Below are 56064 nucleotides of genomic sequence, written 5' to 3'. Positions count from 1 at the left end.
CATGATCAACCGGCTCGTCCTTCACGCTGAGGTCATCAGTCTGAAGGGAAATCGCTACCGACTCAAATCGAGATCTGGGCCGTGTTCCACTGGCCAAGCCAACGACTGAACGACCATCAGGTGGGTGCGTTTCAGTGTCGGAGCTGAGTCCATCAGACGTCGTTGACCGTGGGGAGTCCAGGAGCGGTTGCGACAGGAAGCGGAAACCGATCCTTCGGGCGGTAGGGCAGCTTGCCAGAGCTGAAAGAGGGTACCGACGTGGTCGAGGCCTGTCGCACTCTGCCCTCCTTCGTGCAGACTTCGACGATCCGTAACGCGAGTACCTGTGCGGCGTTCCGGCCCAGTCTCTGCACCACCTAGATCGCGTGCCTGCTATGAATCGCCCTCTAAGGTATATAGTATAGAAGTCACACTAATCGCGCCCAGCCTAGGATGCTCCAGTGAGCGACAAGGGGATCCCGCCAGATCTGAGGCGCCTGTGGCGGCTGCCCTCCGGATCGGTGCGTGGAAGACCGGCCAGTCTGTCGGTAGACATCGTGGTCCAAGCTGCCGTTGATCTGGCAGACGATGCCGGCCTCGCTGCGGTCAGCCTGCCCAAACTTGCCGCCGTCCTGGGCGTCACGACGATGTCGCTCTACAAGTACGTCGGATCTGCAAGTGAGCTCTACGTCCTGATGGGCGACCTGGCATCAGGACGGCCGCCAGCTTGTGACTCAGACGACGAGTCGTGGCGCGATGGACTCTGGAAGTGGGCTCACGCTCAAATACAGGTCTATGCCGCCCATCCGTGGCTGAGCCAGCTTCCGGTGACCTCGCCACCCGGAGGGCCGAACGCTATCTCCTGGATGGACGGCTTCCTCGCGGCAATGTGTAAGACCGGCCTGGACGCCAAGCGCAAGCTCGCCATCCTCGCGATGCTCGGCAACTACGTTCGCAGCTTCGCACAAGTCCAGGCCAGCCTTGATCGAGGTAGGACAGATAAAAGGCAAACCCGCACCGAAACCGAACTACAGTACAGCGCGGCCATGGCGGCGCTGGTTGATCCGGCGGAGTATCCCCACGCCGCACAGCTGTTTCGAGGCGAACCATTCGAAAGCAATTCAGACTCATCGCGCGTACCAGGCGAAGCGTATCCAGAGTTTCGCTATGGACTCACCATCATCCTCGACGGGATTGCCGCTGCCATCGAGGAGCACGGCCAGGAGTCGACCTGAACCGACCACTACAGAGCGCAGCGACGGGGGAGACAGCCATGCCACGTCGTCGCCCCATCGATGTCAGGGGGCGCCATGGGACTGGCCGACGTCGCCGGAGCAAGCATGCTGCGGCGCCGAGGTTGGCCAGTCGCTGCGCCGTCGGTTCGTCAGTCATCACACGCAAGATCGCGCAGCGCAGGGCTTGGTCATTCGACACCGCAGCGGGGTTTCGACATGGGAGATCGAAGGCGCGAGCCCAGTCAGAGGCGACTTTCCGGTGGCCGAGAATGGGCGAAGTTCGACCATGGGTGGGCGTGGTTCAGCTATGGCCGAACGTCAAGGGGCACGTGTGAGCTGTACATGCCTAAAGGTCAACTGCTTTGGCGAAACTCTCTTGCGGCCGGTTTCATCAACACAGCGGCGATCGTCATCTACGGTGCAACTCTGCAAGACCGCAACGACATGGTGAGCGCTATCCTCGTGCTCACGGGCGCCGAAGTTACGGCACACGCTCATGGGGTTGCCGATCACCCAGCCGGTCCTGTATCTGGTTTCCGTTTCCAAGCGTGACACGACCGCTTCGGTCTCAAGACGGCGATGACCAACCGATACAGCTGTCCGAGCAGGTCCATGCGTTATCCATTCGCCGGGGATCCTGAGACGGTCGGCTCTACCCCCGTGCTCGATCACGTAAGCACGAGCCATGTGGCCTCATGGCTCACTTCCCCCGACGATTCGGCCATTCCGAGCAACGGTCTTCACCCCGAATCCGTTGCGTTCAATCTTGGAGATTGCAATGACCACACTCGTCACAGGCGCTACCGGCAATGTCGGAAGCGCGATTGTCACCGAACTCCTCACCCGGCAACGCCCTGTCCGCGCATTGGTGCGGTCGGCCTCGCGTGCACGAGCGATACTTCCAGCCGGGGTTGAACTGGTCGAAGGAGATATCACCAATCTCGCCGCGGTCCGTCAAGCCACTGCCGGTGTAACAGCGGTGTTCCATGCCTCTGGGTTGCCAGAGCAGTGGCATCGTGACACAGAGATCTTCGAACGGGTCAACGTGGGAGGCACTCGAAACGCTATCTACGCCGCGCTGGAGGCAGGCGTTCAGGCATTCGTCTACACCAGCACGATCGACGTCTTTGAGTGGCCCTCGCACGGCACATTTGATGAGACACGAATCGACGCGCGCCCTAAGGCCACGTATTACGAGCGGTCGAAGCAGGCAGCGGATCGCCTCGTCGTGGCGGCACTCGATGCTGGGCTTCCTGCTCGCTTCGTTCATCCGGCCGGCGTCTACGGACCGGCTCCAGTCATCACACCGGGTCTCAACCAACTGCTGGTCGGTCTCGCAACGAACAAAGTCCCGGTGCTCATTCCCGGAGGGCTTCCTGTGGTGCACGCCACCGACTGCGCGCGCTTACATCTGGCGGTCGAGCATTCAGCAGTAGGGAGTCGCTACATTGCTAGCGAGCGGTATCTGAGCTTGACCGAGGTCGCCCACATCGTGCGCGACTCGTGGCCGAACGCCAACCTGCCACGCATGGTGCCGCGGTGGCTGGCCCGCGCCATCTCCGAGGCTGGCGAAGTTCTCGCGAGCGTCACCAACAAACCACCCTTGGTCTCCAGAGGAGAACTGGCCTTTCTAACCCACGAGGTGAGACCGGATGCTGGCCGTGCAAGTCGTGAGCTTGGCTGGAGCGCGCGCCCCTTCGAATCCGGAGTCTCCGACACTCTTCACGCCATGAACAAGGCAGGTCAACTCCGAGTCTGAACTCGAGGTCGAAGAGTCAACGTTCGTTGAGCAGGCCCCCCGGTCTGAGCAGCCGTTACGGTCGTGGCAGTAAGGGTCTGGGCGGGCCGACACCTTAGTCGCTTGGTCAAGGGTCCACTCCAGAGTCCGAGATCAACTGCCGGGACCTGACTGGCGCCATGCCGGGGGCGCTACTCGTGGCACTGTGGAGGCGATCCAGGTCGCTGATCACCGGCGCATGTGGCACATCCTGGGCCAACTGCTGAACGCGTTGTAGCCCGGCATCGCACCCATCCCGTGACCTGCCGCAATCCAGCGCCGCTGTCGGCCGAGGACATCCCGGCCGAGGCCAAGGAACTACGGGAGGAGCTGTCGGGGATGCTGCCGTTCGTACCGATCGCTTCCCTGCTGGTCGAGCTGGACGCCCGCACCAAGCTCCTGGACTGCTTCACCCACGCCGGCGGCCGCAAGGCGAAACTGTCGGTGGAGCAGAAGCGCTACATCCTGATCGCCGGGGCCACGAAGCACGGAGGCAGGATCAGGGCGGCGAGTGAGTGCAGCCGCTGCTCGCTACGGGAGCAGACTGTGAAACACCCCCTAAAGCGACCGCAGCAAGGCCGCCGAATAGGAGCAGGAAGCCCGCAAGCGCGGCTGGGCTCAGGGTTTCACCGAGGACCGTCAGCCCCAGGACGGCGGCGACCATGGGCTCGGCCAAGCTGAGAGTGCCTGCGGCCGAGGCCGGGATGCGGCGCAGCCCGTGGACGAACAGCATGTAGCCCAGCACGGTGGCCGCGAGCGCGAGCCAGGCGATGAGCAGCAGGGACGCGCGGGTGACCAGGGCTTCTGCCTCGATCACGAGCCACGGAGTGAACAGGACTCCGCCGACCAGGAGGGTGAGGGACACGGCGGTGACCATGTCGGCGCCGGTGTCGGCGAGGTGCTTGGCCGCCACGGTGTAGACGGCACCGCAGACTCCGGCCACCACGGCCAGCAGGACGCCGAGGGGATCGGCGGACGAGGAGCCGCCGGGGAGCAGAAGGAGCGCGCATCCGGTCACAGAGGCAGCCGTGCCGCCCAGCCAGGCCCGCCCTAGGGGCGACCTACTGCCCGTCATACGGTCGACAATCCCGGTCGCCACTGGGGTGACGCCGAGTGCTACGGCCGTGGCCAGGGCCGCGCCCGTTCGGGCGACGGAGAAGAAGAACGCCGCCTGGAAAATTCCGGTGGCGGCTGCGGCAGCCAGCAGGGGCCAGGGCGCCCGGCGCATCAGCCGCACGGCGGAGCCGCCTCGCAGGGACAGCAGGGACAGCAGGGACAGCAGGATGCCACCCCCGAGCAGCCTCGCGCCTCCGAGTGCCATCGGGGACGCTTCGCTCCCCGCGAGCACTTGAGCCGGACCGACCGTCCCCCACAGGACCGCCGCCGCCAAGACCATGCGCGAACCGGTCGGTATGTTCATCGTTGTCACGAGCGGAGGGTAGGCAAGGTCTTCGGCCGCCGTCCTCTGTATCGAGCGGATCTTCGGTTCAGCCGACCCTGGCCGAACCTATGAGACTTACCTGTGGCTCAATCGTCGGGGCGCTCGAATTTTCTGCGACTGGAAGCCCTCCGGGCCGGAGAATTGGCGTCGATCTCGGCCTGCTCCGTCCGCACGAAGTGCTCGTAGACGACTGTGGTCCTGACGTCGACGATCTCCTTGCGCCTCGCTAGGTGGTCCAGGACGAAGTCGCGCAGGTACGGGGTGCCCGGCACCGCGACGTGGATCAGGATGTCCTCGTTGCCGGTCACCACGAAGACCGTGAGCGTCTCCGGGAGCTGCGCCACGCTGTCGAGCACCGCCTCGATCGTCTCCCTGGACTGGGGCCTGATCCGGACCCCGATTAGCGCCTGTACGCTGCGCCCGAGCGCGGCCAGGTTCGTCGCGGCGTGGTACCCGGTGATGACCCCTCGTTCGCGCAGCGCGCGCGTGCGCTCCAGCGCGGTCGAAGCCGCGATCCCCACCGAGTCGGCCAGCTCCTTGTTGGTTTGCCTGCCGTCCCGCTGAAGCCGTCTAAGAATCGCTCGGTCGGTCGCGTCCATGGCGAACATTCTTCGGCGTCATGGCCGTGACCGCTACCCCCGGCGTAGAATCCCGGCCTCCCCGTCGGGCGGGGAAGTCGGGGTCTCGCGGGGGTACTGAACGAGGCCAGCCAAGGTGAGCACCGCTGACAGTGTGCCCAGCAGCCGTGACAACGGGAGGGCGTAGCGCCAGCGCACCGCGGCCCGCAGGCGCTGCTCGTGGTCGGCGATCTGCTCGCGCGTGCGCTCGTGCGCGCCGAGCATGGCGTCGACTTGTTGCCGTGCTCGACGAGTTTGGCGCTACGGTCATGGGCGGTGATCATCACTCCGGGTTCGCTCATGGCGCCGCCAGCAGGGTGTCCGTCGCCGGGCCCTGGCAGCGCAGGTCGCACGGACATCCGCGCGTGTACCTCAAGATGCCGTCTGTTACCAACACGCCGGACACACAGCAGCCACCGCCATCCCGTAGCCACCCGGCGGCTGGGGCTTCGCTCGGGAGCGGAAGGCCGTATCGGGGCCTCCCACGCGGCGTGCGTGCGACATTGTCCTAGTTTCTTGAGGGCTGCGCTCGCGGGCAGGCAGTGGTTGGCTGTCCCGATCCTGGTTCGAGAGACCTGCGTTTGCCGAGTTCAGCCCTGCGGCCCTTCCGGTGATGACCCACCAAGACCAATGCCTACGAGGACTCCCAGGGACCAGCCCAGCACTCAGCCATGGGCGCGCTGATCGTCACTGCTTTGGCTCGTCATCGGTGGGCGCACCCGGGTCCCCGCCCGCCGCCCATACGACCGATGGTGGCGATGCGGCCCGGGACTATTGAAGCTTGGCGGACGTCCGCGCTCTGGCCTCCGCCTCCTCGGCAGCGCGGCCGACGCTCCAGATCATGGTCCGCTGGTGGACCCGTCGGCCCTCGTGCCGGAGGCCGGGCACCAATGGTGCCGGGCCGTGTTCGGCGAAGCCCATGCGCTTGAAGAACCGCACCGCCCGGGTGTTCTCGACCAGGGTCTGCAGGTGGCAGCCGGGAGATCCAGCCTTCCGGAGCCGGTCAAGCCATCGACTCATCAGTCCGTCGGCGGCACCTGTCCCTCGCGCCTCGGGTGCCACGTTGATGTGCAGATGCGCGGGCCACCTGACGTCGGCGAATTCGCCGGCGCCGGGCTCCTTGCGGACCGCGGCCCACGCTAGATCGGCCAGGCTGCGCGCGAAGAAGGCCGCGGGCCTGGGTCGGAAGACCAGCCGGTAGGTCCGCATCGCCTTCTCCATGCGCTCGCTCTCCCCGGGAAATCTCGCGCTGTCGAGGCATCCCGTCAGATAGCCCACCAGGGCGCCCCCGGCGACGGCGACGAAGAGCGATTCCGGCTCCAGTTCCATGTATGGGTCCAGGTAGACGGCCGCCTCCGAGTCCGCGTGCCCCCACAACGACGCCGTGGGAGCACCCTCGCCCACTCGTTCGAACAGCTCGCGCAGCTCGGCGCGGTCGCTCGGTGCGAACGTACGGATCTCCATGACGCCTCCCTAACTATGTACAGCCTACTCTGTACGACATACACGATTCTTATACTATAGGACGTACACAGATTCCAACCCCACGAGAGGATGTTCGATGGCAGAGCTGCCACCCGTCGTGGCGCGGATGTGGGGCCGCGAACCCACCACGCGCAGGGGCCCGAGGCCGCGCCTTGACCTGGCCACGATCACTATGGCCGCCATGGAGATCGCCGACACCGAGGGGCTGGCCGCCGTCTCCATGAGCAACCTCGCCGCCCGGGTAGGCGTCGCTCCGATGGCGCTCTACCGGTATGTCGGCAGCAAGGACGACCTGCTGACAATCATGGCGGACAGTGCCGTGCCCCCACCCCCCGAACGCGAGAACCTGTCCTGGCGCGCCTACCTCGCCACGTGGACCCGGCTCACCCGCGACCTCCTGCTGTCTCGGCCGTGGCTGCTGGATCTGCGCCACAGCACCCCGCCCATGGGCCCGCGGCGCCTGCTCTGGCTTGACCGGGCCCTGGACGCGCTGTCCGGTACCGGGCTGGATGACGGCCAGAGGTTCAATGTAGCCACAGTGCTGGCCGGCTACGCCCTCACCGACGCCACACTCACGCACTCGCTCGGCGCCAGTGGTAAGGAGCCCGCGGCCGAGGTTAAGGGAGCCGCCGAGTACGGCGAGATCCTCACGGAGGTCCTGGACCCCGCGATGTACCCGGCGCTGTCAGCCATGATGCGCTCAAGCCTGCTCCGCGACTCGACCGGCTGGACGGAGGACGCCGACTTCCGGTTCGGCCTCGACCTCCTGCTAGACGGCGTAGAGGCGCTGATCGCCCGCCCAGCCCGGTAGCCGGTCCCGGCTGCTGGGGGCGGAACGCGAACCCCACCTGGCGGCGGGGGGTCTAGGCCCTTGCAAACAACCGAACGGCCAGCCGCGTTATCGAGCCGGGGCAGGATCGAGATAGCCAGACAGGATGCGTCCTTCACCAGTGATCGGCAAGCATAAGCGCGCAACAGGCCAGCGATCACCCGGCCGCTGATCGCCTACGACCTGTCTAGTTTCACTTGATGATTGACGCAATGGCATCGGATGACGCTTGACACTCCTGGTCGATCTTTCGCTTCTTAGTATGCGCGCTGGACTTGGTCCGGGTGATCTCCTGGGTAGTGGTTCGAGGCACGATGCGCAGCGGCTCACCGTTGTCGTGCACGGTGATGTGAGTGTCATCCACGGTCACCTCGAGAATCTTGCGGGCGTGGACGCGGCCGACCTGAATCTTCTGCCCGACGACTTGGAACCCGCCGCGGCAGGAGACCACTCGTCGGACGGTCACCGGCTCGGTTGGCGCGGCCGGTGGCGGCCCTGCTCGCCGGGCACCCCGTAGGGTGACACACTCGGCCAGCGGAAGCGGGCAGGCCACAGCGCGCAGCAGTTGCCGTTGGTCGTTCATGACCTGGGCAGTGATGCCGTCCAGCCGCAAAGTGATCCGCTGGCCAGCCAGATAGGCGCCGATGCTCAACGCCCGGCCGGACAGGCTGACGGTGCCGATCGAGGACACCAACCGATCGATCTCGACCGCAGTCACCTCGGTGGTGGCCCGGCTGTGGACGGGGTCGAGACGGGCCGGTCGGGCCTGACCCGAGGCGATCAGCGCCGCCAGCGTATTGACGCTCAGCCGGGAGGCCACGCTCTTGAGCCTGCCACCGCCGACGGTGAACACATGCACATGGCTGGTGCTGATCCACACCGTGATCGGCATGCCCGCCCGGTCAGGGCCGAGCCACAGCTGTTGCCCGCCGATGGACAGATTCCCCGAGTCCGGCACGATCCGATCGACCTCGACTGCAGTCACCTCGGTGGTGGCCCGGCTGTGGACGGGGTCGAGACGGGCGGGACGGGCCGGTCGGGCCTGACCCGAGGCGATCAGCGCGGCCAGCGTATTAATGCTCAGCCGGGAGGCCACGCTCTTGAGCCTGCCGCCGCCGACGGTGAACACATGCACATGGCTGGTGCTGATCCACACCGTGATCGGCATGCCCGCCCGGTCAGGGCCGAGCCACAGCTGTTGCCCGCCGATGGACAGATTCCCCGAGTCCGGCACGATCCGATCGACCTCGATTGCCTGATGCGACAGCTGGTCCAAGACGGGCGTGAGAACCGGAGCGGACAGCACCGCCGGCGGACCGGCAGCCACCAGATCGGCCGGACCGGGTGCAGGGTGGGCGACCGGGGCCAGACTGGCCGGAAGGCGCAGCAGCATCTCCTGCTCGGCGCGCCGGCGAGCACCGTCATGGCCGGAGTGGAAGCGGTCAGCTGGGAAGTCCATCTCCAGCGCCTGATGCGGCCGGGCGGTGTTGTAGTGCTCGACAAAGTCTTCCACCGCCGCCTGGGCGGAGTCCAGATCGGCGAACGGCAGCATGCTGGCCAGCAACTCGCGGCGCACCGTCTGGTGGAAGCCTTCGATCTTCCCGGTGGTCGTCGGGGTGCGCGGGGCTGTATGCCGCAGGGTGATGCCGTTCTCCCAGCAGACCCGCTCGAACAGCACCTCACCGGCCGTCGGCCCACCGAAGCGGGCGGTGAACTGTTTGCCGTTGTTGTCGGTCAGGACTTCCAGGGGAACCCCGAAGCGCCGCATTGCCTCGGCGAACGCGGCGCAGACCAGCCTCCCGGTCGGTCGAGCAACGACCGAGGCGATCACGCAGAAGCGGGAATGGTCGTCCACCCCGGTGATCAGCTTGGCCTCGCTGCCGTCGGACAACAGCAGCCCGCCCATGATGTCCATCTGCCACAGCTGCATCGGGCCGGGCCGTTCCCAGAGCACATATTCTTCACGATTGCGCTGCCGCGCCCGCACGCTTATGAGGTCGTTACGCACCAGCGCCCGATAGATACTGGTTCGCGAGGGCACTGGCTCGACTCCGCGCCGGGCCAACTCCCACCCCAGTGTGCGTGGTCCCCAGCTCGGGTGGGCTCGCTGCAACTCGCAGATCATCGCCTCGACCGCTGCCGCGATCTGCATCGGATGCGCTCGAACGCGATGCGAGCGATCAGCCAGCGCGGCCAGCCCGCCGTCGCGATACCGCCGGACCCAGGTATGCACCGACTGGCGTGATACTCCATACCGGGCGGCCACGTCGGTGACTTTGGCCCCGCCCAGCACCTCGATGACCGCGTCATAGCGCTGCTCCATGACACTCAACTCCACCAGACGATCAAGGTGTCAAGCATCAAGCGAGACAGGACATGGTCGCCTACGACCACTAATGAGACTTAGGAATATTCGTCTAGGCCTGGCATCCTCCCCTGCCGAGGGAAGGATCAGCTCACCCTGCCACTTATGAATAGGGCCCAGCAGAGGAAACCGAACGCTGCGGTGGCGGTGATCGTGCGGACGAGGTTGTAGGCAACCCATTTGGCCTCGTTGAACTGACGACGCGCTTCAGCGAGATCCCTGATCCTGTCCGGAGCGCCAGCCGTCTGGAGAGCATTATTGAGCGGTACGTTCACGGCCATCGTGATGCAAAATGTAACCAGGTAGAGGACAAATGCGACGAGCAGCCATGGCAACACCGAGCGGACGTTCTGCCCGAGGTGGAGCACTGCTGCAAGGCCCGTTGAGAGCAGCGCGCCCACGAAGCTGAACATGAACCACGGATTGATGATCGCCCGATCCATGGCCTGAAACGCGCCGACAAATGTACGGTCGTCCGTCCCTGCGAGGCCACGCATGATGGTGTGTGCATAGAGGCCGCACACCCCGGCTACGAGACCAGTCGTTATAGTCGCCGCAATGAGCACGGCGACTCGCAGAACCAACATCAGCTCAGTACCTCATACAAACGTGACTTCGTGATGCGCCCAGCTGCTCTCCCTCGCTGTCCACATCCCTGGCTCGTTGGCCGACTAGCGCGGCCACGCAAAGAATAATGTCATCCGCAAAGACCCTCTCAGCGTGATCCGATGGCGCCTAGCCCTTGGGCACTAGCCCAGCATCAGGGTCGGTCATCTGAAGCGCGATGACTAGGTCACGGGCCGGACATTTGCCGGACACTTACCGCACACAGGGGCCATGCCTGTGCATAAAGGTGCTGATCGAACGGGGTTAGCCGAAACGCTCGGCGGAGCGTTGGCACATAAGGGGAAGCGTCCAGCTGGCGTTGATTCACCATAAGGGGCCGGGGCGCGGTGCTGACCCGACTCGCGATGGCGAATTGCGCTGGGGGCCAGGAAGACCACGGTAATACCGACTCTACTCGGGCACACTCCGCTCGACGGCCCCCACTTCCTCGGAGGGGACGCTCGACCACCACTGCGCGTCCACGCTTTGGCGTAGCAGGGCCTGACGAAACCTGTGCGGGATCTCCGCCTGGCCTCGCTCCACGTCCATGGCCAGATCGCTCTGTTCGGCGGCGAACTCGGGCAGCCTCGCGGTGGTAAATCGGCCTGCTCGTGGTCTGTAACTGCAGACGATGCTGTTCTGCACACAGGGCCTGCCGCAGCTCCGGCGTGGCCGCTGGGGCGTCGGGTAACGATGCTCGCGTGGGCCGTTCGGCCTGGTCGGCGGTGAGGCCGTCGGGCGGGGAGAGATGGTCGCCGTTGCGGGCGCACGTGGATGGCGTAGCGTCGAGTTGGTGTCGCCTGGGGTGCCGGCCGTGATCTGGGCCAGAACGGCGGTCTTCTGGAGTAGGTGCTCGGCGGCTGCTTGCTAGGCTGGGATGCCGGGCGGCAGGGCGAGGTGCTCGTGGTGGGCGATGATGGTGTCGTAGCTGGCCAGGCTGATCGTTCCGGGCTCGGGCTCGGCACGGGTCAGGTTGGCTCTGCGAACCACGCGGGCCAGCAGGTCCGTGACCTGTCGGCCGGTCAGGTGCGGGTCGACGGCGATGCCGTAGCGGCGCTCGGTCTGGTGGCGCAGGCGCTCCAGGATGCTGTGCCATGGGATGCCCTGGCCCGCCCACCCGGCTGCGGCCAGGCCGCTCCCAGCCGTTCCGACGTGATGTGCAGCCAAACGCCGGCTGCTGGAACGAAGTTCGCAGGTACGGCGGAGCCGGCTGGAATTCGGTGTCCAGCCCAAGGGCCAGCCGCACCTCGTGCTCGGGGCCGCGCCGGCGCCTGACGAGCTTGCTGGTCGCGCCGCTCACCGGTGATCCGGCGCGGAGCAGGGTGATGTCGACCGCGCGGCGGAGTCGGCGTCGCAGCCCTCGCCGCGGGCGAGGTGGATCGGTCTCCGGCTGGGCGTGCAGGGTCTGCGTCATGCGCCTTCCCTCGCGGTGGCTCGAACAGTTGGACGCCCTGGGACCATTGTGATCGTGTGACGGATGCGCGCGCACACCCCACCTGATCCGGAGCTCGGCGAGCCCTGCTGGCTGTGCGTGCCGCCCGCCAGTGGATGCCCAAACGCGCCTCACGGCCGTCCTCACCCGGAAAGCGAGTCTCGCCTCAGCGCCCCAACTCGGACCGTCACTGTAGCGGGCCGGTGCCGGCCGGTCGGTCTCATCCCGGTCCCGGCGGTGCTCGCGCGGAGACTGGGGCGCGCGGCGGCCGCGGGAGGGCTGGCTGCTTCGCTTGCCCTGCCTTTGCCGAAGCGGCCTGGCGCCCACGCCCGTCGTGCTCGATGCAGCTTGGACTTCGACGTGACGCAGGTCCGGCGGGAAGTCGGCGCGGCGTTCGGTTTGTGGGTGATCGCATCGAGCTCACGGCGCACCCTGTGGAAAGTCTGCTGGATGCCCGCCGCGCCGTGACCTTGGTGACATCCCTGAAGCGCTCCGCGGTGCGCCGAATCCCAGTCGCATTCGAGGTCGCGCTGCTGCTGCAGCAGGGAGGCCACGACGCCATGGCGGGCACCGGCTCGTCACAGTGCCTCGCCTGATCCTGCACGATCGGCCGCCCCGGTGTGCGGCAGTCGCTAAGTTCGGCGTCCAGGCTGGCCTGTTCAGCTTCCAGCCGTCGGCGCCGAGCGGGCAGCAGAGTGCTCAACGATCCATGGAGGGCACTGAGGACCCGTTGACACCGACTGATCTGGTCGAGCTTGGTCTGGAGTTGCGTCGCCCGGTTCTGGAGCTCGATCAGGGCACGGCCGCCCTCGCTGCGCCTAAGCGGATGGTACATATCCGCTCGGCCAGGCGCTCCCGATGGTCCACCGGTGCTCGCTCAGCCGGGCCTCCGCCCCGCTGGGCATAGGGCGAGCGCGTCGGTGTGCCTGGGCCAGTTCGGCTTAGCCTGCGCGTTGCTGATCCTCTCCAACAGGGCGCGTCGCCCAGCCAGGTCGTCTTCGCTCAGCAGACCGACCCCGTAGGAGGGTTGGCTCAGCGACAGGGCGGCGCCGACCAGGCCGACCAGGCTGATCTGGCTGCCCAGGCGGGGCTAGTCCGGCTGGATGTCTCATCTTTCGTTTGGCTCTCCGGCCGCTTCGGTGCGCGGCGGCTGGGTCCGTCCCCAGCCCTGACCCGGTTCCTGCCTGCGGGACGCAGCCGCCACCTCGGGGATCTCGGTGGGGGAGGGCGCCTGCTCGGCGATCAAGGTGGGCTCCATGGTCAGCAGCCGGTCAGCGCGATCGCCTTGCAGGTCTCGAGCGGGAACGAGACAGTCACCAGGCGCCAGGTAGTAGAGCTCCTCAGGCGTTCGCTCGGCGGAGACGTTCGGCTGCTTGTGCCCAGAGTCCTTTGCCGGAGACTGCGGCGTAGCCGTGGAGCGCTTCCCAACGGATGTCGTGGGCCGCTGGCCACAGGCTTGCCGCCCATGCGATCTGCTGCTCCTCGGCGGTGAACGAGCGGGCCCTAGCGTCCTGATAGGCGGCCAGGAACGCCTCGGTACTTTCGATCGGCGGCAGGACGGCCGGGCCCATCTTGGGAAATACTGCACTCGCAGCTCCCACAAGGGCAGCTTCCGGTTGCCATGCCAGACTGTCCCAGTCGTGCACCGTCCGAACATATTGGTCGTGCCACCGGAGGTTGTGTGCCTCGAAGTCGGCGTGGCCCAGCACCGAGGGCAGTCCAGCTGCCAGCATTCGCCGACGGGCCCTGTCGGCTGTGTCCATGACGTAGGTGGGTACGAGGCTCTGGTCTTTTTCGTCGAGCGCCTCGATCGACGGCCACAGCCCGGGGTCGGTGTGGTCCCACCGCACCCAGCGCGGATTCGGCAGCGGCGGCGTGATGGCGAGGTCCGACAGTGCGGTCATAAGCCGGGCGAAGACCTCTGCGTAGCGCACAGCGACGTCCGGCGTATCTCCGCGCAGCGGCTCTCCTCCGTGCCGGTATTCCTCCGCATGCACGGCCAGGAGACCGACACTGACGACCGGCGTGAGCGGGCGGGCGCACGGGAACCCGTTCTCGGCCAGTCGGGCCTGTGCTTTAACACATGAGCCCGCACGGCCGTCGTCGCCGCGGGCTTTGACCACGACGTCCGTACCGCAAGACAATCGGAGACCGAACACCATCGACATTGATTGTTGTCGAAACAGCACGTCAGCGGGCTGGTCCCCGAGATGGTCCAGACACCAGGCCGATAGCCAGTCCGGCAGATCGTCAATCGGCATAGTGAAACTGTGCCATAGCCATCTGAACGCGCCCGATATCGCCCGAGCTGCCCTTGGCTGCGTACCAAGAAGATCCCTCTGCCCGCGTGACAACCCTTGGTGGCCCGGGTGCGAGATGAGTCCACCGGCCAGCTCTTCGCCACCCTGCATGAGGTGCTGGCTCCGCGCCAGCGCACGATCTTGCAGATGCTGCTGGATGGGCCGGAGGTAGACGTGTACGACCTGGAGCGCGGGCGCAAGGTCCCCGTAGCGGCGTCGGGCAAGAAGCTGAAGACGCTGGTGCGCGCCTCGGAATTTCGGCGTAGGGCGAGACTCCCGGTACCCGGTAAGTCGGCATTTCGGCATGCCCTCATGGCCTAAGGTTGGTGATCATGAAGAACGATCCGTTGCAGGTACTCGTTCGCTCGGAAGGGCCGTGGACGGTGGCCGAGGTAGTCGGCGAGCTGAGTTACGCCAACGCCGCCCGGCTACGGGCGGCGTTGGCCGCCGTGTGGGAATTGCCGCGCCCCCAGCAGCTCGTCCTGGAGCTGTCCCAGGTAGGCGCATGCGACTCCGGTGGGATGGCGGCGGTCCTGGCGTTGTTTCGGCGCGTCACCGTCCGCGGCGGCAGCCTGGTGCTGGTCGGCACGCACGGACCGATGCTGGAGCTGCTCAAGCGCACCCGTACGAGCGCGCTGATGCCGATGTACGACACCCTGAGCCAAGTCCCCGCTCTGCCCTCCAACGGCGGCCCGCGCCTAACCCCACAGCCTGCCTGAGCTCGACTGGACGCTCACCCCTCGAGTGTGGCCCGCAGGGGACGGGCGGGAGCGGCAAGATCACGTCCGTGGCGCACAGGCCACGATGCCGGCACCCACGTCGAAGGTGACACTGGCCCCTGCCATACAGGGCGGTTCCACGTCGGAAAGCCCGACGTCGGCCAGCGCATCGATGCCCACGAAAGCGTGCCGTCGGCAAACGTACGTGGAGAGCCTTCTTCCCTTCCTGGTCGTGCGATCCGGCACTCTTTGGACCATTTAGCGATCACTCGGCCATGATCTGAAGGAGGGGCGTGGTCCCGCTCCGAAGGGGTCACGTGGCCGGAGATTATCCCGACCGTCCACCGTACGCGTCCATTGGATTACCGCTTTTAAGAGGGCACGGCTGGCTACTGGAGGGGGAGTTAGAGCTCCTAACGCAATGAGGTCAGGCGTCGCCAGCAGATGAGGCCGCATGCCAGCTTGAGAAAGACCTCGTGGACGTCGGCGCAGACTTCCCTCTAGATGCGTAGGCGTCGGAAGGCGTGGAGCAGCGAGAAGGTCTGCTCGACGACGTAGCGGTGTTCGCCCGCCGGAGCCGTGCTCGGTGCCGCGGCGGGCGATCAGAGGGCGGATCTGCAGCTCGCGGACCAGGCGGCGGTACGTGTCGTGGTCGTAGCCGCGGTCAGCCACGACGACATCAGGGCGTTGGCGAGGCCTGCCCGCGCTTACCGCGGATCTTCGGAATGGCCTCCAGCTGTGGCCGCAGCTGGGTGACGTCGGTGCGGTTGGCACCGGTCAAGGTGACCGCGGGCGGGACGCCGCCAGCGTCGGTGACCAGGTGGTGTTGCTGCCGGGCGGCCCCACCCCACCTCTGCGACTGTTGATCCGTTCGGGCAGCGCCTTGTCAGCTCAGGAAGCGGCTCAAGTATCCCAGAACGACCTGTGGTCGTTCTTCCACGACGTAGTGACTCGTGTTCTCCACGCGTACGATCTCGGCCCTTGCTGCCTTGGCAGGCAGCAAAGCGCGCATGTAGGCGTCGTTAGAGGGGCTGGCCAGCGCGAGCACGGGCGGTGTGACCGGTTTGTAGGTGCGGTCATCGGCGATGTCTTGCCCGTATGTCTGGTACCAGCCATTGCTGGCGCGAATCGCGTTGCGGGTGTTGTACGCGTGGGCATAGATCCGGCGGTCCTGGTCTGAGACGGCGTTCTTGTCCAGCAGGATGAGGTCGCACAGGTGATCGATCAGTGCCCGGGCGCGACCGGCCAGTAGTTGCTCCGGCAGGCCGTGTACCTGGTTGAAGGCGAACCACCACAGGTGAAAGACATCTGGTTGTGGGAGCAGGGTGAGCTGGTTGAGCCCTTCGTCCGGATGAGCCACATCGATCATTACCACCTTCCGGACTCGCTCGGGGTGGTTGGCGGCCAGGCTGAAGGCGACCATCGAACCGATGTCCGAGCCGATCACGTCAGCCTGGTCGAAGCCGAGTTCGGTGATGAGCGCGGCGATGTCAGCGGCCATCGTCCTCTTGTCGTAGCCGCTCTTGGGTTTGGCCGAGGCGCCCATTCCCCGTAAGTCGACCGCGATCACGCGATGATTCCGGGCCAGGTCAGGCATGATCTTGTGAAACTCCCACCAGGTGCGCGGCCAGCCCGGCAGCAGGATCACCGGCGCGCCCTGTCCTCCGGCGACATAGTGCAGTCGCACTCCGTTCGCGGTGGCATACATGCTGCGAAATCCGCCGGACAATGATCGGGCAAGTACGTCGTCATCAGGTGCGTCCGCCACAGCCGCGCTCGAAGCGAACAGCATGCTGCCCCCGACCATCGCACCGATTCCGGCACCCAACACCCTTCTTCTGCGCACAATCTTCTCCCTTCTGAGATGTTGCGTAGGCAATCACGCATGACTGAACGCCTGCTCCGCGAAAGCACCGAATCCAGCTGACCGCCGTCGCATGAGCGCCGTTGCAAATAAGGCCATTACCGCCACGTGCTGCGGACATCGCGATAATGGACAGGACGGTCAATGGGGGACGAATCGGGGTTCTCGATCAGATCCGCTGGGCGCGGCTGGGCGGCCGGGGGGGGGGGGGCAGGTCCTGGCCTATGCATGGCCGACGGCGGATGCGGGAGCGGCTGCTGAGGTCCCGAGCTTGCCGAGTGCGAGGACTGCGACAGCGCCGGCGACCGCGACGCCTGCGCTGATGAGCAGGCTGAGGCTATAACCCGACATGACGGCCGCCGTCGAGCCCGGGACCGGCCAACCGCTGGTACGGGCGGTGGCGACCGCCACCAGGGACGCCACTCCTACTGCGATGCCGACCTGCTGGGCCGTGTTCAGCAGTCCCGAGACCGCGCCCTGGTCCTCGGGCGCGCTGCCGGTGGTGGCCACGATGCTGGCGCCGACAAATGCCGAGCCGAGGCCGAGCCCGAAAACAAGGTAGCCGGGCAGAATGTCGATCGCGTACGAGCTCGAGATGGTGATCCTCGCTAATAGCACCTCAGCGATGGCGACGGCGAGCAGGCCACTCGCTGCGATGAGTTGCGGCCGTAGGCGCGGCGCCAGCCTGGTGGCCAGACCGCTTCCGGCGATCGCCATGAGGGTGGACGGGAAGACGGCCAGACCGGTCTCGATCGGTGAATAGCGCAAGACTCGCTGCATGATCAGCATCATGAAGAAGCCCTGGCCGCCCACGACGGCCATGAGAGCGAGGATAGCCAGGTTCGCGCCCGCCATCGGTCCTCGCGCCAGGATCCGCCACGGGATAAGCGGCCCCGGTGAGCGCCGCTGGATCAGGACGAAGCCGGCCATGAGCACGCCGGCGGCACACAGCAGGCCGAGAGTGGCGGGCGTGGCGAAGCCGTCCTGCTGACCCCGGGTGAGGCCGTATATCAGCAGTCCGATTCCCGCGGTGGCGGTCACGGCACCGGGAAGGTCGAGCCAGCCGGGCCTTGGGGCGGGGATTGCCGTTGCCGCCCCGTGGTTCGAGGGATGGCCCGTCGGCCAGTGGATGCGGGCTCGGTCCGAAGGCAAGATCCCGGTCCTGCTCAGAGCAGCAACGCCGATGGGGACGTTGACCAGGAAGACCGCCCGCCAGCCCAGCGTGTCCGTGAGCACGCCACCGAGGATGAAGCCCGCCCCGGCACCGGTCGCTCCCAGACCGCTCCACACACCCAGTGCCCGGTTGCGCCCGCCCCCTTCCGCGTAGATGGACAGGAGCAGGCCGAGTGCGGTGGCTGAGATGACGGCGGCGCCTAGGCCCTGCAGCGCTCGCGCCGTCAGCAGGAGAGTGGCGCCCGTCGACATGCCGCAGGCGGCGGAGGCGGCCACGAACAGCGTCGTGCCGACGATGAACATGCGGCGCCGTCCCAGCAGATCACCGGCCCGCCCGGCGAGGATGAGGCAACCGCCGAACGTCACCGCGTACAGGGTGATCACGTACTGGAGGGTCGCCTCCGGAAGACGGAGATCGAGGCCGATGGCGGGCAGCGCGACGTTCGCGATCGTGGTATCGAGGATGACCATGAACTGAACGGCGCACAGCAGGGCGAGGATGCCGCCTGGGGTGGACCGTGAAGTCATGCGGTCAGGCCGCCATCGAGCAGAATCCGGGTGCCGTGCAGGTAGTCCGAGCCGCGACCGGCGAGGAAGACCGCCGCTGCGACAACGTCCTGCGTGGTGCAGAGGCGGCGTGCCGGGATGGTGGGGATCATGTAGGTCTCGACGTCCATTTGAGCGAGGGGCGTGGCTGCCATCGGGGCGTCCGCGACGAGGCCGGGGCTGATGGTGTTGACGTTGACGCCTTGGGGGCCGTATTCGTTGGCCCAGGTACGGGTGAGGTTTTCCAGGGCCGCTTTGGAGGAGTTGTAGATCGAGGCGCCGGGCCAGCTCTTGACTGCACCCAGCGTGCCGATGTTGACGACCTTGCTTGTCCGGTTCGCCAGGAGGTGCGGCAGTGCCGCCTTGGTGACGAAGTAGGTGGCTCGGTAGTTCAGATCGATGACGCGGTCGAAGTCCGCTTCGGTGACCTCGTGCGTGAGTGAGGAGGTGAAGGCCGCGGCGTTGTTGACGAGCACGTCGAGTCCACCGAATGCGGCGGTAGCCGCCTCTACCACCGCCTGCGGGGCACCTGGTGCGGTGAGATCGGCGGCCAGGAATTCGGCCTTCCCGCCGTCTGCTCTGATCTGGTCCGCCACGCTCTCGCCGAGATCGGCCCGCCGGCCGGTGAGGACAACGCAGGCGCCCTCGCGGGCGTAGGCCCGCGCGATGGCCTCGCCGATGCCCGAGGTGGCACCTGTGATGAGGGTGATCTTTCCGACGAGTTGGGCTGAGGTCGCTGTCGTTTCGTGGCTCATTGGGCTGACAGTAGAAACGACCGCTTAAGAGCGTCAAAGACTGAATCTTGATCTGTCGATAAGCTCCATGCATGACCTTTGACCTTCGCCATCTCGAAGGGTTCGTGGCCGTCGCCGAGGAGTTGCATTTTGGCCGGGCCGCCACGCGGCTACATCTGGCCCAGCCTGCGCTGTCTCAGCAGATCTTGCGCCTAGAGGCGTCGCTTGGCGTCGAGTTGTTCGTACGCGAGCGCCGTCGTACGAGACTCAGCGACGCGGGCAAGGCGTTCCTAGTGGAGGCCAGGCGCACGCTTGCGCAGGCTAAGCAAGCGCGTGCGGTCGCGGTGCGCGCCGGGCGGGGCGAGCTCGGCAGTCTGCGAGTCGGATACGTGCCGACCACGTCCTCCGCGCCGTTCCTGGCCGCGTTGGCGGCGTTTCAGCGCACCCACCCGGACGTTGAGGTGGAGCTGCGCGAGTTGCCGCTCGGGTCGCTGGCCGACCCGCTGCGCGACGACGTGGTGGACGTGGCGTTCATCGCCAGACTGGGGCCACTCGATGAATGCCTGGATCTTAACGAGAGCGCAGTGGTGTGCGAGCTGTCGGCTGAGCCCTTCGTGGCCGCTGTCTCGACCGATCACCCGCTGGCTGCGCGCCCGGTCATTGAGGTGGCCGAGCTGGCCAAGGAGGACTTTGTGCTCCTGGCTCCGGAAATCTGCCAGGAATGGGACAACGCGGTGCAGGCCATCTGCACAACGGGCGGATTTTCGCCACGGGTGAGCCACCACGTCCGCGAGTTGTCCACACAACTCATCATCGTCGCTGCCGGACTGGCAGTGGCGCTGGTGCCGCTCTCGGCTCGAGCGATGCGCGGACAAGGCGTGGCCTTCGTGCCACTGAGCGGGGCCAGCCCACCGATCACCTCGGCGGTGCTATGGCCTGCTACGAACGAATCGCCGGTGCTGCGGCAGTTTGTCGAGAGTCTCGGCGTGAGACCAGCTTCACCCCCATATGTCCAGTTGAGCGGGCCGTAATGTCAGAATGACGCCGACGCCGCCGCCCAGGTCGTCGAGAGACCTGGCAGGCAGTTTCGGCGCCAGGGCCAGCGTGCTGTCTTCAGGTGATTCCCTCGAGGCGCCCTCCATCGTGGCTGACGTCTCCCCCGCCACGTTGAGCGTGATGCCCAGTCAACCTGCGATGGTGACGCAGTAGGAGTTGACCGCACACAGCGGTGGGCCAGGCAGTGTCGATGAGGGGCAGGAAAGCGTCAGCCGACAGCCTTGTTCGCGACGGCGACAGCTTCGGCTTGGGCGCGAGTCTGGGCGAGTCGTTAAGATTCGGTGCCGGTCTCGATCATGTTGCCGCCGTACGCGAGTCGGTCGACGATGGCGGCGCAAAGCCACGGTTCCGTGAATGTCTTGGTTAATCCCGAAAACGCCTCGTTTGAGGTGATGTCGACGCTGTTGGTCTCCTCCCTTTCGGGAGAACCTGGGAGAGCAGTTCGCCTACTCGTGGATCAAGCTCCATGTAGCCAAGTTCATCAAGGCAAGAGAGGTCGACGCGGCCGTAGCGGGCAATGGTCTTGGTCACCACCTCGGCCTGCCGGCCGCCGGGCGGCGGCGCAGCAATTGGTCATAGACGGCCACCGACGGCGGCGGCCGGGTGTGTCGGGCGGCAGCTGGCCCAGCCGCCGAGTGGTCAGCGACACCACCGCAGGCTCATCCAGCCAGGCCAGCCAGGCCAGCCAGGCCAGCCGATCCGCCCGGGGCGGGACCGGCCGCCGGCACGGGATCGTCGTCGGCCTAGCGGCCTTACGCACCCCACCTCGAACCAGGCGCCCCCGCGATCGACCCAAGGTCTCAGTAGAGATGGTCCACTCTCCGTTAGTAGGTTGCCGCGGTCATCGCGCTACAGCCCGCTGACGGGGGGTCAGCGTCCGCGCTCATGTACGGGGCAGTGCTATCGGGCTGGCGCCCGGTCGGCTTCGTTTTCGGTCGCGCTATTGACGGCTGGGTTCATGTCCCAGCTCTGGCTCGTGACCCGCTGGCGACCGCACGGGCTCGTCGCGGTCCCTGCTACGGGACGTCCTGGCCTTGCCCCGCTCTTCGCGGTCGGTCACTCGATCTGCACGGGCGGCATGGGCTTCACGAGCGGCGGCCTCAATTGTGCGGGTGTCGGGAGGAAGATCAGCGCGCCGGGTGGCTTCCTCCTGTACAGCGGCCAGTTCCCGCTCGTTAGTGAGATGTGACTGCTGGATCGTCTCGGCGTGGCTCGCTGTTCTGCTGACGTCGGTGGAGCGTGCGCCCCGGCTGGCCCTCTCCCAGTCGCGCTCCAACTCTTCGCGCTGGTTCAGCAGGTGAGGCCAGGTCGCCATCGGCGGCGCTTGCTCAGCGGCCTGACGGGCCTGCTCCTGCAGGATCGGCCTGTCCTGGTGCCGGTCGGCCAGCTGGGCGCGCAGGTGCGCTTCCTTGTCGGCCAGGCGCGTGGCTTCGTCCTCGAGTGCTCGGCGGTGGGAGCGGTGGCTGGGCAGGATCCTGCCGAGGGTGTTGAAGGTGCGGTCGATCGTTTGAACGCGCCTCCGTGTCTCCTGGATGCGGTCGTTGAGATCGGCGATCTCCTGGCGGGCTCGGCCCAAGGCGTCGGCGGCCTGCTGCGCCATACGAATCTGCTGGCCATACTCGGCCAGGTCGGCCCGACGTTGCTGCAGGGCCCGCTCGGCGGGCCCGCCGCCGTGCTCGGCGTAGCGGCGGGCTTGAGCTCGCACCGCCGCCAGGTCGTCGGCGGCGGAGCTGAGCGCGGCAGACAGGTCGATGCGTCGCTGGTCGAGTTCGGCGTCGCTGTACAGGCCCACACCGAACGGGGTCTGACTCAGCGCCAGCAGGGCGGCGCTCTGCCGGATGGCCGCCAGAGCTTCGGCCACCGGCGCGTCCTGGTGGTCGATCTTCTGGGGGGCCGGCTGTTGAGGCTCGGGCTGAGCAGGTCGGGAAGCAGCTTCGTCGTGGTGGTCGGCCTCGGCGCGCTCAGCCACCGGAGCGACCGCCCGCTCGAACGGCTCCCGAGTGGGCTCGGGCGGCTGCTCGTCGGCAAGCTGATGCGCGATCGGTTCCGGCTGCGGGGTGAGCAGCTTGTCGGCGCGGTCACCCTCCAGGGTCTTGGCGTAGGCGGCCAGGACCCTGGCCAGCCGCTCCTCCATACTGTCGGTGCGCCCGCGCGAGATCCGGTCGACGTCGGTCTCGACCAGGTCCTGCGGCAGATACAGCCGGGCCGTCAGCCGGTCACGGGTCATCGCGGCATACAGAGTGTGCGGGTCCAGGCCCAGCCCGTAGATCAGCGCGTGATCGGCGGTCAGGCCCTGCGCGGCCGCGACCGTCAACGCGGTGCCGTACGACAGCCCTTCGGTCGCGATGAAGTCCGGGGTGATCCACTCGCGCACCAGCCGTGGCCCGTCCGGCCCGGCCTGGCGCCATTCGACTTCCACCCGCCGTTCGACGTCGATCGCGGTGATCACGCCGCGAAAGCCGTTGAGTACGTCGGTGCCGCGCCCGCGCCGGCTGCGGTAGTCGTTGCGGCGCACCCGGACGTGATCGCCGACCGTCAGCGCGATCAACCGGCCGGCGGGCAGTCGGTACAGCTCGTCGCGGCCGGGCAACTCGCCGGCCTGACGGCGCATCGCCCGGGCGACGGCATTGAGCCGGTCGACGGCGTCGTTGGTGCCGGCCAGCAGCAGCACCTGCGCGAGCTCGTCATGGACCGTCTCCGGAGGCACCCCATCCCGGCTGGTGTCCCGGCTGCCGTCCGGGCCAGCGTCTCGGCCGGTGGGCTGGCCGACGTTCTGGTACGGCTGGCGGGCGGCTGCCCAGTCGGCCAGCAGCCGCGTCAGGGTGTCGTCGGAGTCCTGGCCGAGCCGTACCCGCTCGCCGTCGCCCCAGGTGTGCATCGCCTGGCGGCGCAGCTGTTCGCGCTGCTCGCCCTCGCTCTCGGCTGCCTTCCGCCACAGCTTGAGGGCCTTGCGCTCTACCGGGTCTGATTGGCGGCGGTTCTCCGTCAGTTTGAGCCCGTCGACCTGGCGGTGGATCGCCGCGAATCCGCCTCCGACCCCGGCGGCGTTCAGCTGGACCGGGTCACCGATGAGCACCACCTTGGTGCCGGTGCGGACGCTTTCGGTCAGCAGTTCAGCCAAGTGCCGGTCGTCGGCCATCGCGGCTTCGTCGACCACCAGCACGTCCACCCCGGCCAGGCCTCGGCCGGTCCGGATACGCCGCAGCCAGCGCGCGATGGTGGAGGAGGTGATGCCGGACTCGGCCTGCAGGTTGACCGCCGCCACCGCGGCGTTGGCCGCCCCGGCCACCACCAGCCCGCGACTCTCCCAGGCCGCGCGGCCGGCGGCCATCATCGTGGTCTTGCCCGAGCCGGCCACGCCGATGACGGCCTCGACGCCGTGGTCACCGGCCAGCAGCCGGTCCAGCACCGCTTTCTGCCAGCGGGAGAAGGTGAACCCTCCGCTCACCTGGTAGGCGTCGATGGCGAGCGCGGCGGCCTCCGGGTCGACCACCGCCATCGCGGCGTTGTAGCGCTCGCGGGTGATGCGCAGCAGCGTGCGTTCGGCCTGCATGATGTCGTCGCTGGTGTACTGCTGGGCGTTGGACAGATGCGAGGCGCGCTGAGCGTCGTGCAGCACAGCCGGTCGCAGGGCGAGCACCGCATCGGTCAGGGCCTCGGCGTCGGCCAGGTCGCTCACACCATCGGGGCAGGCGTCGATCACTGCGGCGAGCACGTCCGCGCGGCTGACGAGCTTGGTGTGCGCGGTCAGCCCGTCTTCGGGCCGCCAGATCCACTCGGCGATCTCGGCGACGCTGGGCCGCGGAGGCAGTCGAGGGGGCAGCTGGGGCCCCCAAGGCGCTCCAGCGGCTGGCCCGGCGCCGTCGTCTGGTCGGGGCAGGCAGTCGGCCACCACCCGCAGCCCGTACCCGTGCTCACCAGCTGCTTGGTCGACCTGGCGGTGCCACTCGCCCGGCAGATCAGCCGTGTCGGCCTCGCCGTCCTTGGCCTGCCGGGATTCGGCGGCCGCGGTCTTCTGCGCCTGCCGCGAGGCGGTCTCCGGATCGATACCGAGCGCGGTCAGCTGGGCCCGCAGCTGACCGGAGCGCTTGGAAAACAGCAGCCGCACCTGCTCGGGGATACTGGCGATCTCCCAGGCGCCGGTCCGCTTCTCGCGCGCCCAGGTGATCCCGAATTGCTGCGTGAGCCTGCGCCGCAGTCGTGCCTTGAGCAGGGCGTCAGCTGCGTGTGCGTGCCGGTGGATGTCACGGCCTCCGGCGCCGACGGCCGACCACCTACCGTCGTGGCCCTTGACCATGTTGGCGATGGTGACGTGCGCGTGCAGGTGCGGGTCCGGGGCGGCGCCGTCGACCGGCCGCGCGGTCTTGTGCCACATCACCCAGCCCAGCAGGCCGGTGGCGTCCATGCGCTCGGCGAGCTTGCCGTCCCCCTGATGGCCGCGCAATCCGTAGCCTGCCCACGACTCCATCGCGGTGACGGTCTCGCTGACCGCTTCGGCGAAGACCTGCTCGATCTCGGCGGCTAAGGAGCGGTCGGCCAGGCCGTACAAGACGCTGACGCTCTTGGAGACGTCCAAGGTCAGGTCGTAGCCGCGGTTTCCGACACGCACCTTGGCATCGCGCCACTTGTCGGCGTAGGCGAGCGCGTCGGCCTCATACACCTGGACCAGGTCGATACCGGCGGCGTGGGCCAGTTGTTCGGCGTCTTGGATGCGGATGGTGTAGGCCATGCGCTCGCGGGCGACGCCGCGGGCCAGTTGGATCGCGCGCTGGGAGGCCTTGGCGTAGCCGGCGAGCAGTTGGGGCACGGTCAGGTGCTGGTCGGCGGCCGCGCTCTGGAGGGCGGCCAGCAGCGGAGCGCCGGGGAGCTTGGCGCGCGGGTCGGACACGTGCTTGGCGGCAACCAGGACCTCGCCGCTGCGGGGGTCGACGCCGCTCATGATGGCGCGGGCGGCTTCGTGCTGATCGGGGGTGAGCCGGGTGCCGGGGGTTAGGCAGAGCTCGTGCAGGCCTTCGCCGACCCACATCAGCCCGCGCTCATCGGCCAGGCGGTAGGCGATCTGGCCGCCGGGGTCGGCGTGGCCGTGCTCGCCGGGGGAGGCCATGCCGCAGCCGGCGCCCTCCTGGAGCCGGTAGTCGACCTGCTCCATGCTCGGGCCGATCACGCTGACCCATGCCACGGTCTGCCCGCTCCTTTCAAGATCGTATCGGCGATACCTTGGTACATTCGGAATGTTGATCTTGCCAGCAGGGTGACACGGGACAAAGGCGGACGCAAGGTGTTTGTTGTGTTGAACGTCACGAGATGTCAGCGCGAAACGACAGCGGCTGACATCTGTGGCGACATGGGATGTCAGTGGGGTCGTAACTGTCTGTATTGATCGCAGCGAAGATGTCAGCGACCTGATTCGTCAGCGTGGCTCGGGCGGTCTACTGGGGGCCTCGCCGAGCGGGGGGCGTCGCCGTACAGCAACTCCTGGAGATAGTCCTCATCGCCGAGGCGAGGATGACGCCACCAGGGCGGTACGGCGAACGGGTCCTCGCGGTCATTGAGATGGTCGCGGTTCAGACGCAGGCTGTACTGGACGTCGGCAGAGGCCTCGGCGTTGCGAGGCGTGCCCTTGTCGTGGATGAGGCCGCACAGTCGGAGTTCGCGTTCGAGGCTGTCGAGGCTGCGGGAACTCACGGCGGGCTACTGACAGAACTTGTCGCCGTCCACTGTCAGCATCTTGGCGTTCAACACGGAGGCTCCCGACGGCGATGGCGGGGGCCTGATTTCGTTACGGCGAGCACCACACCGGGCGGTGGGGCCAAGGGCGCGGCCTGCTCTGGAGTGAGGAGAGAGGGAGCGCAGCGACCAAACGACGGGTGGAAGAGTAGGACTTCGGGCGCCTGTTAGGCCCCACCGCCCGAGAGAAAAGAGACGACGGCGAGCACCCCGCGCGAAAACTTCGTACGGCGAGCACCCCGCGCGGGGGAGTTGTGGTCGCGAGGGAACTCCGCGGCTGGACGGAGCGCTAGCGGAGTCCCGGCCGCGGACTCCCGAGCGCCCGGCCTGGACCGGCTGCTGTGCGGCCATCGTGTGCCACGAGGTGAGCGGGTTACTCCCGTCGCGCCCTGTCCCGCCAGTACACCAGCTCGTTACGAGTGTTCAGGGTTTCGGGATGGTTGGGTCCTAGCACTCGTAGCCGGTCGGCCAGGACTGGTGCGAGTTCGGCGGCGGCACTGGCCGCATCCCCCGTTAGGCCTCGCCAGCGCGCCAGGTTGTGGCGGGTGACCAATGTCCTGGGGAAATCGGGACCATGCACCCGCACCATGTCGGGCAGCAGCTCCTCGAATGTGGCGACCGCACTCGCTGTGTCTCCCGCTTCCCCTCGCCAGTGCGCCAGTTCGTGGCGGGTGGCCAGGGTGTCGGGGTGATCGGGGCCCAGGACTCGTAGCCGGTCGGCCAGAAGGTCCTCGACTGCGGTGACAGCGCCCCTCGTGTCTCCGGCATCCCCTTGCCAATAGATGAGTTCGTGGCGGGCGTCCAGAGTGTTGGGGTGATCGGGGCCTAGGACTCGTAGCCGGTCGGCCAGGACTACCTCGAATGTCGCGACCGCACCCGCGGCATCCCCTGCCAGACCTCGCCAGGTCGCAACGTCGTGGCGGGTGACCAGGGTGTTGGGGTGATCGGGGCCATGCACCCGCACCATGTCGGGCAGCAGCTCCTCGAATGCGGTGACGGCACTCACCGCATTTCCCGCTTCGCCCAGCGAGCGCGCCAGCTCGCTGCGGGTGACCAGGGTGTCGGGATGATCAGGCCCCAGCGCTTCCAACCGGTCGGCCAAGAGCTCCTCGAATGCCGCGACGGCTCCCGCCACGTCCCCCAACTTCCGTCGCCAGTACGCCAGTTCGTAACGGGTGGCCAGGGTGTCGGGATGATCGGGCCCCAGCGCTTCCAACCGGTCGGCCAGGAGCTCCTCGAATGCCGCGACGGCTCCCGCCGCATCGCCCGCCACGCCCCACGTGCTCGCGAGCTCATGGCGAGTGGCCAGGCTCTGTTGGTGGTCGGGACCCAGGCCCCGCGCCTGGTCGGCCAGCAGTTCCTCGAAAGCCGAGACTGCGCTCCCCAAATCTCCCACCTGGCGTCGCCAGAATGCCAGACGGTGGCGCGTGGTCAGGGTGTTGGGGTGATCGGGGCCATGCACCCGCACCATGTCGGCTAGGAGCTTCTCGAATGTGGCGACCGCGCCCGCCGCATCCCCCTTGTGACCCTGGCAAGAGGCCAGCTCGGCGCGGGTGACCAGGGCGTTGGGGTGATCGGGACCGAGCACCCGTACCATGTCGGGCAGCAGCGCGGCGAACGCGTCCGCCGCGCCCACCGCATCCCCCCCGCGGCCCTGCCAAAAGGCCGCACCATAGCGAACAGTCACAGTGTCAGGATGGCCAGGGCCCAGACGGTGCAAGGCGGTATTTCGCAAGGCGACAAAGGCATCGTGGGCGCCCGTGACCTGACCGCTCTCACCGAGACTCTCGGCTGCGCGGAACAGCACGTAGCCGAGGCCATCCCCGCTCCACAGGACGCCTTCAGCGACCTGCTGCAGGGCTGCAGCGTTGGCACGCAGGACCTGGCTGAGCGGGGCTCGTTCGACGTGCGGCCAGACCTCCAGCAGCGCGTCGGCGGCGGTGCCAGCGAGGGCGGCGTACAGCTCGGGGCCGAAGTCGGGCTGGGTGGCCAGGTTTTCCCGGGTGGCGCGTTGAACGAGTTGGTGGACGCGGATCTCGCGGTAAATGGCGGCGCGGTCGTGATCGATCAGGCTGTAGCGGTGTAAAATTCGCAGCGCCGCATCCACCATGTCGAATGCCTCTTTGGGGTCATTGGGTAGGCCGGGCTGGTAGCTGGTCAGATAGCTCAAGGCCGCTGGATTTGCCAACGCGATCTGGGGGATTCCTGCCGAATCGAGCACGCTGGCTAACAACAGCGTGGGCCGGGCAAGCCCTGCAGGATGCGCCCGGTCGGCCTGTTCAATAGACAGCTCCCAGGTCGCGGTGATGATCCGCTGGTGGTCATCGGTGAGATGGTCTTGTTGTGGGACGACCTCTGCAAGGAGTCGGGCTGCCAGCCGATTCCGATAGATGTCGATGCCGATGTCTTCGTTGAAGATGTAGGCGGCTGCCTGAGCCAACGCCAACGGCAGATATCCCAGCTCGCATGCCAGCGCGTCCACCTGGGTGATGTCCGCGGCACGATCTGCGAGCTTGGCCTGAAGGTAGGTGAGAGCTTCCCGCTTGGTGAAGATGCCGACTTCCAGCGCCCGCCGATCGGACCCGATCAGGGCGGCCTCGCGGCGCCGGGTGGTGACTAGCACCTGGCCCCCAACATCTGATTCCGCAGCCGGCGGCCATAATCCAGCCAGGTCTCCAGGTTCGCGCACGTCGTCGAGCACCACCAGCCACCAACGGTCCGTCACCGTCTCCGTCCACATCAGGAATTCTTGCGCCGACTTCTCTGGCTCTTCTGGATTGGCCAGCGGCAACCTTAACTGCAGCGCGGCATCGGCGTAGACGTTGATGATCTCTGCGCGGGTGATGGCGTTCACCCACACCAGCACCCCAACCCCCGCACCCCAGGCGCGGCGGGCGTAGGCCGCCGCGAGCTGGGTCTTGCCGACTCCACCCATCCCCGCAAGCACCTGAGTCAGCAGTACAGTCCCATCCTCCTCCACCTCCCGCTCCAGGCTGGCTGCTATCTCCCGTTCCTGGAAACAGTCAGCAGCCCGAGGAACTGCCCCCACCCGGATCTGCTTGCCAGGCGGCGTTCGCCGCCGCTGCACCCTCGTATCTGCCGCCTGCACGCGGTTACGTGCATCCACCCACCGCTGCGTGTCGAGTTCGCCACACGCCCGGACGAACAACCGGACGGTCACGGCTCGCGGAAAGCTCTCCCCGGTCACCATCTTCTGCAGCGTCGAGGTCGACATGTCCTCGCAGCGCTGAGACAACTGCGCGTAACTCAACCCAGCCCGGTCACGCAGACCCTGCAGCGCGACCGTCCACTCTTCCCGGGTTCGAATCAAGGAGGGGTCAATCATCCCCACCACCCCTGATGCCAGTCACCGTTGGTCAGTTCTCAACCCTAAGGAAATGATGCGCCACTACCTGCTGGATTGCGAGTTAGACGTCAACGCTGCTGCAACCGAACAGCGAATGCCCGCACGCTGCTGGCACCTGATGTAGAAGGAGAGCCCAGTGACCAGCACTAGTACCACCGCCCGCCGCACGCACCGGCAAGCGAAGGGTAACGACCGATGACGACTGTGATTTTGGCGGTAATTGGTGGCACCGCTCTGATATTGACCACCGCTGCGCGTATCCCCGCCGCTCTGGCCGAGTTCCTGCAGGCGTGCATCCCTGTCGTCGTCGCCGCCCGCGAGCTTCGCACCACACTCGGTAGTCGTGCCCGCCGCAGTGACTCCCCTACGACCGACGATCTCGAACCACCTTCCTCTCAAGACTCCACCCGCTGAAGAGGTCAGCGCCTTTGGCACATCACGGAACGCTACTGACATCTCTGGTCGCGGCGCACTGTCACGAACCTGGCGCTCAACAGTGAGGGTGACACTCCGTCACTGCGCCGGGCGGCGCGCGGCCTGGAAGCTGTGTCGCGGTGCGCGGGTGTCGGCTGGCGCGCTGAGCCGGTGATCGAGACTGAAACGGACATCGTCGTCCAGGCTGACGCGGTGGGGCCCGTTCTGGCTGTGGATCAGGCCGCTGTCCTTGAGTGCTTGCTCGGCGTCGAGGTGGTCCTGGCGCCAGCTGTCGCCGTGACCCGCAGTTCGCCGCAAAAGAACCCGGATCGCAGACCTTTACACGCACCCGCCGAACGGGGCGGTAGTGGTCTGCGCTGATGAGTTGGGTCCGGTCGTGCCTCGGCGGTTTCCTCCGCGACCGGGCTGGTCAGTCGACAGGCGTCGGATCAAAGCGTGGCTGGACTACTCCCGCGGGCCGGAGAAGACCTGGGTCTACGGCTGCCTGCGCATCGCCGACGGGACGGCGGTTACGATGACCGCCCCCTCCCGCAGCAGCCTCTACTACCAGCAGTTCCTGGCCAAAGTCGAGGCAGCCAACCCCGGCACCGGCGACATCTTCGTCATCACCGATAACCTGTCCAGCCACAACAGCTACGCCACTCGCGCCTGGCTCGCCGATCATCCTCGGATCACCCAGGTCTTCATCCCGGTCGGGGCCTGCTGGCTCAACCTCCAAGAGGCCTGGTGGCGCATCTTCCGACGGCATGCCATCGCTGGGCAGTGCTTCGCCAACCCCGACGAGATCGACTACGTCACCCGGATCGCGACCATCCAGCTCAACGCCAAGGCCAAGCCCTGGATCTGGGGACGCCCGCCACCGCCTCCACGACACCTGCGCCGCCGGTTCATCTACATACTTTGAGGAACGCAGCACTAGGCGGGGTCGCACAGCTTGCGGGCGATCTCCTCCAATGCCGTGAGGTCCGCGGGCGAGAGCCGGTCGACGACGTGGCGGCGGACCGACTCCAGGTGCTCGGGAGCGGCGTTGACGAGCGTCTCCATGCCTTGGTGGGTGAGGACTAGGTAGCAGCCCCGGCCGTCGTCGGGATCGGGTTCGCGCCGCAGTAGACCGCGGGCCTCCATTCGAGAGGCATGCCGTGACAGGCGGCTGCGCGACCAGCCCATCTTTTCGGCCTGCTCGTGCAGGGTGCTGGCCCGGCCAGGGCGTTCGGAGAGCGTGCTGAGCACCTCGTAGTCGGGTTCCGACAGGCCGATCTCCTGCAGGTCAGCCGCGGTGCGTGACTGGATGGCCGTCATCATGCGGCGCAGGGCTCGCCAGGCCCGTTCCTCATCCGTGGTGAGCCAGCGCACCTCGGAACGCTTCGTTGACATGTAAACAGAATAACGGTTACGTTCTTTTACATGTCAACGAAATTGCTACGCGTTCTCGTCCTGGTCTGCAGCACCCGCCCCGGCGCACTCGGCCCGCAGGTGACCGAATGGCTCATGGACACCCTTGGACCTCGCGCCGCGGAGCTCGGCGTCGAGCTCGTCCGGGTTTCACTGCGGGAACTGGACCTGCCCTTCCTCGACGAGGAGGAGCACCCCTCGTCAGGCATCTATCGCCACGAGCACACCAGGCGGTGGAGCGCGATGGTGGACGCCGCCGACGGCTTCATCGCCGTCACCCCCGAGTACAACTACGGCATGCCGGCCACCCTCAAGAATGCCCTCGACTACCTCGGCCGCGAGTGGGCGTGGAAGCCGATGGGATTCGTCAGCTACGGCAACACCTCGGCGGGCACCAGGTCAGTCCAGCACGCCAAGCAGGTGGTGACCACGCTCCGGCTGGTGCCGCTGGGTGCCACCGTCGCCCTGCGCATCGGCGAGTCGGTACAGGACGGGCGCCTGCGCCACGATTTCGGCCGGGGCGCGGCCGCCGGAGTCCTGGATGAGCTGGTACGGCTCGCGAACGCCCTGCGTCCGATGCGCGAGCAACTCCAGCCGGGCGCGCGCCCAGGACCGCTACCCGGCTCCTACCTCAGAGCGCTGACTCCGGACGACGCCGCCGAGGTCTTGGTGCTGCAGCGGTGCTGCTGGCTGGAGGAGGCGCAGGTCAACGACACCCTGGACATCGCCGCCCTGGGGGAGTCGGTAGAGCAGGTGCGCGCATGGCTGGCCGCCTGGAACAGCACGGGCCTGTGGCTGGACGGCCGGCTGCTGGGCATGGTGCGGACCCGCAGCGACGGCGACAGTCGGCACATCGGCAGGCTCGGCGTCGTCCCTGATCTGCGCGGCAGGGGCATCGGCCGCCTCCTGCTTCGTGAGGCCGAGGCTCAGACCCGCCACGACTCGGAGGTCCGGCGCCTCGTCCTGTCCACCGGTGCCCGCAGCCTGTCAAACATCCGCCTCTACCGGTCCGAGGGCTACCAGGTGGAGTCGACCGATGGCGACACGACCGTCCTCACCAAGGCTGCGACCAGCACCGGCAGCCGGCAGCCCCAGGAGGTCGGGAGCCCCCTGACCCCGTAGCCGTCCGCACTAGCGGCCGCCGCCGTGTGGGGACCGCCTGGACACAGTGCGGCGCGCGCCCGAGGAGGCTGGGGGCTCCATCATCGACCGCGTGTCGCGGAGACCTCAGGCACGATGGCCAAGGCTAGGACACCGCTGCCGGTGGCCATGGGGGACAGCCCACGCCGGAGGCGACGAGGCCAAGCAATGCCGCCGATGGAGGCGTCGATGGAGGCGCCGATGCAGGCGCAGACCGAAACATGCCGCCACGCTAGCGAACCCGACTGCATGGGCGCGGACTTGAAACGCCCGAGACAGCCAGCCGGAACGCCCAGACTCGATCACTGACATTAGGTCCACGCAGCGATTGACATTTTCGCCGCGCTGAACAGTTCGGGACAGTGGCCCCGCGTCAGGTTGATGGCGGTGACGTTTACGCGCTGTGATCTCCCGCGAGCGGTGGCTCTTCGCCGAGATGCGACAGGTTCGCCGCCGGAGGATCCCCGGGCAGCCTTCAACTTCGCTCCGCCGTACAGCAGTTCCTGGAAGTAGTCCCCGCCCTGAGGCGAGGGTTGCGCCACCAGGGGGGCTCTGCGAACGGTCCTTGGGGTCGTTGAGGTGGTGGTCACGGGTGAGGCGCAGGCTGTACTGGACGTCGGCGGAGGCCTCGGCGTTGCGGGGCGTGCCTGTCGTGGATGAGGCCGCACAGCCGGCGTTCGCGTTCGAGCTCCAGATGCTGCTCGCGTTTCGTCTTCCCCAGCAGGGGGCCAGACGACAGTTACACGGAGCCCTGAGAACCTTGAGCTCAAGAAAGGAATACTCTCCCGCCTGGTGATCTAGGCTGCCGAAATGCTCCCTCTGATGTCCGATGACGATCACTTCTCGCCGCAGGCCTTAAGCCGCCATCTGCATGGATATGTCACCGCGGTGACCGAGCGCCTAGCCGAACTCGATGCCCTTCCGGGTCTGCCTCCAGACAGCCGTCCCATGCTGAGTGGCATTGAGGACGCTGTCGCCTTGCTGAGCGTCGCCCTGGATCAGGTGGCCGATGCTCTTCCCGACCTGTCTTCCCGGCACTGCGTGGCGGTTCAGCGGGAGAAGGAACGGGAAGCCAGAGAAGCCAAGGCTCAATGGGACGCCAAATGCATCCGCGTCACCGTCACCGGGGCACTCACGGAGTACAAGTTGCATGAGGAGTGGCGTGCGCGCGCACGATGGGACAACCATCCAGATCTCCTCCGAGTCGTCCTCGGCAGCCAGATCCCGGACAAGTCCTACAAGCCGAATGAACTGGGGTCCATCGAGCGCTGGGGACAACCCCGTCTTCTTGGTGATGACATCAGGACGATCGGCGACCTGGCTGCACTTTCCGACGCCGACGTGGCCGAGCGCTGCGTAGCGGCAGGCTGGCCGAACCTCGGCGCCTGCCTCCGGATCATCGCGCAAGCTGAGCGGATCGCCGAGACGTGGCCGACCCGGCGGGGCGAATATGTGCTCCTCCCACCCGCCTACACTCTCGACACCGAGCTGTCCCAGCTGAACCTGATCCCACCCGTGCTCACCGTCTTGGCCAACCAGGACATCACCACCGTGCGCGACCTCATCACCGCTCTCGGCACAGTGATCAGGCTCAGCGGGGTGGGTGGTCGCGCCATCCAACAACTCGGCGCTGCCCTCAACCAGCTCTCCAAGTAGGCAGCCCGGCAGGCGGTTCAACCTCGCACGACAGCTGGCTCACGGCTGGAATGGTCCGTCGCAGAACGTTACTGACGGAACGTGTCGCTGCTCACTGCCAGAATCCTGGCGGTCAACAGGTCTGTTGAGCGCGGCGAGAATGTCAGTGGATGCGCGGACTTGGTGTCAGTGCTCCGGCAGGTGGCGCGAATCTAATGTCGGTGGCTGGTGTTGTCCGCGGTGGTGTCCCGTAAGTCGTGTCGTACACCTGCTGGACGTGCTCCTCACCGGTGCGCGCTGGTCGGCGCCAGCGGGGAGACCTCCTGCCGGGCCTTCAAGTCCTTGGACACCTCCGCTCCCTCAGGCCTGGGGGGCCAGGTGCAGGGTGAAGAACGGCGCGGCCTCGGCGACGGCGCGGTCGACGTACTTGGGCACGTTGTAGAAGTCCATGTGCGCACCGCCCTCGACGACGACGAGCTGCTTGGGGCTGCGAGCGCGGCTGTGCAGTTCGGTGGACATCCACAGCGACCCGGCTTCGCTGCCGGCCACGATGAGGACCGGCTGGGTGAGCAAGTCTTCGACCATGTGGAAGGCGTCGAAGGTGAAGATCCGCGAGACGCTCTTGGTGAACAGGAACGTGTTCTTCGCGTTCGGGTGCTGAGCGCGCGGCGTCAGGTAGTGGTCGCCCGCTTCGGCCAGGTCGCGCGGGGTGTGCTCATCGGTCTCGGTCGGCGCGTATGGCAGGTAGGCGGGTTCGGCGCCGCGGGCGGTCTCGGCGGTGCGCTGCTGGGCCAGGGCCTGCAGCGTCGGTACGGCGGCGGCGTCGGAGTCGGTGCCGTACCAGCCCCGCCGGAAGGAGGTGCCGATGTTGACCGCGCTGACGGTTACCAGGGCCTTGATCCGGTAGTCGGTCATCGCGGCGTTGACGGCGTAGCCACCGCCCGCGCAGATGCCGAGAGCGCCGATCCGCTCAGCGTCGACGTAGCTGAGCGTCTGCAGGTAATCGACGGCGGCACTGACGTCTTCGACGCGGGTGTAGGGGTCTTCCAGGTGGTGCGGCTCGCCGCCGCTGTTGCCCTGGTAGGAGGCGTCGAAGGCGAGGGCCACGAAGCCGAGCTCGGCCAGCTTGGCCGCGTACAGGCCGGCGGCCTGCTCGTTGACGCCGCCGCCCGGGTGGACAACGACGATCGCCGGATAACTGCCGTTGGCGTCGAAACCGTCAGGCCGGTAGAGGTTGGCGGCCATGGTGATCGAGCCGTTGGGAAAAGTGATCGCGTTCATTGCCTGCTCCTGTCATGCGGTGGGACTTCCCGGGACTCACACCGCGCCGCAGGATAGGAAAGCGAGGAATTATCCTGGGGTTAAGCATCCCGGGAGGAACTCCCTCTCAGAAAGCAGGCGTCGCGGGCGACAGTCCGCCGAGTTGAGTGCTACTCACGGGACTTCGTTCCGTTGCTCGTCATGCCCGGCCGCACGAGGGCCTGGCCGCAGCCAGGTGCGATGGCGTACCGGCGGACGTCCCACCGTCGTCAACGCCGAACTCCCCAAGGCCGCCCGCGACCTGCTGCCGGATCTCGGACGCTTCGTCACCTTGATCGCCACGCTATTGGGCGTATCAGTCGGCACCCTCTACAACCACATCCCCGACCTGCACGAACTCCGCGTAGCGCCTCCGAAAGCGAGCGAACCCAACCCCCGTAAGTCGTGCTGAGTGCTACGCATTCGCCCCATCGAGTTTGGTTGATGTCACGGCGGTGCCACGCCTACCGTGATCCATCTCACCGATATCGGCTGTACCGCTGTTCCTCAGTCCCGAACTGGCGCCAGGCGGCCAGTCGCCTGCATCCGTGATGGACCTATGGGTGGATGGCCGCTGCGAGCGGCAGGCCGTCTTTGCGCGCCGGATCCTGCGCTGTTGGCCGTCGTTCTCCGTCCCTGCCAAATCCTGGATCCGTTCTGTCGGACATGAGCCTGAGGCCGACGTCTCGAGAGTGGGGAGGATGCGAGTGTTGTCGCCAAGGGTGTGCCAGGTCCATTCAGTGAAGAAGGCCCGGCTCCCGGGGGCGCGGGAGCCGGGCGGTGCAGGCGTCGGGGGTAGCAGCCGCCTGCACTTCGGGGTGGTGCCGCACTCACAATGGCCATCAGCCCAGCAGAATTCCTGCAAAATCGCTGTAGTCCTGATGGAGGTGGGCAGCCAAGGTCGACTGTGGCGCACCGCCGTCCTACAGGTTGCCGCCGACACCTAGTCACCGTCCTCACGCAACCGGGCTTCTCCGAGGTGATAGCTCTCTGCGTGGTAGAGCGAGCAAGAGGTCTCGATTGCCATGACCTGCTGCTCGATCACTAAGCTGCCCCTCCCGCGGCCGCCGCCAGCAGGTGGCGAGACGCGAGCCTGGTGCGCCCGGAGGTCACCTCCACGAGCGGTGAAGACAGCTCAGTGGATAATGTCGTCGGCGGCGGATCGGAAGCCGGGACGAGACTCAGCGGATAATGAGGAGCGAAGTCGATGGCGGATCCAGACCGGCGCCGGACCGGGCAACCCGAGGTTGACGCGCTCCTCGATCAAGCCGCCCACGAGCATCAGGTGGTGGCCGAGCTGGTGACCATCAGCCATGCTGAAAGCCTCGTCTCGCGGGCCCGGCGGTCGACCTCGTCGCCCAGCACCAGGCACTGCATGAGCACTACGAACAGGCGGAGGCCGAGCTGGCCGCCGCAACCGCCAGCGGCAGCCAAGGCAGGATCGCTCGCGCCCGCCGTGGTCGCGACGAGGCGAGCGCCGTCTGCGACCGCGTCGGCGGCGAGCTACGAAAGGAGCTGGCTGGACTGGCCGAGGCGGGGTTCGACCGCACCGGCAAGCTGCTGGCGGACCGCCTGGCAGGTCGAGGACCACCGCGCGAGGCGCTCACCTGTACCACCCGAGGTACCCGCAACGCTGGAGAGGGCGGTCCGTCCGCCGGCGACGCTGCCGGGCGGGGGTGAGCGCGTCGTGTCCAGGGAGCACCGGTCCTCGGCCCTCGGTGAGCTCCTGGCCATCGCCGCCTCGGTCCTGGATGCGACCGGCCCGGCCCCCGCGGCGACCGTCACCTGCCTGCCGCACGAACGGTTCCTGCCCGCGATCACCCTCACGCCCGCCTCGCTGTGGATGAGCGTGGAGGAGCAGTTCGCCCTGCCTCGCCTGGTGGCCGAGCGGATGGGCTGGCCGCTGCAGCCGCTGAGCACGGCCGACGGCTACGCCAGCACCGGCACCCTCGAGGGCGTCCGCGTCCAGGCGCTGGCCGCGCCGCTGCCCAGCACCTCACGCACACCACTCGCCCGCGGGAAAGTGACCACGGCTGAGCACGCCGATCCGCTGCGGGCCCTGGTCGACTGGGCGGCCAGCCTGCCCACCGCAGTGACAGGCCTGGAGGTCCGCGAAGACCTGGACGGCGCGGGCCAGCTGACCGCCCGGCTGATCGTGCCCCGGGGCTTCGACGTCTCCCCCCTCAACGAGGTGATCATGCCGGTTCCCGCTGACGACTGGAGCGGCCTGCGCGGCGCGGGCATCCTGCCAACCGGGCACGCGCTGACCATCAGCGAGGGACGCTGACATGAGCACCGGAGCGAATGCCGCCCGCTCGCAGAACGTGGTGGCGCTGCGCCCCGCCGACGACGTCGGCCAAGCCGCCGCCGACGCCGTGGCGGCGGCGCGCCGCCATCTGGACCGCAGCAAACTGTCGGCTAACACGGTCAAGGCCTACACGCGGCAGCTGGCCGCCTACGCGGCCTGGCTCGGCGAGCACGCCGGAGAGCACGAGGACGCCTTTGCCGACGTCGTCGGCGCCGAGGCGGCGGTGACGGCCTGGCGGCGAGCCCTGCTGGATCGACGGGTCTCGCCGAGCACGGTGAACCAGGCGATCGCTGCGGTGACGCTGCTGTATGCGGAGGCGGGGACGCGCATCGATGTCAAGCGGGCCCGGCTGCCTCGGCCGGGCGAGCCGGATGCGCTGACGGCGGCTCAGCAGAACCGGGTGGAGCGCGCGGCCGCCCGGCGCGGTGCCCGGGACCGGGCGATCGTGGCGCTGATGTTGTATGCGGGCGCGCGGGTGGAGGAGTGCCAGCGGCTGCAGCTGCAGGACGTGGTGTTGACTGCCCGCACGGGGGAGGTGCACCTACTGGGCAAAGGCGAGCAGGGGCGCACTGTGCCGCTGCCGGCGATCTGCCGCGCGCACCTGGGCGGGTGGCTGAACGAGCGCGGTCGCGAGCCGGGCCCGCTGCTGCTGGGCCAGCGCGGGCCGCTGACCGTCTCCGGCATCACCCAGGCGGTGTTGGCCGTCGGCGCGGACGCCGGCCTGTCGGGGCTGCGCCCGCACGTGCTGCGCCACACCTACGCCACCCGGATGCGCGAGTGCGGGGCCGACATGGCACAGATCAAGGAATTGATGGGCCACGCCTCGCTGGAGACCACCGCCCGCTACTTCCGGGCAGGCCGCGCCGAGGTCGCCGCGGCGGTGGAGCGCGTTTCGAGCAGTAGCCGCCCCGCCCAGGGAAGCACACCGATAGAAGAGGAGAAGGAGTCGCGATGTCAGCCACGAAGCCCGAGCCGTCCACAGCTGTGAGCCGGGTGAACGCGGAGCACGCGCCCGAGCCCGGCCCGGAGCTGACGGTGCGGGTGGAGTGCGGCGGCCGTGCCTACACCTTGACTCTGACCGAGGGCGATGAGCGCCATCAGGTGGAGGTGGTCGGCGTCGACGAGCACGGCCAAGTGGTGGCCGAGCTGCACGGCTGGACGGCCATGAGTTCCGCGGACGCGACGGCGCTGTCGCAGCTGTTCGCCGCTGCCGTCCGGCTCGAGCGTGAGCCGGTGACGCACGCCCAGCGCCGGACCAAGCACGGCAACTCCCACCGGGCCTGGAGCGAGCAAGATGACCAGCGGCTGCGGGTGCTGGCGAGCGCGCCGGGAGCGAGCATCACGGCCTTGATGGAGGCCTTCGGCCGGAGCCGGGATGCGATCCGCCGGCGTCTGGAGAAGGTGGGGATCGACCCCGATTCGGTGCCGTACCGGCTCTGAGCCTCTCGTTCTGCTCGGCTGGAGGCTGCGCCGCGATCGCCGGGTTTGGCTGGCGCGGTGGCGTGGGCAGCTGCGCGGGCCAGTCTGGTGCTGGGTGACGGAGCACGGATTCCGTCACCCAGCGATCGGTCGGCGGTCGGCTACGAGGCCTTCGCCTTCCTGGTCGTCTTGCCCTGCGGTCCGCTCTGGACCTCTACCGTCGTGGCACTGGCCAGGATGGCCGGAATGTGCTTGTTGACGAGGGCCCGAAGGCGGCGCTCGGTGCGGCCGCCGTGCCTGCCGGTGTAGGCATGAAGTTCCTGGACGAGAGCGTCGATGTCGGCCTGGTCGGGAGATCGAGGGGGAAGGACGCCCGCCTCGTCGGCACGCTGGAGTAGCCGCTCGTACTCCTCGCACCAGTTACGGCCCTCGCCGAACACGTCCATCTCCTCGCGGCTCATCGGCAGGGCCTTCAGCACCACTTCTCGGTGCGTGGGGTAGTGCAGGATCTCGGGGTCGGTGGCGAGGAAACGTACCAGCGGGTCCTCGTGCGTCGCCAGCTTGTGGTGTGCCTGGGCCTGCTTCATCTTGAAGTCCGTGTCGACCTTGCGGACGGCGGCGGCGAGCTGGTCTTCGGCGTCGAAGATGGCCTGGACCTGTTCCGGGGACATGGTGGGGTGCCAGTCCTGGACCGGATGCGCGGTGCGCGCCCGGTCGAGGGCGTAGTAGTAGTCGTTGCCATCCGTGGCGTCGTAGTAGGCCTTGATCTCGGGCAGCATGAAGTACTCCTTGTGCGTGGGTGGTTGATCCGTGCGGGCACGGGTTCGAGAGGCTCGGCGATCTCGCCGGGCGCGCCGTTCGGGCTGAGCAGGTGCCGGGGCGGGGAGCCCCGCCCCGGGGGCGGGGTCAGATGCGGGGGAGGGGGCGGTCGGCGACGTTCGCGAGCCGGTCGGCGTCGACCGCCTCGGAGAAGGCCTCGATCTGTGCGGCCTGGGCGAGCCTGGCCACCTCGGCGGCCACGCAGCGCCCGCAGATGCAGGTGCGGTTGGGGAAGGAGATCGCCGCCTCGGCGCGGGTGATCGGGTTGCCGCAGCGGGTGCAGGCGGTCAGGTCGGTGCTGGAGGGGCGGAGGTCGAGGCGGAGCGTCATGGCGGGTTCCTTCCGTGCGGTCCCCTGGCCGGGGGTGGAGTGTTCCGGTGAAGGCGGACACGCAGGCGGAAGGGACGGAGCGCAACCGGGCGGCCCCCGGTCAGCAAGATGTTTTGGCGCGCTCGGGCCGGTCACCTGGTACGGCGATCACGCGCGCCAAAAGATCTTGAGGGGCGGGGGTGAGCGCAGCGAAAGCCCGGTTGCGCGGAGGACCGTGCCTGCGAGGCTGACTGAGCGGAACACGGCCCCGGCCAGGGAGCCCGCCCGGGGGGCCGCGGTGGTGACGGTCTGTCTCGACGGTTCTGTTCTGTCCGGCCTCGGCCGCCATCTGCTCGCGTTGCGGCGGTCCGGTACGGCGGGCAACCGGCGCGGTCAGCGGCGTGCGCCGATCAGCGCGGGCGCCAGGCGGTGACTCCAGCCAGCCGGACGGCGGGCAGGTTCTACGGCGAGACGGCGAGACGGCGAGACGGCGAGACGGCGGGACGGCGGGACGGCGGGACGGCAGGGTGCGGCGCGCCCAGCAAGCCGAGGACTATCGCGACGACGACGGCAACGCGCTGTCATTGCAGCGGATGCACTCGGTGCGAATCGAGGTCTGCAAGGAGGTGCCGCACAGGCCCCCAGGTCGACGCGGAGACCGCAGCGTCGCTCGACTTCCGCGACCCTGGACGGGCCGCAGGTCGATCTGGCGCTCGGCAGCGAGGAGCCGATGGTCGACGAGTGGGAGGCCGGCGTACGGCTCCCCACTCCGGCCCAGGTGCGGCTCCTGGCCGGCCTAAGCGACTTCCGGTTGCGTTTCCTCTACCAGCGGAGCCGCCACCGGTCGTGAGCGGATTCATGTGCCGCCCGGTCGGGGGCTGTACGTCTACCGGCGCCCGCCGGTATGCGGTGGATGCGCTGGAGGCTGCGGGCCGTACGGGTGGAAGGCCGGTGGATCACCCGGGCCGCGGGCCACGGCATCGTCGTGCACGCGCGGACGCTGGGTGAGCTCAAGGCGAGTGCGCGGCAGGCGTTGGCGTTGAGCTCCGGTGAGGACGGGCGGCCGGTGCGGGTGATCCCGCACTCGGCTGAGCTCGACTGGCTCGCGCAGGCGCGGCTGGTGTATGAGGGGTGTGCAGTGCTCGGGAATCGTAGGAGCGCCAGCACAAGGTTGGCCACTGAAACGGAGCTCTTGCAGCGCCACCAGCGTAGAGGAGTTGCTCCATCAGCAGCCTCAGTGCGTCTGCTTCACGTCCTGGCATAGCGTGAGTGTCATGGCGAAAGAGGGCAAGGTCGCGCTCGACGACGGGCGAACGGTGCATGTCCAGGTAACCGAGATCGGGGACCTTGTGATCACGGTCGAGGATCCTATCTATCCCGACATGCCGTACGTCGTCTCCACGCTCGAACAAGCGAAGATCGTTCTCTCCCCCGGCCAGCAGGGATCATCGGCTGGAGCCAACTTCCCGACAGACCGGCAGAAGCGGCTGTCGAAGCTCAGGCCGAGGCGGGTGTGAATGATCGGAGCGGTGCGCGGGCCCCGCGTGCGGTACGGCCGCCACGGGCGTATGCCTTCACGGAGATCACGCACGGGATGCACAGGTTCTTAGCAGTCGCGACTCTGAGGTGGAGGACGTGAGCTGGGACGGTTACGGGATCAGGTCGATCTCGATCCCAGGCCACAGTTGTGCAAGCGGGTAGGGGTTCGAGGTGAGCACCGGCAGGCCCCGCCGACGTGCCGCGTGCACGATGCTCGCCGCAGTGACTTGCTCGGCGGCGAAGGGGCCCGCCTCTCGGAGGGCTTCGGCCACTCCGGGCGCGGAGCCGGGGGTGAGGCTGTCGACGATCATCACGTCGTTCATGCCGAGCAGCATCTCCAGGAGGGGGATCGCTTTGTTGGGCAGCTGAGCGATCGCGGCGGTTAGCGCGGGCGCGGTGGTGACGATCGGCACCACGTGCTCTGTGTGGCCGACGCGGGACCAAACGGTCGCCTCAACCCATGGTGAAGAGCGGCGGCTCCAGGCGATTAAGGCGCTGGAGTCGAGGACGCGACCGATCACGCGGCGCTGTTACGGCGCGCGGCGAACTCCTCGTCGCGGGCGCGGACGAGCTCGAGCATCTCGGGTGAGGGTTCGCCCATCAATTCCCGGAGCTTGGCCAGGTTCGCCTGGCGGTGCTCCTCGGGGTAGGGCACGAGGTCCTCGTCGAGGGTGGCCTGCTGCTCGTTCATATCGTCAGGGTACCCGCGCAGGCGCGAACCTTGCCACGGAATCTTCGGGTGAGCACGGCGAGGAGACCAGCGAGTCAGAGAGTTCTCGGGGAGAGGGAAACCCACGAGGAGGGGGTGGCGGTCAGGAAGCCGGCCGGGCTTGAGGCCGAGGGGATTCGGCGGTCATGAGCGGCGCGGCGCCCGCGCCAAAGGCAGGCGATCGTGCACAGCGGCGGGCTCGTTCAGCGTCGAGCTGTGAGTGCGGCGGCCGCAGCCTGGATGGTGCGGTGGGCCGGAGAGTTCTGCGCGGCGGGACGGGATGCAGGCTCTACGGCGTGCTCCGCAGGCCGTAGGCATGCAGTGCGGCGGCGGCCCGTGGGGGTTGCCTCATGGTTGTCGGCTTGGGGCGGTGAGAAGCTGCTTATATGCAGGTCTTTCTCTCCCACAACCATGGGGATAAGCCGATCGTGCGAGTGCTCGCGGCGCAGCTGCGGCTTGTCGGGGCCGACGTGTGGCTCGATGAGTGGGAGATCCTCCCTGGAGATTCGATTCCAGGGGCGGTGGAGGCGGCGTTGATGGCAGCTGACACGGTTTTGATCATCTGGTCGGAGAATGCGAGTTCCTCGCGATGGGTCGGTACGGAGATGGCGACGGCGATCACGCGTCACCACAATGACGGCTCGGTTCGCCTGATCCCGGTGCGTCTTGATGGCACTCCGCTGCCTGGCCTGCTCCAGCACCTGCGGTGGGTGGAGATGCCCGACGACTCCAGTGCTGTCGCAGTGGTGCAGAAGATCATGGGGTTCGGCACTCGTGCGGAAGTGGTGCGGGCGGTGCAGGAGGCCATCGACGAATCCACCCTCCGCTACAAGTACTTTCCCGGATTCGGTGTCGCTGTCGGTTGCCCGCGCTGTGGGGTTGAGGTTGACCTGCTCGAACACACTCACGCCATCGACTACGAGCGTGATGACGAATATGCAGGCGTCCGTTGTACGGCGTGCGGATGGCAGGACGGTGGCGAGATCTGATGACTCGAGTCCCTTGGGATCAGCGTGCCGCCTGCCGTCTTTCCTGGGCTGCTGACGGGCCTGGTGGTGCTGAGGTTCACGGGCGGTAGGCGAGGAGCTCGGTGTTGAGGCTGTCGTGGAAGTCTTCGACCGAGCGGAAGGCGGCCGCTGAGGGGGGCGGTGCCGGCTGATGCGCTTCTGGGGGTCGTGCCGCCGGCGGAGGAGGCGGCTGGTGCCTCCTGCCAGTTGGTCGGGGGTGGGCAGGAGGTTCTCGTTGAAGTAGGTCAGCGTGTCGCGGTCGACGGGTTGGCCGGGGCCGGTGTCGGTGAAGCCCCATCCGCTTTGCTCATCTCAGTGCAGGACGTAGAGGGCGTCTGCCATAGGGGAGTCCGCCGTCGGGCTGTCGGCCGGGGGCTTCTCGAGGGTCAGCCAGCCTGTCCGGCTGGGGTGTTCGGGGTTCGGGGGTGCTGCGGGCCACGGTGAGCCGGGAGACGGTTAGGCCTTCGGCGCGTAGGCGTCGAGGTAGGGGCGGTGGAGGGTGCGGGCGTGGCGGGCGGTTTGGCGGTGGAGTCGGCTGTGCTGTTCTTCGGCGTCGCCGTCGGTGCCGGGTCTGCCGGTGCGGGTCCATCCGCAGGTGCAGTTCTAGTCGTAGCGGGTGGTTCTGGCGGTCGGGGTGTGCCGTGTGTGGGTGCGGTGGGAGAGGTGGAGGGCGATGCCTTCGCGCAGGCGGCGCATGTCGTCGAGGAGAGGGTGGTCTTGGCGGTCGTGGGCGTGGGCGTGGCCCTTTCCGGGTGGAGGGGAGGCCGGATGTGGAAACGCGACCGGTTGGGACCCTATCGGCGATGCGGTGACGAGGTCCCAGAGGGTCGCGGCGGCCGCGGGCCCGGCTGTGGATCCGCGGCGGGCCGGAGCGGGGGCTGGGCTGGGAGTGGCTGAGTTCGCGGGGTGGGTCAGATGGCGTGGACGCGGGCGACGAGTTGCGGGGTGGGCAGTTCGCTGCGGTCGCGCCAATCGTAGGCGAGGATCTCCTCGGGCTGGATGGACAGCGGGGTGGGCTTGGTCCAGAAGGCGAAGCGGAAGTCGGCGTGCCAGTGGTCGGGTTCGCCCTTGGCGGGGTTGGCGGGGATGGCGTGGATGTCGATGTCGACGGGGATGAGGTCGTGGCTGGGCGGGGAGACGGCGTGCTGCCAGGGCAGTCCGGTTTCTTCCTCGAGTTCGCGGAGCGCGGCGCCGTACAGGCTGGTGTCGCTGGGTTCGAGGTGGCCGCCGGGCAGGAGCCAGCGGTTGAGCGCCAGGTGGTGGATCATCAGGACCTTGTTGGTGTCGTCGATGGCGACGGCTCCGGCGGTGACGTGGAGCGGGAAGGTGCTGCGGGAGGACAGGTCGTCGCTGGTGGCCAGCGCCTGCTGCAGTCGTGCGACCTCGCCGGCGCGGTCGGGGTGGGTGGCCAGGTAGCGGGTGAGCGTGGCGCTGATGTGTTCGCGGGAGACGGTCATGGCACCTCATGGAAGTAGTTGAGCCAGGTGGACGCAATTGATTGCCGGACTTCGGCCGGGACTTCGGCTATGCCCGGGTCGTGCTCGCCGCGGGTCAGCAGGGCCATGGCGGCGACGATCTCGGCTTGGACGAGCAGGATGAAGGCGCCGACGGAGGCGCCGTGCAGGAAGTTGACGGCGTTGCCGTCGGCCAGGACGTAGAAGTAGTGGCCGGTGCGGGTGTAGCGGGTGATGTTGGGTCCGGCCAGGCTGCGGCTGTACAGGCCGTTGAGGGCTGACAGTTCGAGTTCGTCGTCGCTGCTGGTGACGCTGGCGATGTAGGCGCCGTTGGCGACGCGGCCGAAGTCTTCCTCGCGCAGGGCCATGTTGCCGGTGGCGCAGAAGACGATTCCGGCTCCGGCCAGGGCGTCGCTCAGGGTGGCTGTGGTGCGGAATCCCTGGGACAGGGCCTGGACCCGTTTGACCGGGTCGAGGTCGAAGACGGTGACGTCGACGTGCTTGGCGTGGAGCAGGGCGGCGATGGAGCTGCCGAGTTTGCCGTAGCCGATCACGCAGGCTCTGCGGCCGTTGAGGATGTTGTCGCGGCTGCGCATCAGGGCTTCGGTGCTGAAGGCGACGGATTGGCCGACGAGGTAGTCCTCGGGGTTTTTCAAGGGGGAGCGGGCGACGCTGAGCACTGGGCACGGCAGTTTCTCCTGGCGCTCGTAGCGCTGGTGGCCGTTCTCGGTGTCTTCCACGACGCCGAGCAGCCGGCCGGAGAAGTGCGCGGCCAGGTGGCCGATGACGGGTGCGAAGTAGCCGCCGACGTCGGCCAGGATGAGGTCTTGTCCGGCGGCGCGGGACTCGATGTAGGCCAGGGCCTGGTCGGGGTCGGCGAAGCGGTGGCGGTCGAGTTCGTCGACCTGGAGGGTGCGGCCTACCTGGCGGAGCGTGGCTTCGTCGATCGAGCGGGGCTTGGGGAGCACCGCGGCGATGGTGCTGACGTGGGCCACGCCGGTGAGGAAGGCGCCGCGTTCGGCCAGCAGGTGGGTGATGACGAGGCTGGCGGGTTTGTCGTCGCCGGGTACGGCTCCGGCGACGCGGCGGAAGAACGCGTGGATGCGGCTGCGTTCGAAGTCCTCCTGCACGATCAAAACCTCCGAATAGATAGTTATCTATTAGTGTGGATGGCGACCTTCGAGGGGTCAATAGATAGTGATGTAATGACGGTTGAGAGGTGAGCGAGATGGCGCGATGGCATGAGGTGGCCCAGTCCCTGCGCGAGGCGATCGCGGCTGGGCAGTATCCGCCTGGGACGAAGATCCCTCGGGAGGCGGAGTTGGAGACGATGTTCGACACCAGCCGGACGACGGTGCGCCGGGCGGTTGCTCAGCTGACGACGGAGGGGCTGGTGTCGCCGGTACGGCGGGGCGGCACCACGGTGCGCATTCAGCCGGAGCGCAGCACTGTGCCGTTGGATGCCGGGGTCTACCGCGATGAGCTCGGCTACTTCTTCGGCCGGGCTGTGCAGGAGCTGCGCGCGGTGGAGCCGCCCACGGTGCAGGAGGGGCTGTGCCCGCCTGAGGTCGCGCCGCTGCTGGGGTTGGACGCCGGTGATGCGGTGATCGTCCGGAGCCGGGTGATGGGTGATCCGGGCACTGGCCGGGTGCGGCAGCTGGCCACCTCGTTCCTGCCTGCGGATCTGGCGGCTGGGACGGTGCTGGCCGCGGCGGATACCGGCGTGGGCGGTATCTACGACCGGATGGAGAACGAGCTGGGCTGGGGCAGGCTGGATTGGGAGGGGATCATCTCGGCGCGGGCGGCCACGGTGGAGGAGCGGGATCTGCTCGGCTTGGCGGCTGGGATGCCGGTGCTGTGTGTCACGCGTACGGCGATCGCGACGGCGGGCGCTGCGGAGGGTCGGGTGGTGGAGGCCAACATCACCTGCCGGGATGCCAGCCTGTATGAGATCCGTTATCCCCTCCTCCGGCAGGAGTGACCGGCGCAAGGGCGGAGGCGCGCGAGGCGCGCAGGGGTGGGCGTCAGTTGTACGGCGGGAGGCTCCTGGCGCTGGCCATCGCGAGCGTCGTGCGGGGCTACCAGCCTTCTGGAAGCACCGGACTGGCGCCTTCGGGCTTGCGCTCGACGCAGATGTCGATCGTGTCGGCCATGCTCGCGAGGTCCGCCGTGCGGGTTTCGTGGGCGTCGAGCCGAAGGGCTGTTCGGACGAGGCGAGCCAGGCTGTAGTCGGGAGTGGTGCTCAGTGCCCGGTCGACGGCGGCTTCGGCCAGCACGTTTTCGCCGGCGCGCCACGCGGTGATGGCCAGCATGGCGGCGGGGGCTGCGGCGAAGGCGGGATCGACGCGCCTGGTCATCTGGGTCCACAGCCGCAGGTGGATCTGTTCGGGGAAAGGGCCGATAAGGGCCATCGCGGCGTCGCGGATGTAGATCGCGGTCAGGAGGGCGCCCAGCCACGCCACCTGGTCGGGCGACAGCTCTGCGTCGTGTTCGAGGGCTTCGTGGACGCGCTGCTTGCCCTGCCGATACCAGCTCCGGGGCGGGGTGGCGGCTTGCCGGATCTCGGTGCAGACGGCGCGGGTCGCTGCGGTGATCTTTTGCCTGTCGGCGCCGTCGACGGGGTTGAGCTGGGCGATGTAGGTGGCGCGGTCGGGCAGTGGGCTGCGCCCGCGGGCCACGAGGGCGGCGGCGACCGCCGTGGTGGTGGTGTCGTAGGGCCGCCCCTCGGGTGGGCAGCAGGACGGGTCGTGGCACAGGTAGCTGTGGTAGCGGCCGTCCTCGACCCGCAGGACGTCGAGGACCTCGATCCCGGCAGCATCCAGCCGGGTCGTGACGGCGTCGAAGGCGGGGGTGACGATTTCGCCGCGGCCATAGCCGACCAGGGCGACCACATCGAGGTTGCGCTGGTGGAGCAGGGCGCAGAGGTCGGCGGCCAGGTCGGGCAGGTCGGCGCTGTCGTGCGGCAGGTCGTAGCGCGCTACGCATTCCGGGCTGGGGCGGGCTCGGCGGAGGAAGCCCAGCGCGACCAGGGAGTTGTCGGCCGGGTGGAAGCCCAGCATGTAGGGGATGGCGGCCAGGAGGTCAACGGGGGTTCGCAGGTGGACGAGCTCGGCGGTCATGGGCGTCAGCTCCTCATCGGGAAACAGAACGGCCTCCGCCCTCCGACGTGTGTCGGAGGGCGGAGGCCGTTGCGGGCGGTGGTGCTCGCGGGTGACGGAATCGGGTTAGGGAGCGAGGTCGACGACGGCGATGGAGGTGTTGTCGAGCGGGCCGTGGTCACGGGTCAGGTCGAGCAGGTCGGCCAGGACGTCTTGGAGGTGGTTGGCCGGGTGCGCGATTCGGGCCAGGGTGTCGGTCATGGCCTGGACGTGGTTGGCGCGCGCGGGTCTGGCCAGGTGAGCGGTCAGGCCGTCGCTGGTCAGGATCAGCCGGGCCACCTCGCCGCGGTCCAGGGAGACCCCGTGCGGGGAGTAGACGGCTCCTTCGTGGGGTTCGGTGATGTTGCAGGGCGTCAGGCAGGGGTGGCAGGACGGGTCGGTCAGGCCGCGTACCTGGCCGTCGCGGGTGATGGCTCAGGCGGGGGAGTCGCCTGCCCAGGCCAGGGTTAGGTGGTCGTGGGTGATGGCCAGGATGGTGGCGGTCGTGCGAGCGGTGAGCGGGATGGCGGCGGCGTCGGCCCGCTCGGTGAGAAAGGGCGCGGTCTCGTCCAGGCTGCGGATGGGGTTTCCGGTGGCGGCGGTGATCGCGGAGGCGAGCAGGGCGGCGATGCGCGCGCATTCGGCGGCGCCTTCGTTGTCTCCGGCGCCGTCGGCGATGGCAACGGCGAGGCGGCTGCCGCATTCGACGATGGTGAGGGCGTCGGCGTTGACGTCTCGGTTGCCGCGCAGGCTGTCGTGGCTGGTGCGGACGTTGAGCACCCTGTTGGCGAAGATGGGCATGAGTGGGGCTCCCTTGGAGAAGTGCGGTCGGTGGCCGGTGGCGGCCTCGGGTTGGGCGCGGGCGGCGGAGAGCCCGGGGGTGATCGAGCGGGGGTCCTGCCTGCCGGGTGAGCCGGTGGTTGGCTCTCGCCGGAGGTGAGGGCCAACCGGGCGAGGGCCAACCGGGCGCGGTCAGGCGCGATAGACGCGGTCAGACGTGGGTGGGCAGGGTGCTGGAGATGGCGGTCAGCACGTCGCGGCTGGAGTCCGGCAGGATCGCGGCGTCGGCGAACCCGACCACGCGGGCCTCGGCGCCTGTGAGGATGACCAGCGGCATGCGCGGATCGATGCCGGACATGACCAGGCTTGGGTAGGTGTGGTGCACTCGCCGTAGCCAGGCGTCGTTAACGGCGAGCGGGGTGTGGTGCAGGAGCCCGATGCGGGCCTGCTGGTAGGACCAGGGCGACCAGTCGATGCGGGCGTAGGAGTCGGCTTCGTGGAGGTAGTCGCCGTGTAGCTGCCGCCAGGCGGCGGCCAGGTCGTAGCGAGGGGTTGGCCGCAGGAGCCTGGGGCGGCGCTGTGGGTGCCAGGCCCAGGTGCCGTCGTCGACCATGGTGTCGAGGTGCGGTAGCCGGCCGGTCGGCTCGTGGCTGGTCGCAGGGATGGTGGCCTGAGCGGGTAGGGCTGCCAGGTCCCACAGGACGCGAGCGTCACCGACGAGGAGCCGCTCGGTGTCCCGTTGGACGGTGACCTGGTCGGGGTCGGCTACGAACGCGCCGACCACCTGTGAAGCGGTCACGTCGATCATGCTGCCGCCGGCCGTTCGGGGCGCGGGCCGTACAGCTGCTCCAGCTGCCGGAGCAGGTCGTCGAAGCGGTTGCCGCTGGAGAAGAGCGCTTCGGCCTGGCTGGGGTCGAGGCCGAGCAGGCGCCGCGCCCGCTCGTGCGGGAGCATCGCCTGTTCCCCCTCGGTCGTGATCGCGGTTCCCTCGGCGATCTCCTGCTCGGTGGCCACCAGCAGGTCCGGCGATCGGTATCCCAGCTCGTCGAGGGTGGCTGGCTGGCCCTTGAACAGCAGCTGTCCTGTCGGGGCGATGGCGACCAGCCAGGTGCCGCCGTCGAGTTCGCACACGATCCCGGCCAGGCACATCGCGGCTTTGCAGCGGCTCAAGATCTCCGGAGCGATGTCATCGCGGGCGTAGAGGCTGAACGAGCTCGGCACGGTGGCCAGGTCGGTGATGTGGGTGGGCGAGCCCGGCTGCTGGAGGAGCTGGGCGTCCTCGTCCAGGTAGAACGTGCGGTAGACGGTCTGGTCCCACAGCACGGAGGAGGTTTCGATCGCGTCGAGGGCGGCCCAGGCGCGGGCGGCTTCGACGCTGGTGTGCTGCGGCGGAGGGGTGGTCATGGGGTTGCTCCCTTGTCGGTCGGTCGGCGGCATGGATAGGGATCCCGGTGACCCGCTGATGCGGGTCACCGGGGGTGGGGTTAGAACGGCGGGGTTTCGCCGTCGTTGGCGCCGGCGCCTGCGCCCGCCATCGCGAGGTTGTCCTGGCCCTCGCTGTCTTCGGCGGGAGCCGGGGTGGCGGTGGCCCAGGGGTCCTCGGGCGCGGCCTGGTTGCGGTTGGCCTTGGTGACCCTGGCGATCGCGCCGCGCAGGGACGGGCCGATGTCGTCGACGTCGACTTCGTAGACGGTGCGCTTCTCGCCTTCGGCGGTCTCGTAGGAGCGCTGCTTGAGGCGCCCCTGGATGATGACCCGCATTCCGCGCCGGAGGCTCTCAGCGGCGTTTTCGCCCTGGTCGCGCCAAATGTTGCAGGTCAGGAAGAGGCTGTCGCCGTCCTTCCAGTCGTTGGTGGCGCGGTCGAAGAAGCGGGGGTTGGACGCGACGCGGATGCGGGCGACGGCGGTGCCGGTGGGGGTGAAGCGGAGCTCGGGGTCGTCGACCAGGTTGCCGACGAGGGTGATGACGGTGTCGTTGGCCATGGTGTCCCTCCAGGACGGGTGGATTGCGGGGCCGGATCGGGGCCGGATCGGGGCCGGATCGGGGGCGGAGTGCTGCCGGGGGCGGGGCCCGAGGGCCCCGCCTGGGCGGCTAGTAGGGGAGCGGGATGCTGTCGGCGTGCGCCTGGCGGTAGCCGTCGACGCGCTGGGAGAGGCAGGCCAGGCACTCGCGCCCGCGGCTGCCGTCGTCGCCGATGAGGTCGACGGTCTCGGTGAGGGGGACCGTCGCGTTGCAGGTGGGCCTGGTGCAGGTGGCCAGGTCGAGTTCGGCGGTGATCGGCAGGGCGAGGGTCATGGTGGGCTTCCTTCCGTGCGCCCCCTGCTCGGGGGGTCCGTGTTCCGGTGAAGGCGGGCACGCAGGCGGAAGGGACGGAGCGCAACCGGGCGGCCCCCGGTCAGCAAGATGTTTTGGCGTGCTCGGGCCGGTCACCCGGTACGGCGATCACGCGCGCCAAAAAATCTTGAGGGGCGGGGGTGAGCGCAGCGAAAGCCCGGTTGCGCGGAGGACCGTGCCTGCGAGGCTGACTGATCGGAACACGCCCCGAGCAGGGGACGTGGCGGTCGGCGGCCAGCCATGATCCTCGGGCTTGAACGGTCAGGGCCCGTCCGGGGTCCGCCCTCGTGGGGCGTACGGCGGGAATGGGCACCGTCCGGTACGGCGGGATGGTGCGGTACGGCGGGCACCCTGCGCGGGTGGGCGGGGAGCGGCGCTCCTACGGTCGGCGGCGCCTGCCGTACGGCGAGACCCCGGCCCGGCACGGGCGCGCGGTCGGCCAGGAGGCGAGCGGTGGCGCTCAGGTACGGTCCGAGCGCTCTGGTCAGGAACCTGCCAGCCTGACGGGCAGCGCCGGGGACGTCCGGTCAGGGCAGGCCTGTGACGTGATCCGGACTGGCTGGTGCGCGGGCCGAGGGCCTCGATCGGGTTCAGAGGGCTCGGCATGCACGCCGAACCAATCAACGATCGGTGATCGGCGTTCTGCCGGGGTGGCCGACGCTCAGGCGAGCTGGGTCGTGGCGGGGCTGTCAGCTCCGTTCGGGTTCAGCGCCGGGCGGGCAGCCGGGGCTGGCGGGTGCCGAGGATGACGAACGTCAGCGTGCGCCGGGGAGGGTCTTGGCGCAGAGATCCGGTGGTCAGGAGCCGGTGCACTTCGGCCACGCCGGAACGCGCCTGGGTGGTCACCGTGCTGGCGCTCGTGCCGAGTAGGTCCGCTACCTCTCGAGGGGTCCAGTCGAAGGCGTAGCGCAGAACCATGCAGATCCGCTGGCCTCTGGGCAGGCGTCGGGTCGCCAGGCGCGCATCCACGACGGCGGCGGTGTCCGGCTCATCGATGAGGGTGTCGTCGGCGAGGTGGCCGAGCCAGTGAAGCAGCGCCTGCTCGGCGGCGCGGTTGTCGGCTCGCTGCTTGGCCGCTGCGGAGAGGGCCAGGGCGAGGATGCGGCCGGGGCGTTCGGCGCGGCTGATCTCGCTCCAGCGGCTCCAGATTTCTGCCCATGCGTGTGCTGCCAGTTCTTCGCCTTCGTCTCGGCTGCCGGTTAACGTCTCCGCTTTGGAGAGCAGGTGTTGGTGGCGGCTGCGGTAGAAGTGCTCGAAGGCGGCCGCAGGGTCCATGCCCGCGGGTTCTGTACAGGTGTTGAGCCGTGGGGCTGGAGGGTGCGTTGGGGCAGCGTCAGGCATACTGCGACGATCGCTCTGTCTGGGCGTTTGGGCAAGAGCTGTGACCTGTGAAACTGGCTCTGTGTAGTCGAATCGTGGCGCTGAGGTGCCAGGTTGGACGGACGGTCAGCCTGTCGCGCGCAGGCCGGGCTGGATCACCTCTCGCGCGCCCTTGTCCGGGCGTAGGCCTCGCCAACTGGGGTGGCGGAGTCGATGGTCGCTGGTCCATTGGCCGTACTGGACCTCGCCGACCAGAACGGGTTGCACCCAGTGGGCGTCGCGGGCGTGCTCGCGAGGGGCGGGCAGCTATATGACGGATGGGGCTGTTCGAGCGGTTCCAGCCGCGATTGGAGATCACGGAGCATCGCCGCGGTGAATCCCGTGCCAACGTGCCCGACGTAGACCAGTCGGCCTGCTTCGTCGTGCGCGCCGAGGAGCAGGGGCCGAGCAGGCCGGAGCGTCGGCCGCCGCCGGGTTTCCAGCCACAGATGATGACCTCGGTGTGTGCGAAGTTCTTGACCTTCATCCACTCGGCGCTGCGTTTGCCCGGCCGGTAGGGGGAGGTCAGCCGCTTGCAGACGACTCCTTCCAGGGCAAGGTCTCGTGCGGCGTCTACTGGGCCATCATCGGCTCGTAGATCGGCAGGCGCGTCATGGGTGAGCCGTACCCGGGTCCGAGATCAGCAGTTGGCGCAAACGGCCAATTGTGGGTCAAACATGACCAGAGTCGCGTCATAGAGACGCTCACGCCTGACTGCCCGCACCATGAGCGGCCGCTGGCGTTGAGGGCCCACCGCTCGGGTTCGTGCGATAGGGCCCAAAGTAGCTCTGCGTAGTTACAGTGACGCTCCGTGCTCGCAGAAATGACCAATTCTGCGAGAGACGCCCACCCCCTGCCGGTCGTCCGGTTGTCTTCCGACGTCGATCTCATAACCTCTCGCACAACCGCCTTCGCAGAACACGGCTCGGGCTAGGTTTGCGACATGAGCGAGCTCGTGGATCCGGCCGCCGCCATCGAACGCTTCGACTGCCCGATGTGCGAGGCGCCGGTGGCAGGGGTGCATCCAGCGACAGTCTCGCGGCGCTTGAGCTGAACTCGACATGGTCTTGCTCATGAGCTGTCGAAAGCCCGTGGATTCCAACGTGGAGTTCTTCATTCACGCTGAACCCGCGGGGAACCTGTCGTTAAGGAAGCAGTCACCCAGTACACGCGGGCGCGTTAAGCCTGGCCAGTGGGTGCGGCAGCGGGCCTGGCGGTCTGTCTCTGGTTCAGCAGTTCGCTGGGACGGACGCCTCGCACGCGTTTGAAGGCGACGCTGAAAGAGAAGGGGTCTGCGTAGCCGCTGGCGTGTGCGACACCGGCGACGGTGGCGCCGGGCTGGCGAAGAAGGTCAACGGCGAGGGTCATCCTCCAGTCGGTCAGATAGGTGAGTGGTGGCCGGCCTACCAGTTCGGTGAAGCGGCGGGCGAACTGTGCCCTCGACATGCGGGCCTCGGCGGCCAGTGAGGCCACGGTCCAGGGCTGCCCGGGGGACTCGTGCAGGCGGCGGAGTGCCACCCCGATCGCGGGGTCGGACAGCGCGCGATATCCGGGCAGCGGCTGCACGTCCTCGCGTGTGAACCAGGCCCGCAGCGATCGGACGAGGAGCAGGTCAAGAAGCCGGTCGAGGACGACTTGCTGACCGGGTTCCTCCTGGTCGACCTCCGCGGACAGCACTTCGAGCAACGGCCCGGTCCGATGGCCGGAAGGCACGACCGCCACGGTCGGAAGCGTGTCCAGAAGCCGGCTGAACACCTCGCCTTGCAGCGGGAAGTCGGCGGTAACGAACAAGTCCGGGCCGTTGGCATCGAATCCGAAAGTTCGAGGGCGCAGAGCCAGCTCGTGCGGGTCGGCGGAAGCCCTGTCCGCAGTGGTCCAATAGTAGTCGGGGCCGTCGACGATGACCTGCGGCATGGTCTGAGGTGTGTCGGCAACGGTGAAGGCCGCCGCTCTGCGGATGAGAGCGACTGCACCTTCCGGTACTTGGGCCGGTTCGGGCTCCTGGGTCGAGATCCAGACCTCACCCCGGAGCGGAATGCCGAGCACCAAAGGTGCGGGCCGGGCGAACCGGATGCCCCAGGGCGGCTGCGCGATGGACTGGCAGAAGACCGCACCAGCGGCGCGCACCCCGGTCAGGTAGTCGTCGAGGAGGTCCACGATCAGACGATCTCACATGTGATCCAGCGGAACGCCCATGGGAAACACTGTTGACGGCGTTGCCGTCGGCCAGGACGTAGAAGTAGTGGCCGGTTCGGGTGTAGCGGGTGATGTTGGGTCCGGCCAGGCTGCGGCTGTACAGGCCGTTGAGGGCTGACAGTTCGAGTTCGGGCACTTGATGCAGAATTCCGTTCGCAAATTGTCTTGCGAAAACCGATTCACATTCGGTCGAAATGACCGATTGGAACGAAATACAAAGTTGTCGCCGCAGAGGAGTACGCTAATTCCCGGCAAGCGAAAACCCCGGCGCACGCGGGTTCACGCGAGCACCGGGGTGTGTCTTGATTCGCGCCTTGACCCTATCCCGAGGCCAACAGCCAGGCCACACCGGCCTGCCATGTTGTCGCTGACGTGTGCTCCTTCCTGATGCGCCGGGCCTAACCCTGGAAGGAAACATGCAGCTCATCAGAGCGCACATCACGCACTACCGATCGATCGAGGATTCCGGCTCGTTCGACGTCGAGAAGGCAGTCACCTGCCTGGTCGGCAAGAACGAGTCGGGAAAGACTACCGGGCTGCAGGCCCTCTATCGGCTCAACCCGGTCGAGTCGTCGGCGAAGTTCGACGAAGTGATCGACTTTCCGGCGCGGCTGACCCGCAAGCGCAAGGAATTCCGTCCCAAGCAGAGAATTCCTGTCATCGTTGCCACCTTCCGCTACAGCGACGACGAGGTGGCCGAGATCGAAGAAGACCTCGGTCCGGGGGCGCTGCTCAGCCCCGAGTTCACCGTCACGAAGGGCTACCGCAGCGACACCGTCTCCATCACGCATTCCTATGACGAGAAGGCGATCATCAGGCATCTGATTTCCGGGCTCGACCTTCCCAAGGCCGCCACTGAGGAGGTCAGCGCCACCACCACGAGCGAGGACCTGTTGGAGGCCCTGGACAATCTGGAGGAGGCGCCAGCCGCCGCCAGGGAACTCGCCGACCGCATCCGCGGATGGCGAGATCAGAATGTCTCCCTTCGCCTGATCGACAAACACGCATGGCCACGCATGCCCAAATTCGTCTACTTCGACGACTACGACTCGATGCCTGGCAAGGTCTCCATTCCCGAGCTGATCCGCCGCCGGGATGAGGGAGAGATCACCCGGGGCGAGCAGGCATTGCTCAGCTTGTTGGCCATGGCCGACGTCGATCTGGAGGACTTTCACCGGACCGATCAGCATGAGCGCTTGATCAGGGAACTGGAGAACTCCGGCAACGTGATCTCCGACGAGGTCTTCGAGTACTGGTCACAGAACGACGAGCTCGAGGTCAAGCTGGAAGTTCTTCCGGCGGAAGACGGAGCGCTCCCTCCGTTCAACGAGGGACCCATCCTGCAGATCCGGGTGTTCAACCGGCGCCACCGCGCCTCCGTCCCCTTCGACGAGCGCTCGCGCGGTTTCGTCTGGTTCTTCTCCTTCCTGGCCTACTTCACCGACCTGGAGCGAGAGTCCGATCGAGACCTCATCCTGCTGCTGGACGAGCCGGGCCTGTCCCTGCACGGTCGGGCTCAGCACGACCTGCTCCGCCTCATC

General features: G+C 67.8%; 51 protein-coding genes and 2 pseudogenes (2 of these 53 cut by a window edge). 19 read left to right on the top strand and 34 right to left on the bottom strand.

The window, feature by feature from the left end:
• From ACIBH1_RS45005 to ACIBH1_RS44995, 3 genes are all read left to right on the top strand, one after another.
• On the top strand, nucleotides 1-109 hold the 3' portion of the coding sequence (locus tag ACIBH1_RS45005; protein WP_397320256.1) for an ATP-binding protein. It extends 68 nt beyond the left edge of the window; 109 of the gene's 177 nt are visible here — the last part of the coding sequence; its start codon lies off the left edge, out of view; the stop codon is at nucleotides 107-109.
• A 331-nt stretch (nucleotides 110-440) separates the two neighbouring features.
• On the top strand, nucleotides 441-1214 hold the full coding sequence (locus ACIBH1_RS45000) for a TetR/AcrR family transcriptional regulator (protein ID WP_397320250.1): 774 nt from the start codon (nucleotides 441-443) through the stop codon (nucleotides 1212-1214).
• 778 nt (nucleotides 1215-1992) lie between these two features.
• Nucleotides 1993-2973, top strand: coding sequence for an NAD-dependent epimerase/dehydratase family protein (locus ACIBH1_RS44995; RefSeq protein WP_397320249.1), 981 nt, complete (start codon nucleotides 1993-1995; stop codon nucleotides 2971-2973).
• 517 nt (nucleotides 2974-3490) lie between these two features.
• On the opposite strand, the gene ACIBH1_RS44990 is transcribed toward ACIBH1_RS44995, so the two are convergent.
• From ACIBH1_RS44990 to ACIBH1_RS44980, 3 genes are all read right to left on the bottom strand, one after another.
• Nucleotides 3491-4387: an EamA family transporter gene (locus ACIBH1_RS44990; protein ID WP_397320255.1), complete on the bottom strand. Its 897-nt coding sequence runs from the start codon at nucleotides 4385-4387 to the stop codon at nucleotides 3491-3493.
• 131 nt (nucleotides 4388-4518) lie between these two features.
• Nucleotides 4519-5031: an Lrp/AsnC family transcriptional regulator gene (locus tag ACIBH1_RS44985; protein ID WP_397320248.1), complete on the bottom strand. Its 513-nt coding sequence runs from the start codon at nucleotides 5029-5031 to the stop codon at nucleotides 4519-4521.
• 789 nt (nucleotides 5032-5820) lie between these two features.
• On the bottom strand, nucleotides 5821-6513 hold the full coding sequence (locus ACIBH1_RS44980) for a GNAT family N-acetyltransferase (protein ID WP_397320247.1): 693 nt from the start codon (nucleotides 6511-6513) through the stop codon (nucleotides 5821-5823).
• A gap of 97 nt (nucleotides 6514-6610) precedes the next feature.
• Between ACIBH1_RS44980 and ACIBH1_RS44975 the strand changes: the two genes are divergently transcribed.
• Complete coding sequence (locus ACIBH1_RS44975) at nucleotides 6611-7345, top strand: TetR/AcrR family transcriptional regulator (protein WP_397320246.1); 735 nt, start codon at nucleotides 6611-6613, stop codon at nucleotides 7343-7345.
• 211 nt (nucleotides 7346-7556) lie between these two features.
• Here the strand turns inward: ACIBH1_RS44975 and ACIBH1_RS44970 are convergent, their stop codons facing one another.
• The 3 genes from ACIBH1_RS44970 to ACIBH1_RS44960 all read right to left on the bottom strand — a co-directional run bounded on the left by ACIBH1_RS44970 (nucleotide 7557) and on the right by ACIBH1_RS44960 (nucleotide 11501).
• Nucleotides 7557-9686, bottom strand: a complete 2130-nt coding sequence (locus ACIBH1_RS44970) for an IS481 family transposase (protein ID WP_397320245.1) — start codon at nucleotides 9684-9686, stop codon at nucleotides 7557-7559.
• 128 nt (nucleotides 9687-9814) lie between these two features.
• Nucleotides 9815-10315 (bottom strand): DUF1772 domain-containing protein, encoded by a 501-nt coding sequence (locus ACIBH1_RS44965; protein WP_397320244.1) that lies wholly within the window; start codon nucleotides 10313-10315, stop codon nucleotides 9815-9817.
• Between the two features lie 886 nt (nucleotides 10316-11201).
• Nucleotides 11202-11501, bottom strand: a complete 300-nt coding sequence (locus tag ACIBH1_RS44960) for a hypothetical protein (RefSeq protein ID WP_397320243.1) — start codon at nucleotides 11499-11501, stop codon at nucleotides 11202-11204.
• A gap of 666 nt (nucleotides 11502-12167) precedes the next feature.
• Between ACIBH1_RS44960 and ACIBH1_RS44955 the strand changes: the two genes are divergently transcribed.
• The gene (locus tag ACIBH1_RS44955; protein ID WP_397320242.1) at nucleotides 12168-12362 is read left to right on the top strand and encodes a hypothetical protein; all 195 of its coding nucleotides are present in this window, start codon (nucleotides 12168-12170) and stop codon (nucleotides 12360-12362) included.
• A 744-nt stretch (nucleotides 12363-13106) separates the two neighbouring features.
• Here ACIBH1_RS44955 and ACIBH1_RS44950 read toward each other — a convergent pair.
• Nucleotides 13107-14027 carry a phosphotransferase gene (locus tag ACIBH1_RS44950; RefSeq protein ID WP_397320241.1) on the bottom strand — a complete coding sequence of 307 codons (921 nt, stop codon included), beginning with the start codon at nucleotides 14025-14027 and terminating at the stop codon, nucleotides 13107-13109.
• Between the two features lie 108 nt (nucleotides 14028-14135).
• On the opposite strand from ACIBH1_RS44950, the gene ACIBH1_RS44945 reads away from it, so the two are divergent.
• Together ACIBH1_RS44945 and ACIBH1_RS44940 are read left to right on the top strand one after the other, a co-directional pair.
• Entirely contained in the window at nucleotides 14136-14387 is a 252-nt protein-coding gene (locus ACIBH1_RS44945; protein WP_397320240.1) for a hypothetical protein, read from the top strand.
• An 11-nt stretch (nucleotides 14388-14398) separates the two neighbouring features.
• Nucleotides 14399-14785 carry an STAS domain-containing protein gene (locus tag ACIBH1_RS44940; RefSeq protein ID WP_397320239.1) on the top strand — a complete coding sequence of 129 codons (387 nt, stop codon included), beginning with the start codon at nucleotides 14399-14401 and terminating at the stop codon, nucleotides 14783-14785.
• Nucleotides 14786-15198: 413 nt separating this feature from the next.
• Here the strand turns inward: ACIBH1_RS44940 and ACIBH1_RS44935 are convergent.
• The 4 genes and pseudogenes from ACIBH1_RS44935 to ACIBH1_RS44920 form a co-directional block, all read right to left on the bottom strand.
• Nucleotides 15199-15614, bottom strand: a pseudogene (locus tag ACIBH1_RS44935) (transposase); the annotation flags it as partial.
• Nucleotides 15615-15671: 57 nt separating this feature from the next.
• Entirely contained in the window at nucleotides 15672-16631 is a 960-nt protein-coding gene (locus ACIBH1_RS44930) for an alpha/beta fold hydrolase (protein ID WP_397320238.1), read from the bottom strand.
• A 240-nt stretch (nucleotides 16632-16871) separates the two neighbouring features.
• On the bottom strand, nucleotides 16872-18350 hold the full coding sequence (locus ACIBH1_RS44925; protein WP_397320237.1) for an MFS transporter: 1479 nt from the start codon (nucleotides 18348-18350) through the stop codon (nucleotides 16872-16874).
• On the bottom strand, nucleotides 18347-19123 hold the full coding sequence (locus ACIBH1_RS44920; protein ID WP_397320236.1) for an SDR family NAD(P)-dependent oxidoreductase: 777 nt from the start codon (nucleotides 19121-19123) through the stop codon (nucleotides 18347-18349). Before ACIBH1_RS44920 ends, ACIBH1_RS44925 begins: the two co-directional genes overlap by 4 nt.
• 71 nt (nucleotides 19124-19194) lie before the next feature.
• Between ACIBH1_RS44920 and ACIBH1_RS44915 the strand changes: the two genes are divergently transcribed.
• Entirely contained in the window at nucleotides 19195-20133 is a 939-nt protein-coding gene (locus tag ACIBH1_RS44915; RefSeq protein WP_397320235.1) for a LysR substrate-binding domain-containing protein, read from the top strand.
• A 965-nt stretch (nucleotides 20134-21098) separates the two neighbouring features.
• Here the strand turns inward: ACIBH1_RS44915 and mobF are convergent.
• From mobF to ACIBH1_RS44900, 3 genes are all read right to left on the bottom strand, one after another.
• Nucleotides 21099-25337 carry a MobF family relaxase gene (mobF, locus tag ACIBH1_RS44910; protein ID WP_397320234.1) on the bottom strand — a complete coding sequence of 1413 codons (4239 nt, stop codon included), beginning with the start codon at nucleotides 25335-25337 and terminating at the stop codon, nucleotides 21099-21101.
• A 215-nt stretch (nucleotides 25338-25552) separates the two neighbouring features.
• Entirely contained in the window at nucleotides 25553-25843 is a 291-nt protein-coding gene (locus ACIBH1_RS44905) for a hypothetical protein (protein WP_397320233.1), read from the bottom strand.
• Nucleotides 25844-26258: 415 nt separating this feature from the next.
• Entirely contained in the window at nucleotides 26259-29231 is a 2973-nt protein-coding gene (locus tag ACIBH1_RS44900; protein WP_397320232.1) for a tetratricopeptide repeat protein, read from the bottom strand.
• Nucleotides 29232-30033: 802 nt separating this feature from the next.
• Between ACIBH1_RS44900 and ACIBH1_RS44895 the strand changes: the two genes are divergently transcribed.
• Nucleotides 30034-30591: a transposase gene (locus ACIBH1_RS44895; RefSeq protein ID WP_397320231.1), complete on the top strand. Its 558-nt coding sequence runs from the start codon at nucleotides 30034-30036 to the stop codon at nucleotides 30589-30591.
• An 11-nt stretch (nucleotides 30592-30602) separates the two neighbouring features.
• On the opposite strand, the gene ACIBH1_RS44890 is transcribed toward ACIBH1_RS44895, so the two are convergent.
• Complete coding sequence (locus ACIBH1_RS44890; protein WP_397320230.1) at nucleotides 30603-31061, bottom strand: MarR family winged helix-turn-helix transcriptional regulator; 459 nt, start codon at nucleotides 31059-31061, stop codon at nucleotides 30603-30605.
• Nucleotides 31062-31091: 30 nt separating this feature from the next.
• Between ACIBH1_RS44890 and ACIBH1_RS44885 the strand changes: the two genes are divergently transcribed.
• On the top strand, nucleotides 31092-32201 hold the full coding sequence (locus ACIBH1_RS44885) for a GNAT family N-acetyltransferase (protein WP_397320229.1): 1110 nt from the start codon (nucleotides 31092-31094) through the stop codon (nucleotides 32199-32201).
• Between the two features lie 840 nt (nucleotides 32202-33041).
• The gene (locus ACIBH1_RS44880) at nucleotides 33042-33875 is read left to right on the top strand and encodes a hypothetical protein (RefSeq protein WP_397320228.1); all 834 of its coding nucleotides are present in this window, start codon (nucleotides 33042-33044) and stop codon (nucleotides 33873-33875) included.
• 339 nt (nucleotides 33876-34214) lie between these two features.
• On the opposite strand, the gene ACIBH1_RS44875 is transcribed toward ACIBH1_RS44880, so the two are convergent.
• Nucleotides 34215-35135, bottom strand: a complete 921-nt coding sequence (locus ACIBH1_RS44875; protein ID WP_397320227.1) for an alpha/beta hydrolase — start codon at nucleotides 35133-35135, stop codon at nucleotides 34215-34217.
• A 214-nt stretch (nucleotides 35136-35349) separates the two neighbouring features.
• Between ACIBH1_RS44875 and ACIBH1_RS44870 the strand changes: the two genes are divergently transcribed.
• Nucleotides 35350-35565 carry a hypothetical protein gene (locus ACIBH1_RS44870; RefSeq protein WP_397320226.1) on the top strand — a complete coding sequence of 72 codons (216 nt, stop codon included), beginning with the start codon at nucleotides 35350-35352 and terminating at the stop codon, nucleotides 35563-35565.
• Between the two features lie 869 nt (nucleotides 35566-36434).
• On the opposite strand, the gene ACIBH1_RS44865 is transcribed toward ACIBH1_RS44870, so the two are convergent.
• A complete protein-coding gene (locus ACIBH1_RS44865) occupies nucleotides 36435-36587 on the bottom strand; it encodes a hypothetical protein (protein WP_397320225.1) in 153 nt (50 codons plus the stop codon).
• A gap of 253 nt (nucleotides 36588-36840) precedes the next feature.
• On the opposite strand from ACIBH1_RS44865, the gene ACIBH1_RS44860 reads away from it, so the two are divergent.
• The 3 genes from ACIBH1_RS44860 to ACIBH1_RS44850 are packed head-to-tail and all read left to right on the top strand — an operon-like array spanning nucleotide 36841 to nucleotide 38901.
• On the top strand, nucleotides 36841-37440 hold the full coding sequence (locus ACIBH1_RS44860; RefSeq protein WP_397320224.1) for a hypothetical protein: 600 nt from the start codon (nucleotides 36841-36843) through the stop codon (nucleotides 37438-37440).
• A gap of 1 nt (nucleotide 37441) precedes the next feature.
• The gene (locus ACIBH1_RS44855) at nucleotides 37442-38449 is read left to right on the top strand and encodes a tyrosine-type recombinase/integrase (RefSeq protein ID WP_397320223.1); all 1008 of its coding nucleotides are present in this window, start codon (nucleotides 37442-37444) and stop codon (nucleotides 38447-38449) included.
• Nucleotides 38413-38901 carry a hypothetical protein gene (locus ACIBH1_RS44850; RefSeq protein WP_397320222.1) on the top strand — a complete coding sequence of 163 codons (489 nt, stop codon included), beginning with the start codon at nucleotides 38413-38415 and terminating at the stop codon, nucleotides 38899-38901. Before ACIBH1_RS44855 ends, ACIBH1_RS44850 begins: the two co-directional genes overlap by 37 nt.
• 140 nt (nucleotides 38902-39041) lie before the next feature.
• Here the strand turns inward: ACIBH1_RS44850 and ACIBH1_RS44845 are convergent, their stop codons facing one another.
• Complete coding sequence (locus ACIBH1_RS44845; protein WP_397320221.1) at nucleotides 39042-39659, bottom strand: hypothetical protein; 618 nt, start codon at nucleotides 39657-39659, stop codon at nucleotides 39042-39044.
• 127 nt (nucleotides 39660-39786) lie between these two features.
• Nucleotides 39787-40029, bottom strand: coding sequence for a hypothetical protein (locus ACIBH1_RS44840; protein ID WP_397320220.1), 243 nt, complete (start codon nucleotides 40027-40029; stop codon nucleotides 39787-39789).
• A gap of 1253 nt (nucleotides 40030-41282) precedes the next feature.
• Between ACIBH1_RS44840 and ACIBH1_RS44835 the strand changes: the two genes are divergently transcribed.
• Nucleotides 41283-41525 carry a hypothetical protein gene (locus tag ACIBH1_RS44835; protein WP_397320219.1) on the top strand — a complete coding sequence of 81 codons (243 nt, stop codon included), beginning with the start codon at nucleotides 41283-41285 and terminating at the stop codon, nucleotides 41523-41525.
• 132 nt (nucleotides 41526-41657) lie between these two features.
• Here the strand turns inward: ACIBH1_RS44835 and ACIBH1_RS44830 are convergent, their stop codons facing one another.
• Both ACIBH1_RS44830 and ACIBH1_RS44825 read right to left on the bottom strand, forming a co-directional pair.
• Entirely contained in the window at nucleotides 41658-41963 is a 306-nt protein-coding gene (locus ACIBH1_RS44830) for a hypothetical protein (protein ID WP_397320218.1), read from the bottom strand.
• Nucleotides 41964-42064: 101 nt separating this feature from the next.
• Nucleotides 42065-42238 (bottom strand): hypothetical protein, encoded by a 174-nt coding sequence (locus ACIBH1_RS44825; RefSeq protein WP_397320217.1) that lies wholly within the window; start codon nucleotides 42236-42238, stop codon nucleotides 42065-42067.
• A 404-nt stretch (nucleotides 42239-42642) separates the two neighbouring features.
• Here ACIBH1_RS44825 and ACIBH1_RS44820 point away from each other — a divergent pair, with 404 nt between their 5' ends.
• Nucleotides 42643-43245: a toll/interleukin-1 receptor domain-containing protein gene (locus tag ACIBH1_RS44820; protein ID WP_397320216.1), complete on the top strand. Its 603-nt coding sequence runs from the start codon at nucleotides 42643-42645 to the stop codon at nucleotides 43243-43245.
• Nucleotides 43246-44174: 929 nt separating this feature from the next.
• Here ACIBH1_RS44820 and ACIBH1_RS44815 read toward each other — a convergent pair.
• Nucleotides 44175-44720 (bottom strand): NUDIX hydrolase, encoded by a 546-nt coding sequence (locus ACIBH1_RS44815; protein WP_397320215.1) that lies wholly within the window; start codon nucleotides 44718-44720, stop codon nucleotides 44175-44177.
• Nucleotides 44717-45847: an adenosylhomocysteinase gene (locus ACIBH1_RS44810; protein WP_397320214.1), complete on the bottom strand. Its 1131-nt coding sequence runs from the start codon at nucleotides 45845-45847 to the stop codon at nucleotides 44717-44719. The genes ACIBH1_RS44815 and ACIBH1_RS44810 overlap by 4 nt, the downstream gene beginning before the upstream one ends.
• A gap of 98 nt (nucleotides 45848-45945) precedes the next feature.
• Between ACIBH1_RS44810 and ACIBH1_RS44805 the strand changes: the two genes are divergently transcribed.
• A complete protein-coding gene (locus ACIBH1_RS44805) occupies nucleotides 45946-46698 on the top strand; it encodes a GntR family transcriptional regulator (protein WP_397320254.1) in 753 nt (250 codons plus the stop codon).
• Nucleotides 46699-46795: 97 nt separating this feature from the next.
• Here the strand turns inward: ACIBH1_RS44805 and ACIBH1_RS44800 are convergent, their stop codons facing one another.
• From ACIBH1_RS44800 to ACIBH1_RS44750, 11 genes and pseudogenes are all read right to left on the bottom strand, one after another.
• Entirely contained in the window at nucleotides 46796-47836 is a 1041-nt protein-coding gene (locus ACIBH1_RS44800) for a DUF4192 domain-containing protein (protein WP_397320213.1), read from the bottom strand.
• Nucleotides 47837-47941: 105 nt separating this feature from the next.
• Nucleotides 47942-48154 (bottom strand): hypothetical protein, encoded by a 213-nt coding sequence (locus ACIBH1_RS44795; protein ID WP_397320212.1) that lies wholly within the window; start codon nucleotides 48152-48154, stop codon nucleotides 47942-47944.
• Between the two features lie 135 nt (nucleotides 48155-48289).
• Nucleotides 48290-48655 (bottom strand): hypothetical protein, encoded by a 366-nt coding sequence (locus ACIBH1_RS44790; protein WP_397320211.1) that lies wholly within the window; start codon nucleotides 48653-48655, stop codon nucleotides 48290-48292.
• Between the two features lie 190 nt (nucleotides 48656-48845).
• Complete coding sequence (locus ACIBH1_RS44785) at nucleotides 48846-49433, bottom strand: hypothetical protein (RefSeq protein WP_397320210.1); 588 nt, start codon at nucleotides 49431-49433, stop codon at nucleotides 48846-48848.
• A gap of 5 nt (nucleotides 49434-49438) precedes the next feature.
• Nucleotides 49439-50038: a hypothetical protein gene (locus ACIBH1_RS44780; RefSeq protein WP_397320209.1), complete on the bottom strand. Its 600-nt coding sequence runs from the start codon at nucleotides 50036-50038 to the stop codon at nucleotides 49439-49441.
• A gap of 80 nt (nucleotides 50039-50118) precedes the next feature.
• The gene (locus ACIBH1_RS44775; RefSeq protein WP_397320208.1) at nucleotides 50119-50616 is read right to left on the bottom strand and encodes a single-stranded DNA-binding protein; all 498 of its coding nucleotides are present in this window, start codon (nucleotides 50614-50616) and stop codon (nucleotides 50119-50121) included.
• A 109-nt stretch (nucleotides 50617-50725) separates the two neighbouring features.
• Nucleotides 50726-50929, bottom strand: coding sequence for a hypothetical protein (locus ACIBH1_RS44770; protein WP_397320207.1), 204 nt, complete (start codon nucleotides 50927-50929; stop codon nucleotides 50726-50728).
• Between the two features lie 744 nt (nucleotides 50930-51673).
• Nucleotides 51674-52243 carry a sigma factor-like helix-turn-helix DNA-binding protein gene (locus ACIBH1_RS44765; protein ID WP_397320206.1) on the bottom strand — a complete coding sequence of 190 codons (570 nt, stop codon included), beginning with the start codon at nucleotides 52241-52243 and terminating at the stop codon, nucleotides 51674-51676.
• Between the two features lie 171 nt (nucleotides 52244-52414).
• Nucleotides 52415-52555 carry a hypothetical protein gene (locus ACIBH1_RS44760; protein WP_397320205.1) on the bottom strand — a complete coding sequence of 47 codons (141 nt, stop codon included), beginning with the start codon at nucleotides 52553-52555 and terminating at the stop codon, nucleotides 52415-52417.
• Between the two features lie 98 nt (nucleotides 52556-52653).
• Nucleotides 52654-52818, bottom strand: a pseudogene (locus tag ACIBH1_RS44755) (hypothetical protein); the annotation flags it as partial.
• Nucleotides 52819-53506: 688 nt separating this feature from the next.
• Nucleotides 53507-54484 carry an AraC family transcriptional regulator gene (locus tag ACIBH1_RS44750; protein ID WP_397320204.1) on the bottom strand — a complete coding sequence of 326 codons (978 nt, stop codon included), beginning with the start codon at nucleotides 54482-54484 and terminating at the stop codon, nucleotides 53507-53509.
• Between the two features lie 455 nt (nucleotides 54485-54939).
• Between ACIBH1_RS44750 and ACIBH1_RS44745 the strand changes: the two genes are divergently transcribed.
• A protein-coding gene (locus tag ACIBH1_RS44745; RefSeq protein WP_397320203.1) for an ATP-dependent nuclease crosses the window boundary here: on the top strand, nucleotides 54940-56064 show its 5' portion. It continues 810 nt past the right edge of the window; the window shows 1125 of its 1935 coding nt (coding positions 1-1125); it begins with the start codon at nucleotides 54940-54942; the stop codon falls past the right edge of the window.

The sequence above is a fragment of the Nonomuraea sp. NPDC050663 genome (assembly GCF_044456985.1).
In the GTDB taxonomy this organism is placed as follows: Bacteria; Actinomycetota; Actinomycetes; order Streptosporangiales; family Streptosporangiaceae; genus Nonomuraea.
This window is presented reverse-complemented; position numbering and strand designations above follow the sequence as displayed.

What these genes read in the sequence shown, in the direction of transcription:
- ACIBH1_RS44995 (WP_397320249.1), top strand. Translation starts at nt 1,993, where the DNA reads ATGACCACACTCGTCACAGGCGCTACCGGCAATGTCGGAAGCGCGATT.
- ACIBH1_RS44990 (WP_397320255.1), bottom strand. Translation starts at nt 4,387, where the DNA reads ATGGTCTTGGCGGCGGCGGTCCTGTGGGGGACGGTCGGTCCGGCTCAA.
- ACIBH1_RS44985 (WP_397320248.1), bottom strand. Translation starts at nt 5,031, where the DNA reads ATGGACGCGACCGACCGAGCGATTCTTAGACGGCTTCAGCGGGACGGC.
- ACIBH1_RS44980 (WP_397320247.1), bottom strand. Translation starts at nt 6,513, where the DNA reads ATGGAGATCCGTACGTTCGCACCGAGCGACCGCGCCGAGCTGCGCGAG.
- ACIBH1_RS44975 (WP_397320246.1), top strand. Translation starts at nt 6,611, where the DNA reads ATGGCAGAGCTGCCACCCGTCGTGGCGCGGATGTGGGGCCGCGAACCC.
- ACIBH1_RS44970 (WP_397320245.1), bottom strand. Translation starts at nt 9,686, where the DNA reads ATGGAGCAGCGCTATGACGCGGTCATCGAGGTGCTGGGCGGGGCCAAA.
- ACIBH1_RS44965 (WP_397320244.1), bottom strand. Translation starts at nt 10,315, where the DNA reads ATGTTGGTTCTGCGAGTCGCCGTGCTCATTGCGGCGACTATAACGACT.
- ACIBH1_RS44950 (WP_397320241.1), bottom strand. Translation starts at nt 14,027, where the DNA reads ATGCCGATTGACGATCTGCCGGACTGGCTATCGGCCTGGTGTCTGGAC.
- ACIBH1_RS44940 (WP_397320239.1), top strand. Translation starts at nt 14,399, where the DNA reads ATGAAGAACGATCCGTTGCAGGTACTCGTTCGCTCGGAAGGGCCGTGG.
- ACIBH1_RS44925 (WP_397320237.1), bottom strand. Translation starts at nt 18,350, where the DNA reads ATGACTTCACGGTCCACCCCAGGCGGCATCCTCGCCCTGCTGTGCGCC.
- ACIBH1_RS44920 (WP_397320236.1), bottom strand. Translation starts at nt 19,123, where the DNA reads ATGAGCCACGAAACGACAGCGACCTCAGCCCAACTCGTCGGAAAGATC.
- ACIBH1_RS44915 (WP_397320235.1), top strand. Translation starts at nt 19,195, where the DNA reads ATGACCTTTGACCTTCGCCATCTCGAAGGGTTCGTGGCCGTCGCCGAG.
- ACIBH1_RS44900 (WP_397320232.1), bottom strand. Translation starts at nt 29,231, where the DNA reads ATGATTGACCCCTCCTTGATTCGAACCCGGGAAGAGTGGACGGTCGCG.
- ACIBH1_RS44890 (WP_397320230.1), bottom strand. Translation starts at nt 31,061, where the DNA reads ATGTCAACGAAGCGTTCCGAGGTGCGCTGGCTCACCACGGATGAGGAA.
- ACIBH1_RS44885 (WP_397320229.1), top strand. Translation starts at nt 31,092, where the DNA reads ATGTCAACGAAATTGCTACGCGTTCTCGTCCTGGTCTGCAGCACCCGC.
- ACIBH1_RS44880 (WP_397320228.1), top strand. Translation starts at nt 33,042, where the DNA reads ATGTCCGATGACGATCACTTCTCGCCGCAGGCCTTAAGCCGCCATCTG.
- ACIBH1_RS44875 (WP_397320227.1), bottom strand. Translation starts at nt 35,135, where the DNA reads ATGAACGCGATCACTTTTCCCAACGGCTCGATCACCATGGCCGCCAAC.
- ACIBH1_RS44855 (WP_397320223.1), top strand. Translation starts at nt 37,442, where the DNA reads ATGAGCACCGGAGCGAATGCCGCCCGCTCGCAGAACGTGGTGGCGCTG.
- ACIBH1_RS44850 (WP_397320222.1), top strand. Translation starts at nt 38,413, where the DNA reads ATGTCAGCCACGAAGCCCGAGCCGTCCACAGCTGTGAGCCGGGTGAAC.
- ACIBH1_RS44845 (WP_397320221.1), bottom strand. Translation starts at nt 39,659, where the DNA reads ATGCTGCCCGAGATCAAGGCCTACTACGACGCCACGGATGGCAACGAC.
- ACIBH1_RS44840 (WP_397320220.1), bottom strand. Translation starts at nt 40,029, where the DNA reads ATGACGCTCCGCCTCGACCTCCGCCCCTCCAGCACCGACCTGACCGCC.
- ACIBH1_RS44835 (WP_397320219.1), top strand. Translation starts at nt 41,283, where the DNA reads ATGGCGAAAGAGGGCAAGGTCGCGCTCGACGACGGGCGAACGGTGCAT.
- ACIBH1_RS44825 (WP_397320217.1), bottom strand. Translation starts at nt 42,238, where the DNA reads ATGAACGAGCAGCAGGCCACCCTCGACGAGGACCTCGTGCCCTACCCC.
- ACIBH1_RS44820 (WP_397320216.1), top strand. Translation starts at nt 42,643, where the DNA reads ATGCAGGTCTTTCTCTCCCACAACCATGGGGATAAGCCGATCGTGCGA.
- ACIBH1_RS44815 (WP_397320215.1), bottom strand. Translation starts at nt 44,720, where the DNA reads ATGACCGTCTCCCGCGAACACATCAGCGCCACGCTCACCCGCTACCTG.
- ACIBH1_RS44805 (WP_397320254.1), top strand. Translation starts at nt 45,946, where the DNA reads ATGGCGCGATGGCATGAGGTGGCCCAGTCCCTGCGCGAGGCGATCGCG.
- ACIBH1_RS44800 (WP_397320213.1), bottom strand. Translation starts at nt 47,836, where the DNA reads ATGACCGCCGAGCTCGTCCACCTGCGAACCCCCGTTGACCTCCTGGCC.
- ACIBH1_RS44790 (WP_397320211.1), bottom strand. Translation starts at nt 48,655, where the DNA reads ATGCCCATCTTCGCCAACAGGGTGCTCAACGTCCGCACCAGCCACGAC.
- ACIBH1_RS44780 (WP_397320209.1), bottom strand. Translation starts at nt 50,038, where the DNA reads ATGACCACCCCTCCGCCGCAGCACACCAGCGTCGAAGCCGCCCGCGCC.
- ACIBH1_RS44775 (WP_397320208.1), bottom strand. Translation starts at nt 50,616, where the DNA reads ATGGCCAACGACACCGTCATCACCCTCGTCGGCAACCTGGTCGACGAC.
- ACIBH1_RS44770 (WP_397320207.1), bottom strand. Translation starts at nt 50,929, where the DNA reads ATGACCCTCGCCCTGCCGATCACCGCCGAACTCGACCTGGCCACCTGC.
- ACIBH1_RS44765 (WP_397320206.1), bottom strand. Translation starts at nt 52,243, where the DNA reads ATGGACCCTGCGGCCGCCTTCGAGCACTTCTACCGCAGCCGCCACCAA.